Source organism: Candidatus Margulisiibacteriota bacterium, from assembly GCA_003242895.1.
In the GTDB taxonomy this organism is placed as follows: domain Bacteria; phylum Margulisbacteria; class Riflemargulisbacteria; order GWF2-39-127; family GWF2-39-127; genus GWF2-39-127.
Map to the genome: position 1 here is coordinate 1 of QKMY01000048.1, position 50626 is coordinate 50626.

The 50626-nt window shown below is 39.7% G+C and carries 37 protein-coding genes; 12 read left to right on the forward strand and 25 right to left on the reverse strand.

Annotated elements, in window-relative coordinates:
- Nucleotides 1-2193, reverse strand: a 2193-nt coding sequence (locus DKM50_07645; protein PZM79699.1) for a hypothetical protein, incomplete at its 3' end; no start/stop codon positions are given.
- A gap of 323 nt (nucleotides 2194-2516) precedes the next feature.
- Between DKM50_07645 and DKM50_07650 the strand changes: the two genes are divergently transcribed.
- Together DKM50_07650 and DKM50_07655 are read left to right on the forward strand one after the other, a co-directional pair.
- Nucleotides 2517-3215: a hypothetical protein gene (locus DKM50_07650; protein ID PZM79700.1), complete on the forward strand. Its 699-nt coding sequence runs from the start codon at nucleotides 2517-2519 to the stop codon at nucleotides 3213-3215.
- A 333-nt stretch (nucleotides 3216-3548) separates the two neighbouring features.
- Nucleotides 3549-4736, forward strand: a complete 1188-nt coding sequence (locus DKM50_07655) for an FprA family A-type flavoprotein (GenBank protein ID PZM79701.1) — start codon at nucleotides 3549-3551, stop codon at nucleotides 4734-4736.
- A 98-nt stretch (nucleotides 4737-4834) separates the two neighbouring features.
- Here the strand turns inward: DKM50_07655 and DKM50_07660 are convergent, their stop codons facing one another.
- From DKM50_07660 to DKM50_07735, 16 genes are all read right to left on the reverse strand, one after another.
- A complete protein-coding gene (locus DKM50_07660) occupies nucleotides 4835-5782 on the reverse strand; it encodes a cation transporter (protein ID PZM79702.1) in 948 nt (315 codons plus the stop codon).
- 191 nt (nucleotides 5783-5973) lie between these two features.
- Nucleotides 5974-6345, reverse strand: coding sequence for a hypothetical protein (locus DKM50_07665; protein ID PZM79703.1), 372 nt, complete (start codon nucleotides 6343-6345; stop codon nucleotides 5974-5976).
- Nucleotides 6346-6701: 356 nt separating this feature from the next.
- On the reverse strand, nucleotides 6702-9389 hold the full coding sequence (locus DKM50_07670; protein ID PZM79704.1) for a hypothetical protein: 2688 nt from the start codon (nucleotides 9387-9389) through the stop codon (nucleotides 6702-6704).
- A 631-nt stretch (nucleotides 9390-10020) separates the two neighbouring features.
- Nucleotides 10021-11160, reverse strand: coding sequence for a glycosyl transferase family 1 (locus DKM50_07675; GenBank protein ID PZM79705.1), 1140 nt, complete (start codon nucleotides 11158-11160; stop codon nucleotides 10021-10023).
- Nucleotides 11157-12215 (reverse strand): radical SAM protein, encoded by a 1059-nt coding sequence (locus tag DKM50_07680; protein ID PZM79706.1) that lies wholly within the window; start codon nucleotides 12213-12215, stop codon nucleotides 11157-11159. Before DKM50_07680 ends, DKM50_07675 begins: the two co-directional genes overlap by 4 nt.
- 829 nt (nucleotides 12216-13044) lie before the next feature.
- Nucleotides 13045-14244, reverse strand: coding sequence for a hypothetical protein (locus DKM50_07685; GenBank protein ID PZM79707.1), 1200 nt, complete (start codon nucleotides 14242-14244; stop codon nucleotides 13045-13047).
- 15 nt (nucleotides 14245-14259) lie between these two features.
- Nucleotides 14260-15597: a hypothetical protein gene (locus DKM50_07690; protein PZM79708.1), complete on the reverse strand. Its 1338-nt coding sequence runs from the start codon at nucleotides 15595-15597 to the stop codon at nucleotides 14260-14262.
- Complete coding sequence (locus tag DKM50_07695) at nucleotides 15594-17063, reverse strand: hypothetical protein (GenBank protein ID PZM79709.1); 1470 nt, start codon at nucleotides 17061-17063, stop codon at nucleotides 15594-15596. The genes DKM50_07690 and DKM50_07695 overlap by 4 nt, the downstream gene beginning before the upstream one ends.
- 25 nt (nucleotides 17064-17088) lie before the next feature.
- On the reverse strand, nucleotides 17089-18210 hold the full coding sequence (locus DKM50_07700) for a hypothetical protein (GenBank protein PZM79710.1): 1122 nt from the start codon (nucleotides 18208-18210) through the stop codon (nucleotides 17089-17091).
- Nucleotides 18211-18273: 63 nt separating this feature from the next.
- Complete coding sequence (locus DKM50_07705) at nucleotides 18274-19449, reverse strand: hypothetical protein (protein ID PZM79711.1); 1176 nt, start codon at nucleotides 19447-19449, stop codon at nucleotides 18274-18276.
- A gap of 15 nt (nucleotides 19450-19464) precedes the next feature.
- The gene (locus DKM50_07710; protein ID PZM79712.1) at nucleotides 19465-20865 is read right to left on the reverse strand and encodes a hypothetical protein; all 1401 of its coding nucleotides are present in this window, start codon (nucleotides 20863-20865) and stop codon (nucleotides 19465-19467) included.
- Between the two features lie 72 nt (nucleotides 20866-20937).
- Complete coding sequence (locus DKM50_07715; protein PZM79713.1) at nucleotides 20938-22347, reverse strand: hypothetical protein; 1410 nt, start codon at nucleotides 22345-22347, stop codon at nucleotides 20938-20940.
- Between the two features lie 55 nt (nucleotides 22348-22402).
- On the reverse strand, nucleotides 22403-23773 hold the full coding sequence (locus DKM50_07720; protein PZM79714.1) for a hypothetical protein: 1371 nt from the start codon (nucleotides 23771-23773) through the stop codon (nucleotides 22403-22405).
- 43 nt (nucleotides 23774-23816) lie between these two features.
- Nucleotides 23817-25364, reverse strand: coding sequence for a hypothetical protein (locus DKM50_07725; protein ID PZM79715.1), 1548 nt, complete (start codon nucleotides 25362-25364; stop codon nucleotides 23817-23819).
- A complete protein-coding gene (locus DKM50_07730) occupies nucleotides 25312-26214 on the reverse strand; it encodes a hypothetical protein (protein ID PZM79716.1) in 903 nt (300 codons plus the stop codon). The genes DKM50_07725 and DKM50_07730 overlap by 53 nt, the downstream gene beginning before the upstream one ends.
- A 74-nt stretch (nucleotides 26215-26288) precedes the next feature.
- Nucleotides 26289-27482 (reverse strand): hypothetical protein, encoded by a 1194-nt coding sequence (locus tag DKM50_07735; protein PZM79717.1) that lies wholly within the window; start codon nucleotides 27480-27482, stop codon nucleotides 26289-26291.
- Between the two features lie 469 nt (nucleotides 27483-27951).
- Between DKM50_07735 and DKM50_07740 the strand changes: the two genes are divergently transcribed.
- The 4 genes from DKM50_07740 (at nucleotide 27952) to DKM50_07755 (ending at nucleotide 33200) form a co-directional block, all read left to right on the forward strand.
- Nucleotides 27952-29406, forward strand: coding sequence for a sugar transferase (locus tag DKM50_07740; protein ID PZM79718.1), 1455 nt, complete (start codon nucleotides 27952-27954; stop codon nucleotides 29404-29406).
- 156 nt (nucleotides 29407-29562) lie between these two features.
- Nucleotides 29563-30522: a hypothetical protein gene (locus DKM50_07745; GenBank protein ID PZM79719.1), complete on the forward strand. Its 960-nt coding sequence runs from the start codon at nucleotides 29563-29565 to the stop codon at nucleotides 30520-30522.
- 11 nt (nucleotides 30523-30533) lie between these two features.
- Complete coding sequence (locus tag DKM50_07750; protein ID PZM79720.1) at nucleotides 30534-31250, forward strand: hypothetical protein; 717 nt, start codon at nucleotides 30534-30536, stop codon at nucleotides 31248-31250.
- 75 nt (nucleotides 31251-31325) lie between these two features.
- Complete coding sequence (locus tag DKM50_07755) at nucleotides 31326-33200, forward strand: hypothetical protein (protein PZM79721.1); 1875 nt, start codon at nucleotides 31326-31328, stop codon at nucleotides 33198-33200.
- Between the two features lie 406 nt (nucleotides 33201-33606).
- On the opposite strand, the gene DKM50_07760 is transcribed toward DKM50_07755, so the two are convergent.
- From DKM50_07760 to DKM50_07780, 5 genes are all read right to left on the reverse strand, one after another.
- A complete protein-coding gene (locus DKM50_07760; GenBank protein PZM79722.1) occupies nucleotides 33607-35205 on the reverse strand; it encodes a hypothetical protein in 1599 nt (532 codons plus the stop codon).
- 13 nt (nucleotides 35206-35218) lie between these two features.
- Entirely contained in the window at nucleotides 35219-36223 is a 1005-nt protein-coding gene (locus tag DKM50_07765; protein ID PZM79723.1) for a hypothetical protein, read from the reverse strand.
- A gap of 81 nt (nucleotides 36224-36304) precedes the next feature.
- Nucleotides 36305-36733 (reverse strand): hypothetical protein, encoded by a 429-nt coding sequence (locus DKM50_07770; GenBank protein PZM79724.1) that lies wholly within the window; start codon nucleotides 36731-36733, stop codon nucleotides 36305-36307.
- 125 nt (nucleotides 36734-36858) lie between these two features.
- On the reverse strand, nucleotides 36859-38061 hold the full coding sequence (locus tag DKM50_07775) for a hypothetical protein (GenBank protein ID PZM79725.1): 1203 nt from the start codon (nucleotides 38059-38061) through the stop codon (nucleotides 36859-36861).
- Nucleotides 38061-38555 carry a hypothetical protein gene (locus DKM50_07780; protein PZM79726.1) on the reverse strand — a complete coding sequence of 165 codons (495 nt, stop codon included), beginning with the start codon at nucleotides 38553-38555 and terminating at the stop codon, nucleotides 38061-38063. The genes DKM50_07775 and DKM50_07780 overlap by 1 nt, the downstream gene beginning before the upstream one ends.
- 262 nt (nucleotides 38556-38817) lie before the next feature.
- Here DKM50_07780 and DKM50_07785 point away from each other — a divergent pair, with 262 nt between their 5' ends.
- The 4 genes from DKM50_07785 to DKM50_07800 all read left to right on the forward strand — a co-directional run bounded on the left by DKM50_07785 (nucleotide 38818) and on the right by DKM50_07800 (nucleotide 45019).
- Nucleotides 38818-39192: a response regulator gene (locus DKM50_07785; protein PZM79727.1), complete on the forward strand. Its 375-nt coding sequence runs from the start codon at nucleotides 38818-38820 to the stop codon at nucleotides 39190-39192.
- 407 nt (nucleotides 39193-39599) lie between these two features.
- The gene (locus DKM50_07790; protein PZM79728.1) at nucleotides 39600-40391 is read left to right on the forward strand and encodes a hypothetical protein; all 792 of its coding nucleotides are present in this window, start codon (nucleotides 39600-39602) and stop codon (nucleotides 40389-40391) included.
- Nucleotides 40354-43788 (forward strand): hypothetical protein, encoded by a 3435-nt coding sequence (locus tag DKM50_07795; protein PZM79729.1) that lies wholly within the window; start codon nucleotides 40354-40356, stop codon nucleotides 43786-43788. The genes DKM50_07790 and DKM50_07795 overlap by 38 nt, the downstream gene beginning before the upstream one ends.
- A 64-nt stretch (nucleotides 43789-43852) precedes the next feature.
- Nucleotides 43853-45019: a hypothetical protein gene (locus DKM50_07800; protein ID PZM79730.1), complete on the forward strand. Its 1167-nt coding sequence runs from the start codon at nucleotides 43853-43855 to the stop codon at nucleotides 45017-45019.
- 65 nt (nucleotides 45020-45084) lie between these two features.
- Here the strand turns inward: DKM50_07800 and DKM50_07805 are convergent, their stop codons facing one another.
- Entirely contained in the window at nucleotides 45085-45282 is a 198-nt protein-coding gene (locus DKM50_07805) for a hypothetical protein (GenBank protein PZM79735.1), read from the reverse strand.
- 496 nt (nucleotides 45283-45778) lie between these two features.
- Here DKM50_07805 and DKM50_07810 point away from each other — a divergent pair, with 496 nt between their 5' ends.
- Entirely contained in the window at nucleotides 45779-46690 is a 912-nt protein-coding gene (locus DKM50_07810; protein ID PZM79731.1) for a hypothetical protein, read from the forward strand.
- Nucleotides 46691-46911: 221 nt separating this feature from the next.
- Here DKM50_07810 and pgk read toward each other — a convergent pair whose 3' ends face one another.
- Nucleotides 46912-48444: a phosphoglycerate kinase gene (gene pgk, locus DKM50_07815; GenBank protein ID PZM79732.1), complete on the reverse strand. Its 1533-nt coding sequence runs from the start codon at nucleotides 48442-48444 to the stop codon at nucleotides 46912-46914.
- A gap of 258 nt (nucleotides 48445-48702) precedes the next feature.
- Between pgk and DKM50_07820 the strand changes: the two genes are divergently transcribed.
- Nucleotides 48703-50004 carry a hypothetical protein gene (locus DKM50_07820; GenBank protein ID PZM79733.1) on the forward strand — a complete coding sequence of 434 codons (1302 nt, stop codon included), beginning with the start codon at nucleotides 48703-48705 and terminating at the stop codon, nucleotides 50002-50004.
- 107 nt (nucleotides 50005-50111) lie between these two features.
- Here the strand turns inward: DKM50_07820 and DKM50_07825 are convergent, their stop codons facing one another.
- Nucleotides 50112-50390, reverse strand: coding sequence for a hypothetical protein (locus DKM50_07825; GenBank protein PZM79734.1), 279 nt, complete (start codon nucleotides 50388-50390; stop codon nucleotides 50112-50114).
- Between the last annotated feature and the right edge of the window lie 236 nt (nucleotides 50391-50626).

Consider the following 50626-nt stretch of genomic DNA (forward strand, 5'->3'; position numbering starts at 1 on the left):
GCAGGAAGTAGTCATCCACCCGAAATAGGAAACCGAAAGGGTATCGCCGTCAGGGTCTGAGCAGAGGGGATTGATTGAGACAGTTTCAGTTTCATTGGCCGTGATCAGTGCAGCAATTGAGACACTTGGAATACGGTTGATATTGCTGATGACAACAAGGATTGACCGGGTAACGAGTCCTCCATAGTTATCGTCAATGGTCAGCAGCACATTGTGAGTCCCGGCATCGTTATAGGTTGTCTGGTAGGAGGAAGTAGTCATCCAGCCGGAATAGGAAACCGAAAGGGTATCGCCGTCAGGATCTGAGTAGAGGGGATTGATTGCGATAGTTTCAGTTTCATTGGCAGTAATCAGTGCCGGGACGGAGATGCTCGGAATCCGGTTGAAATATATGCCATCGGAATAACCGGTGTCGCTCCACATACCAGCCGCATTCCTGGCCTTAGCACTGAGATAGTAATTCTGTCTGTTTTGTAAGGCGAGACCATTGATCGTAATTCCGTTCAGGTTAGAAGTAACTGTCCAGGATAGTGCTTGTGTTCCACCTTGGGTAGTGCCCAATGCATATTGATACTCGATAATTTCCGACTCGTTATCTGTAGAGGACCATGATACGTGAAGGATAGAATTATTTGTTGTAAAGAATCCTTCATCATTAATAGACGGCGTAGTTGGGGGAGTACTGTCTAATGCCCTGACAACATTGATCCTTCCATACCCTGAGTACACGTCAAAGCCAGGTGTCATTATGTCGTCAGCAGTATTCCGAATAACATTTTTTACCTCATCGGGAGTAAAGCTCGGATGCTGTTGCAAGATGAGTGCAGCAAGTGCAGCTACGTGCGGTGCGGCCATCGAAGTTCCATCCATGATTTCATAAGTATTCGTGCTTGTTATTCCTAATGAGATGATGCCTTGTCCAGGCGCTGCAATATCTATTTTATTGCCGTAATTAGAGAAGCTACAGCGCTGGTCATTCTGGTCGGATGCTCCGACAGTGATGGCATTCGCTATATTCGCAGGGCAGTAATCGGCAACGTTGTCGTTATCATTGCCCGCGGCTGCTACCACGACTACCCCATGGGCTACTGCATAATTAACTGCATCAATCTCCAGTTGGGAGTTGGGACCTTCGAGCGAGCAATTGATGACATCAGCGCCATTATTAACTGCATAATAAATAGCATTCGCTACATCGGTATCATTTCCGTTTCCAGCATCATCAAGCGCTTTAACCGTCATTATTTTTGAACCGGCTGCTACGCCAATGAGCCCTTTTATATTGTTGCCTATTGCCGCGATCGTCCCGGAAACGTGAGTGCCATGGACATAATAATCAAAGGGATATCCATTGTCATTCACAAAATTATAGCCGATTTGATCATCGACAAAACCATTATCGTCATCGTCAATTGTATCAGTGCCGTTCAATTCGGCATCATTCGTCCATAGATTCGCTTGGATATCTACATGGTCCACTCGTATCCCGGAATCTACTACGGCTACAATAATTCCTGCTCCCGGAGAGTATCCGAATTGATTCCATACACTTTGCATCCCAATTTTTTTGAGGTTCCACATGTATTCTCTGGCATGCTCATTCCAGTAATCCCAGTTGTTATTTTGATCTTCATCAACCCAATAATCGTTCGGTAAATTAGTTGCTTTACAGAAAAAGTTTGGTTCGGCGTACTCAACAATGGGATTAGTCATATATTTTTGTGTTAATTGAAGGATGTCCTGACCTGATTTAACCTTTATCCGATAGATGTTTTCTAATTCTGGAATAACAGCATTTTTCGGCCTGCGCTTATCTCTGGCTTTTATGTGTTCTAATAATTCGTGCTGGTGCTTTAGCGTTTTTTGCAGCCGGATTTTTTTTGTACCACTGGACTGTGCGGTCAAGCTCTCTAGTTTTTTTATACTCTCCTGCGGGGAAAGTTGTTTCATAAAGATTTTGTTTGTCGTGACTATGTCAGACTCGGTAGCTTGGGAATGTATCCCCTGTTTTTTGAGCTCGGAGATCGTATATCCTTTTTTTAGCTTTACGATTATTTCGTCAGATGAATAGCTTGCTGCTTTTTGAGAACTGGCCTGGGGCCGTGAAGGAAGCGATTTGCTTGCGGCTCCAACGGGCATGCTTATCAGTAAAGTAATTGTTAGGAATATTAAATAATTCAATCTTTTTTTCATTATGCAATAAATTTCGATATGTCAGATTAACTTAGAGCACCTTAATTATGCGTCTAAGGTTTATAGCTAAAAGCTTAATAGTATTATAAACTGGAATTTGCCTTAATGGCTATAATATATAATTGTTATCTAACCGATTAGTTAAAAAGGATAAGTACTTTTCTGCTTTTGTATTTATTCTACCATGGGCGAATAATCCCAGATAATTATCCTGTTCATTCTCTTCAGAAAGCAGCTGAAAGTATCTGTATTATTCACGCATTGACATGGGCAGCCATACTAATTAGAATCACGCCCAACTCATGATGAAGGAGCTGATAAGTATGAAAAAAATGCGTCTGTTAACTATATTAATGTCTTTTTCTCTAGTGATAGCGCTTCTTTCTTCTTCAATGGTTTTAGCTAAAACGAATATGGGTGATCAAAGTGGTAAGGGATCTTCCGGAAATATGTGCAGTTCAGGCAATATGGGAACCGGCGGCAGCGGTGGGACCGGCGGGGGCATGGAAAACACTGGTAACATGGAAGCTACAGGAAATATGGAGTCCACAGGAAATATGGGTGGCGGTTCAGGTGGGACCGGAGGCGGAACGGAAGGTACAGGTAATATGGAAGCTACGGGCAACATGGAGTCTACAGGAAATATGGGTGGCGGGACCGGCGGGACTGGTGGCGGAATGATGGCTACCTCAAATGTTTCCGTTAATATTACCCAAGGGGCGAGCACGGAAGAGAAAATAATTGATGTTAAAGTTAATAATTTGCCGCCAAATGCTGTATATACTGTTTGGATGCTTGGGGAAAATTCAGAGGAGACGACCGGTATTGGTGTTGAACCATACTCGTTTACCACAGATGCTAACGGTGTCGGGACGTATACTGCAACGGTACCGGCTAGCACCCTCACCAGAATGAAAGACATTGCTATCGTTATGAACAAAGATAGTGACCCTCGAAATTTAATATCCCCTAATTTAATCGCAGTATACCGGATGCCGATAAGCGATCTCACGCAAAATTAAACACAGAAGAAATAACTTATACGGTCAATAGATATCTATCAATCAGGTAGCTTCATTGCTGCCTGATTGTTTGGTGTTTAAGAGAATACATCTCAGGCTAACCTGATGCTTGCCTTGCTATATTGGCTTACTGTAATGTTTGTAGTCATCTTGCTGCTTACCAGGAACACATTATTTAATTAATTGCATTATAGTTGCTGACAATGATATAGTCGTCTGTGATTCTGACGAGTTTCGTTGTTTTTCTCAAAGCTTGTTAGATTCATGTATAAAAAACAGCGCTTTTAGTTAAACTGGCAGCGTTATTAAAACACAGAAAAGAGGTTGCTACTTATGGCTTTTCCTATTAAAAATAATATATCCTGGGTTGGAAAAATTGATTGGGAATTAGATAAATTTCATGGAAACGAATATTCTATTCATCATGGCACTTCCTATAATTCTTATCTCATCCAGGAAGAGAAGACGGTTCTGATAGATACTATATGGGCGCCATTTTCAAAGGAATTTGTGAACAAACTTGCACAAACTATTGATCTGAAGCAGATAGACTATATAATTGCTAATCATGCAGAAGTCGATCATAGTGGTGCTCTTCCTGAATTATTGAAATATATTCCTGACACGCCCATTTACTGTACGACCAACGGTTCAAAGTCATTATACGGACATTATCATCAAAATTGGAATTTCAAAACTGTTAAAACCGGAGACAGGCTTAGCCTGGGGAAGAAAGACCTGGTTTTTATTGAAGCTCCGATGCTTCACTGGCCGGATACCATGTTTAGTTATCTAACAGAGGATAATATTCTTTTTAGTAATGATGCATTTGGTCAGCATTATGCCTCTGAGTTCATGTACAATGATCTTGTCGATCAGTCCGAGCTGTTTGCGGAAGCGATTAAATATTATGCAAATATCCTTAATCCGTTCAGTCCTATGGTAATTAAAAAAATTAACGAAATTCTGGCATTTAATCTGCCCCTAGATATGATCTGTCCTAGTCATGGTGTTATCTGGAGGGATAACCCTATCTCAATTGTTGAAGATTATCTGGCGTGGGCTGATAATTATCAGGAAAACCAGATCACAATAATCTACGATACGATGTGGAATGGTACAAGAGTAATGGCTGAGAATATCGCTGCAGGTATCAAGGATGCCGATAAAGATGTAACCGTCAAACTCTATAATGTGGCAAAAGCTGATAAGAATGATGTTGTTACCGAAGTATTTAAATCCAAAGCGATCATAGTTGGCTCACCTACTATTAATCGGGGGATACTTACAGCTGTAGCAGGTATTTGTGAAGAGATCAAAGGGTTAGGGTTCAAAAATAAAAAAGCTGCTGCTTTCGGTTGTTATGGTTGGAGCGGAGAATCGACGAAGGTACTTGTTGAAATATTGAAGTCTGCCGGCTTCGAGATTGCAGATGACGGGATAAAGGCTTTATGGAACCCTGATGATAATGCTATCAATAGCTGTATTGACTATGGTAGGCGGCTTGTTGGGAAATTTTAAAGAATTATCTTGGGTTAATTACAAAATAAGTCAATAATTGGCTATGAAGCCTCAGCCTTGGTAGTATGCGATTGCCCTGTAGAGAGGCATATGGTTGGTTATCGATTATAGATTAAGCAGGTATCTAAGCATTTAGGTTCGCACAGATTGTTGCATGGCTCGATATGGACCATGATCTTTGAGTCGGGAAATCGATGTTTGATATCGGTAACGATCTTGTCATTAAGGTCATGAGAATCTTGTACTGACATTTCAGGGTTTACCACGACATGGAATTCGACGAACCGAGTTGATCCTGCTTTTCGTGTGCGGAAATTGTGGAAGCCATAAATCTTGTGGTAGAGCAGCTTTATTCTTTCTTTTATCCAGTTTTCTTCATCGGGAGGAAGACTTTCATCCAATAATCCCTGGAGTGACTGTTTCGTGAGATCATAGGCTGCTTTGAGGATAAGTATAGCTACTAATAACGCAGATACAGGATCTATCCAATGGAGATCTACATCGGGGACTAGTATTTTTCCGAGCCAGAATAATCCGAGGCCTCCCATTACGCCTGCTGAAGTAAAGACATCGGTGCGTAAGTGCCAGGCATCCGCTTGCAACGCAATAGAATCGGTTTCTTTACCAACTTTGAATAACATTTGAGAGACAATAATATTAACTATTGATGAGGCGAGCATAACTGCCACACCCCAACCGACGGCTTCCATCGGTTGCGGTGTAATGAGTTTTTTGATAGACACAAAAATAATCCAACCCGCAGCTACAAAGATTAGTAGCGCTTCTACAACACCTGAGAGATTTTCGAATTTTCCATGACCGAAAGCATGCTCTCGATCTGCCGGCTGACTGGAGGTCTTTACAGCAAATAGGGCTATAATTGAGGCGAGGAGGTCGACGCCTGAATGTATAGCTTCAGAGATAACTGATACAGAGCTGATCAGTATTCCTACAACCAGTTTTGCAATGATAAGTGCCGAATTTGAGAATACCGATAGCATAGCTACAAATATTTTTTGCTTTTGTTTTTCCATGGATTTCCTCATAATAGAATATAAAAAACCCCCTGGGAGTATAAGTCCCACGGGGTAATAACCGCTGCCATTAGGCCCGGCTAAGCTCTTAATATTTTAAGTTCGCCTGATCTACCATAAACTTATAACTTTTTAAAGTAATTGTCAAATATTTTCTTAATCGAATGTATGGATGCGATAATAATATGCCTTCCCAGTAGCTTTCAATCTTCATTCGCGATTAAGAGTACCTGCGTGGTTGCGAAAACAATGCCTATTTTGTCAGATACGGCCACTGACAGTCTATGAGGGCCGGCAGTTAATGGCGGCATCCAGCGAATAACTTCAGGATCATCAGTTTTGGTTATAGTTCCTTCTCCTGAGAAAAAATACGCTAATTCATCGTTATCAGGATCTGTTGCTTCGACTGATGCAATGATTGAGGTGTTTAACGTAGCTTCCCTTTGTGACACTGCTATTTTTTTGATAATCGGCAGACTGTTCAGTGCCGGTGAATCGGGGTCGTTAGTTAAGTTGTTTCCGCAACCTGTTATTGATAATAGTATGGCAATGATGCTTAATCCTAGTCGTTTCATATAGGTATTCTCCCTTACGAAAATTATTTGTTTTTCGAAAAAATATGGCCACGTAATAATTGTGGTTTGTTTCTTAATATCTATTGGAAATCTCATGCATTGGAAATCTCATGCCAATGATATCTTGTAGGCTCTTTTAAATCAAGTGGTAGTAGGGTTGTGTTGGATTTCTGCGGGTACGCGGAAATTATAATGTTTCATCATTAAACAGGCATGCCATAATTAAATAAGTAATATTTAGAAACGGACTGTATAGGAACATATCCCGTGACTTGCACGGGATATGTTAAGAGGATATTTTAGTGGCTATTTTTGGTAAGGGCGTACAATTATACGCCCCTACAGGATGAATCAAACTATTTGATAAAAGAGTTAATGTATTCTTCTATCCAATTATATCCGCTTGGTGCTTTAGCATGTGTGCTGAGGCTGGTTCTATCTGCTGAGTACTGTTGTTCAAAGCTATCTGGCAGACCGTCGTTATCGGAATCAGCCGGTGTAGTACCTGGTGAAAGGTATGGATAATCGGCATCTGATACACTGTTTTTAAGTGCGCCGGTACCATTCTTTACATCATTAATTATCCGGGTGTCAACGGCATCTCGCACAGGTACGAAAGCTCCTACTTTATTTAAAACCGCCGTGTAGGTTTCTTCCGCGGTGTTCTCGTATATTCCTGATAAAGCTACGACCGGTGTGCTGGATTTGAAAGTTGATCCGCTCCCGCCTCCGACAAAGGTCACGAGACTCCAATCGTCGCCGACGTTGCCTTGTGATTTGTTCGGTCCGATGTTGCCTGACAAAAAGTATCTGGAATTTGCATGTACGTAATATTCTTGATTCCAACCAGGATAGTTAAATACCTCGATTGGTTTTGCAGGACCTTCTGTCCCTTTTCGTTTGTAAAAGTTCTTTACGACGTTCCAGTATGAAGGGACTGATCCGCTAAACCCGCCGCCGTATTCATTTGGGGACCCTATGAAATCTGATGCCTTGTTTGTCCAATGGTACATAACATTGTTGACGATCTCTCCGGTTGATCCGTCATTGCATTCCGGGAGCCTCATCTTGAGATGTGCAAACAAGTTGTGATGGATGGATACCTTTTTGGAATTGTTTCCTGCAAGTAATCCAAAACCGTGTCCGCCGTAATCCATCAGCCCTTCCGAAATGATATTCCATTGCCAGGTAATATCATGTGCAGGGAACCAGCTTACTGCGATTTCATCTGATGCCCATGAGAGGGAGTTGTGGTCAATAATGATGTTATATGGCTGGACTGAACTATTTTCGATACTGAAACAGTCTTCATTCTGTGAGAGGTTACGACCTCTCCCGCTTCGCCATTTAAGGCCTCTAAGGATAATATCATGCGAACGGATACGAAGTCCGGCATTTCTGACTGCAATACCGCCGCCCGGTGCTGTTTGGCCGGCAACAGTTATATAAGGGCTGTTGATGCTGACATCCCCGGTGAGCCTGATTGTACCGCCCACGGTAAAGATAACAATTCGTGGTGCATTGTACTCAAGCGCCCAGCGTAAACTCCCTGTCCCGCTGTTATTGAGGTTTGAAACCTTGAGTATAACAGGGCTTTGGTTAGGGTTGCCGAATGCTCCTCTGGTTTTTGCTCCAAAACCTTCTGCTCCAGGAAAAGCTCTGACTTCTCCGGTAGTTTGCGGTAACGCTTGAACGACTACGGTTGCTGATGCTGTAACCGAGCTGCTGGCATCCGAAACTTTAACCGTTAGTAAATAGCTGCCAGGAGTTACTGGCGGTGTCCAATTCGCAAGGTTAGGTTGCGAACCGTTAGCGACTGTCCCCGGACCGGAAAAAGTGTAGCCCAGGCTATCGCTGTCAGGATCGCTCGCAGTTACGGTAATTGCAGTGCTTTGTCCCGCCGTAATTGTGGTCGCGGATAGTTTTACCGAACTTATCTGCGGTGGAGTATTGAGTTGGCTCAACACTGTGGCGCTGATACTCTTGGATACAGTGAATTCGCTATCGGCAACCAGGGCCTTAATGCTGTAGTTTCCAGGAGTAGTTGGTGGAGTCCAGGTCACTACATTTGGCGAACCTGTTTGTTCAATTGTTCCTTGTCCGGAAAATGAATAGGCGAGAGTATCTCCATTCGGATCACTAGCCTGTACTGTCACTTTTGTACTTAGTCCCGGGGTAATTGTTGTAGAATTTGCTACCAGGGAATTAATCACCGGAGCATTGTTTTTGAGAATTACCGTAACGGAAGTATTTTGGGAAACAGATCCGTGGCTATCTGAAACAATTGCTTTTATTGTGTGCACTCCCAGCGTTGTCGTCGGGGTCCATTTGACCGCATTTGGTGAACTTGTCAGTGCAATTGTCCCGTCAGCTGTAAAAGCGTATTTCATCGTTTCTTTGTTCGGATCGGTTGCCAGTACGGTTACTATTACCGGATCTCCCTGTTTTATAGTCAGACTGGATAGAGATAAGTTGTTAATTACCGGTACATAGTAAACCGTAGGTGTATTGACCTTTACGTAGATTGTGCGAAGTACGCGATTTGTACCATCGTCACCAATAATCTTCATCGAGTAAGTCCCCGGTGTGGTTGGCAATGTCCAGATGACGGTTTTGGATTTGCTCACAATATCTTTGCCGATCCTGGTACCGCTAACGCCATAAGGCAGGTCTATACGGCCGGCTTGCGGTAAATATGTATAGGTTAAGGCAACTTTATTTGTACTGGACGGAGTGGCTGTTATCGTTGATTTTCCTCCCGGACTGACACTCGTAGGAGATGCAACGACACTTGTTATACTTGGATATACACTGTATCCTGCGACGAGAGTATCAAGATTTATGGCTCCGGCAATACTCGTCGCACTTGTCCCAGTAGAATCATTTTCCGGATTATCCGGCGGATTAGGTATATTCCCTTCTATTTGTGAGTTTGTTTGATCCTCTTGCAATTGTGGATCTGGTGTTCCTGTCTGATTCGCTACTTTCGAACATCCGGCGATCAGCATCGTTATTAATATGCCGCTTACAATAAGTTTTTTCATTATGATGAGTAACCTCCTAAAAAATGCCAAGCCATTTTTTAAAAAAAAGAATGACCTAGCGATATAGAAATATACTTTCTATATTCTTTATAACCTCCTTATTAAATTATTATTGGAAAAAAGATCTTATAATTATTTTTTACGATGAGTCTTCACTGGCAGAAAAAATTTCTACATGATATACCTCCTTATTGTTTAATTATTTGATTATCTGTTTTTCGGGCTCTGTATGTCTGTAGTGTGGCTAATGTAACGGATACTAGGATTAATTGTTTTGGCTTGTAAGCTAAAGTGAAATCTCTGTGCTGCAACCCTCCTGAATATATTATTTTTATCTTTTGAAGTGATGTTCCAATTTCACTTACCTATAACCAATGATATATTAAAAGATCGCAGAAATCAAATGGGAGTAGGGCTGCGTGAAAATACCCTACGTATGCTCAAAACAAAAAAGTTTATAGATAAATAATAATATAATGGTTAAGTCAAATATGGTTTACCATCCATATAAGGCATATGAAGTTATGATATTTATCATAAAATCAGATAGGGAGTTTTTCCGGGCATATTTTTTTTCCCGCTTTACTATTTCTATATGAGTGGCGAGGAATATTCCGTGTTCATTCGTTCGTCATGGTAATGTTGATACTTGATTCTTATATAATGAAGCATAAAGTGAGTGGTAATTATCACATATGATATCCCAATTATAGTAAGCAGTTACGTAGGCGACAATTTTATTTTTTATCTGGCTGACGATCTTCGGGTTAGATAATACAAAGTCCAGATTGTGTTTCAGACTTTTGACATTACCGGCTTTGAAGGTAAATCCGTAGTGATTATTATTGTCAGGGGTGACTATACACTTATTAATAGGAATGTCACTTACCAATGGACAACATCCCAGGGACATCGCTTCAAGCAATACTAAGGGCATTCCTTCAATATCAGATGGAAGTACGAAGCAGTAGGCATGGGAAAAAAGCGCGTTTTTATCAGTGCCGAATACTGGGCCGGTAAATATTATTCTTTTATCGTTTGCTGCCATTTTTTTTATTGCAGTTAAGTAGTCTTTTGAGTGAGAATGGTCTCCTGCAATCACGAGTTTTGTATCTGTCTGTATTTCAAGAAATGCTTTGATCAGCCGGTGTAGCCCTTTTTCCGGAACTATTCTGCTTAAGAAAAGAATGTATTTGTTTTTTGTCAAACCGAACTCGCTCAGAAATGTCGTATCATTGATTTGTGGAGTAACGGATATCCCGTTAGCAATGTACACGGTTTTCTTGTTGTATTTTTTATAAAAATAATCTTTAAGCAAAGGAGAGACAACGGTTGTTTTGTTCGGAAAAAGAATAGAGGCTTTTTCTCCGGCTTTTAGGCAAGCTTTAGCAAGTTTATTCCATTTTTTTCTTTGCCAGTCAAGGCCATGGCACGTGGAGACTACTTTCTTTCCAAAAAGTTTTGGGATCCAGGAGAGTAGTGAGGGGCCGAGGGAATGGTAATGAATGACATCGTAATCGGAAATGGACGCTAATAATGTACACAGGAGCGTGTGCGAGATCGCTTCTAAATGTTTTGTATTGATACAGGGTATATAGTTAAGCTTGATGCCATTATAACGATCGGTTTTTGTTTTGTTGTAATGCGGTCTGCAGTAAACCGTTACCTCATTTCCTAAAGAAACAAGCCTTATGCTCACTTCCTCCACCACTTTTTCTGCACCGCCGAATGTTCCCGGTATTCCCCGGACACCAAGCATAGCTATTTTCATAATGGCGTCCTTTCTTTTGCTGCGCTATCGATGGAAGTAAATACCGTATTGTTTTCTGGTTGTTGGAAATCAGTTTTTTTATAGCCGCGATATCCGAAAATTTTGTTTTTTAGTATCCAACTGATCGGGAGGCGCATATTATTTTTCATTGCCGGGGCCGCGCTTCCTATCATCCAGCATTGCTTATTGCATTTTTTTACTGTTTCACGAATATTTCGGGCATTCTGGCTTGTCCATATTTCATCAAAACTCTTTCTTTTGATGTTGCCCATAGGTAATTTCCTGTCCATACCATTGCAAGGGAGGATGTCTCCCGAAGGGTCGAGAAAAAAACCGTCAGACCCCATATTGCAAGGTATCGGACGGCTGCCTCCATGAATAAAGTTGATCAGTCCGTTATTGAAGTACGCCCGGAACCATTTTTTTGGTGAGCGGGATGTGAGCAGGCAAGCGATCAGTTTTTCGAATTCATTTGTAACTTTTTCTTTGTTAATAATCCGGTTGTCATATTTATGGAAATAATGAGAATTATGTAACGTCGCTGTGGCGAATTCGTACCCGAGCGCATTTGCAAGGCTATAGAGAGGTATGAGGTCCTGGGCATTAACCTCCTGTACTGTCATTCCGAAACCGATATCTGTGATCCCCATTTCACGTAACGTGAGCAGCGTTCTCAATCCTTTGTCGAATCCATCAGGGATTCCTCTGATGGCGTCGTTTGTTTTTGGCATTCCTTCAATGCTTATTCTTATACCCAGATCAGGGTGCTTTTTACAAAGGTTTACTATTCGGTCGGTAAAATATCCATTGGTGCTGATGACAATCCGTTTCGTTTTTTTTCTCAGAATTGCCACAATGTTTTCTATGTCGTTTCTAACGAATGGTTCACCTCCTGTGATATTCGTGAACTTCATTTGCGGAAGCTTTTCTAATTCTTTTGGGCCGATTTCCTCTTCTTTGTTAGATGGATATTTATAAACATTACACATATTGCATTTTGCGTTGCATCTGTAAGTGAGTATAACAGAAGCATGAAGGTTATTTTTTTGTAGCATATGGAATCCTCCCGGGATATATGGAATTATTTAATAATTGCCATGTTGTAATGTATGGAGTATGTCATTTTGCAACAATGCATTACTATTACAAAATGTTCTGGTTGATATTGATCGGAGGTAATAGTTATGATAAAGCGAAAAACTTAGGCTGTATAATAAGTCATTAAAGGCAGATATATTAATTCATAATTTTTAGAAAGATAATTGAAGAATAACGATAGTTTTTTTTTGTCATGCTTTAATCCTTGGTAGTGCTTTACGAGAAACTATATACTTAAATAATATTCTTTATAAGAACTGCTATCTACGTTGAAGCTCGAAATATATATAAGGTTTTGAAAGTTATTTGTCAATATTATTATATAATGTAAGTTTGATTGTATTTGGCTGGTTTTCTTGATTAATGTTTGTTGTCGGCTATTAATAATTTAAAAAGTATAGGGTGTTAGTTATACCTCAATATTTGCATGGGATGATATCTCTCGTATAGCTATCATCTTCGCCTCATCTGGTGGAATAGATTTCGTTTTTTTCTATTCAACTTAAGCTGCCACCGTCTTCTCCATTAGGAACGGAGAAGACTTAGATATAGACGTTATTTCCTTCTAGACCTTCTACTCGCTTAACGTGGAGAAGGTCGCAGGGGGTGAACTGGGAAGTTATGCTTTGCCCCTCCAAGGAAGGGAGTAAGGAAAGATCACCCTCCCTGAGGGGCGACAGAGAAAAATATGGCGCAGAATCGTTGTTGGGTGGGTTAACAACGGTTATCTAGACCAAGTATTATGGATTGGTGTGCTAACCCGGCACAAACCCATCGCCAATTCCCTTATACCTTCGTAAACAGCGAAATATGCTGTCTTGCTACTTTCTCCCAGGTGAGATTTTTGTTGATGAAATTCAGTGCGTCATTTGAGAGGCCTTTTAGGGTGTTGTCGTAGAAGAACGTTTTTGTGAAATTTGTTTGAAAATTTTCTTCGTTGAACAGGACAATCCCATTTTGCTGAGCATCGAGCGTTGCATTAAAAAGCGTATCTTTGAGGAAAACTGGCAAACCTGCGGAGAGCGCTTCCAGGACAACCAGGCTGAAGGCTTCTGACTCTGACATGAAAATGAACGCGTCTGCCAGATTGTAATAATAATTGAGTTCTTTGCCCGGGTTGATTTCACCCAGGTAAACGACTTTTCCGTCCAGGTTTTTTTCGGTAACGTAATTGTTGATTTCAGCGAAGTATTCCGGGTCGATTATTCCTCCGGCATAGATGAATTTGAAGTTATGTTTGCTCAGGAACGGGGCAAGGAGTTTTATGGTATTGAACTGGTTTTTGCGCGGACAGATGGAACCGACGTGGAAGAGTATTTTTTCTTGTCGTGGTTTATAGGTGGCGATGAGTTTGCTTACGACTTCATTGTTTTTCAGGGTACAGTATTTTTTTGAGTTAACTCCGTTGGGAATGAAGACGATCTTTTTTTTATCGATTTTTATATGCTCTTCGATATTCTGTTTTGCTTTTTCGTTGAGGACTATAATCCTGTCGGCGTGTTTGAGCGCGAATATTTCCAGAAAATATTTTTTCTTGACGGTTGATTTAATACTGTCCCAGTCCTGGGACCAGATATAGCTATGGAGTGTGTACATGGTCTTTGACTTTCGTTTTATTTTCCGGCTGATCAGTTTTTCAAAAAAATAATAGTTATACTGGTTGTGGAAGTGAAGAATGTATTTTGTTCCGTTGTTAACCTTGAGGCTGCGCAGGAACATTGCCAGGTTGAACGAGTAGATGATCCGTTTTAATTTGTGCATAAAGCCAAGCGTATACGTTGTTTTTCTCAGGAATTCAGGGACTTTGATTTCGTGGATGTTGTAATCGCTTTTTATCCTGTTGTTACTGTGCAGATCAATGATCGAGACATCGATACTGCTTTTTACCAATTCTTGTGCCAGATTCTCTACTACTATTTCTGTTGCGGCCCCGACCTTGGCAGGGATTGAAGTATACCCAGTAGCTATTTCAAAAACTTTTAACATATCTTTCCTCCTCAATTAGTGGTTGTAATCGATGCTGATTGCCCTTGTTTTCATTTGTGCAATACCTTGTCCTTTATGATGAGAGACTGATTCAAAAATACCAATTAGTTTTTCTACGTGGGCCGCTTTCGAGAAATTTTTTTCCAGGTACTGCTTGCAACGTTGCCTTTTTTCCTCAATTTTTGCCGGATCATTTATGATTGTTCTCAGGGTGTTTGCGAGTGAGGTAACATCGAATGCCTGGAATTTAAAAGATATTGTATCATCGACTGTACTTTTGAAGCTGCCGAATGAAGGCACAACTAATGGAAGCTCAAAGAACAGGCTTTCTAGCATGACATTGGGCAGGTTCTCTACGATGCGCGAGGGCAGGATAGAAGCGTCAGCCTGTTGATAGACCTCGATGAGTTTTTCCGTTGACGTTATTGGCATTACTTTTACCAGGTCCTCAAGATGATTGGTGCTGATATACTTCTCAACATTGGCTATTTCCTTTTTGAGACGCCCGCCGATCAAGGTTAGTCTGAACTGCGAATGCAGATCTTTGAGGGAATCAATTGCCTGGAGCAGGTCATAGGTGCCTTTACTGTGATCGAAATTGCCGACACAGATTAAGTTGATTTTTCCTTGAGGTAAACGGTTCCTTTGGTATGTTTGATCAATGTTCCAGGTGTCACTATTGAAGAAGGTGTGATTAACTGCTAGTTTGTTCTTATCAAACCCGAACTCAATAAGTTTTTCTCTCATGTAATTATTGGTGCAAATAAAGGTATTAATGTGATCATAGATGCCAACGAAATTATGAAATGAATAGGCCAGGTATTTCAGGCAGGAAGCTGCATGAGAGTTTTTGACACACTTGTGTTTTATCACGGATAGCTTCTTATCTTTACACTCATCGCAGAATCTGCCGTCTCTGAAAAAACCGCTTTGCGGGCACATCAGATAGTAATCCGATAATCTATGAACTATCGGAACATTGTACCGTTTGCAAGCCGTGATAACGCTTGGCGATAGTTTGTTGACATAGTGAAGCAGATAGCAGACGTCAGGCCTCGTTTCCCGGATGATCCTTTCCAGATCGTTTTTGACCTGGAAAGAATAGAACTGCCGGCCGATGACGTCGAGGTAGGTTTTTGCGTTCTTTCTATACTCATCAAAGAATATTCCTTCTTCTCCGCCGATATTTTTCGTGAAGAAATGCTCATATTTGCTTTTGACATTCGAGCTGTGCCTAGTCGAAAAAGGGATAACTTCATGTCCGCTTTTTTCCAGCTCTTTTTTGATGTTGAACATATATCGTTCAGGGCCGCCGGAGATAAAGTAGCGGTAATGTACTAAGAGGATTTTCATGCTGGTAGGGCTCCTCTTTGGTCATGCGTTCCAGGGAGCAGATTGAATTGGGTTTCGCTATCTGTTATCGAAGGCAGAGAATTATTTGAGATGACATTCGTATGATTCATGAAAACGGACATGAATATGTAGAGGATACCATTGAGTTGGACGTACAGATGGGGGTTCATGGTCAATCCGCCCACATAGTAGTTGAGAAAGAATATGAGGAAGGTTGCGAGAAGCGGTTTGTCAATCGAAGGGAGTTGTGTGTATTTTCTGTATGACAGGTAGATGAACCCGATCGGAGCGAAGAATACGACGCATCCGACAACCCCTAATTCAATTAAAATGGTAACGAATATATTGTGCGCCGGACCTGAATCCGGGGTGATCCGGTCTCTCCGTCTGAAGTTGTCAAATCCCATGCCGGTAACCCAGTTATTTTTCAGCAGTATCGCAAAATCTTGATAAAAACCAACTCTGGTTGCCAGTGTTTCGGAATCATTTAGCCGTTCTTGAAGCTGAGGAGGCAGACCGGCAAAGTTGAGATAACAGGCGCTCAGGATTAATAATGCAGCGAGGCCTGCCACATATTTTATTTTGTTTTTCACAATAAACAGAAAATTGACGAAGTAAACGAGCAGTAAGCAAACATAGCTGGTACGGGATAGGGTGATGAGTACTCCTGCCGAAATTGCCACGATAAAGAAGGCCCATTTCAAGCGTTGTTTGTTACTATCTGCCGTATTATAGAAGTATAGTGACATTGCTACTGCAAAAGGAAGGAACAGCCCTGCGGTATTCGGATCGATAAACGGTCCGCTTGGCTGGAATACACCATGAGCCTCCAGGGTGTAATTATATACAAAGTTTTCGTAGATATCTGTAGGTGGAAGGAAAATATTTACTTTTGTGATAAGTTCGTAGATCAGGTATGGGACTGTGAGTGTCGAGAAATATACGATGTATTTCATCCATGAAAGGACATCTTTTTTTTGAATATCAGAGAACTTTGCCGTGAAGTAGTAGAGGATTGGGAATCCGAGTAAAAAGAAATTGCTTTTCGATTCCGGTGCGATACTCTTGGTAAGAGCTGAGATGAGCACCCAGATAACGGAAAAGAGCAGAATCCAGTCAACTAAATCGATGCGGAACGGAACTTTTTTCTGGTAGAGATTGAAGAAACTTTTTGCCATAAAGATACCCAGAAAAAGCAAAGGATAATTGATGGTCAAAAAGCCGAACCTTATACCAAGTAAAGAATAAGAGTTCATCCAGATCGGCCACCAGATGACGCTTATAAAAAACAGGGTGTACAGGGTTGGAGTTCTGAGTTTTTTCATCAGAAAGAGAAATAGCAGGGAAAAGAGAAGTGCCGCGACAATCATTTTCCCGTTCTGAATAGTTAGATACCCCATTACTAAGGACGAGAGTATTACCATAGAGTACTTGTATGTAAGGTTTTTTGCACTATCAAGATTCATTTTGAGCTCCTTATTCTGTTTTTTATCAAAGTATTTGCCGGTATATCCCTGTAAGGCTGTCAATATAAACGTTAATCAGAAAACTCTTTGTTACTATTTTTTCGGCTTCGCAGCCCATTTTTATTTTTTCGAGCGTATTGGTGATAAAGAACTTCATATGTTCATGTAGTTTTGCTGTGTCCATAGGATCAGCTAATAACCCGTTAACGTGGTCAGTTACCAGAGTTTTCATGATGCCGACGTTACTGACTATTGCCGGTAATTTTCTGTACATCGCTTCCAGCAGCACCATCGGCAATCCTTCCCAGAGTGATGGCAGAATGAATATGTCGGAAGCATTCAACAGGTCTGCAACATCTTTCCTGATACCTAGGAGTATAACGTTTGAGGATAGTTTGTGTTTCTCTATGTGCATAGTTATGTCGTTTTTTAATATGCCGTCACCAGCTATCAATAATTTTGCATTGTGATATTCTTTGACAACAAGAGAAAAAGCTTCGATTAAGTACCTGTGTCCTTTTTGTTCTGTCAGGCTGGCTACGTTTATGAAGACGAAATCATTCTCTGCCAGGCCAAGCTCTTTTCTTACACTTAGCCGATCTTTGCTAACGGCAAACTCTTTTTCGTTAATGCAGTTATTGATGATGACCAGTGTCTTTTTTTGTTTGCTGTTTAACTTAAGGGTTTCTACAAGTGACAAATAGACTGGGAGTGAACATGCGATTGTCCTCGAACGTGACCGGAATGTAACCCTGTCAAAAAAATCCCAATACCATTTTCTGTTGAAAAGTACATTATGTTCATGAACGACTATCGGTATCTTGAGCAGCTTGGCGCATATATATCCATGAAGTGACGCTCCCCATAGATGGGTATGGACTACGTCCGGAGAGATGAGCTTTAATATTTTGTACAGTTTTGTAGTAATTTTGGGGTTATATGCTTTTTGTGCATCAGGGAAAAGATGTAGTAATGGTATTCCCATTTCTTTTAGTTTTTGGGAATAATAGCTATCACTTTTGCCCAGGATTGATAGCACGGTGATATCCGATTTCCCTTGTTCCTGTAATCCGGCAGCTATATTAACGACCATTCTTTCAGCACCGCCGATAGCATCAATATTCCAGATAATTTGGCAAATATGCATTTACTATTCCCCCCACTTTTTTATGACGGGAGGGCATATAATTCATGCCCCCCAATAGCATTTTTATAGAACTCGTGATGTTTCTTCTACGACGCTGTTCGGTATTTGAGACATGAATATCCTCTCGATCGTGACGGCATTACTTTCCCAACTGAACTTGTCGGTTACGTAACGTTCACCGTTTGATCCGATATTTTTCCTGAGATTTTCATTCTCTACATATTTCCTGAGGTTATATACCAGTGAATCTATGTCGTCCAGATTGATGAGGTTCCCTGTGACATTATTCTCCACAAGGTTTTTTAGCCAGCCTACGTTACTCACGATGACCGGCAATCCGTAATACATGGCTTCAAGAGTTGCAATCGAAAACGATTCATAGGTTGAAAGAAGTGCATATATATCTGATGCAATATAATATTTGTAGATATCTTTGTTGTCTACAAATCCTGTAAAAATAACATTTTTTTCCATATGTAACTGTTTGACCAGTTTTTCCAGGCGGTGTCTTTCTTCTCCATCTCCTACGATCATGAGCTTAACAACCTTTTTCGTGCTGTCGATGAGCTGCTTGACCCCTTTAATCAGGAACGCGATATTTTTCATGTTGATAAGTCTTCCTACATAGATAACCGCTAATTCATCATCTTTTATTTGATGTTGGGCCCTCATCAATTTCCTTATATCCAGCTTATTATGGATTTCGACTAGGTTAGGTGAAGGTGGAATGTTGATGCAGTTAACATTTTCTTTTTTTAAGTAATGGTATGTGTCCCCATTAACGATAACAAAAGGTAGTTTTTTTATGACCTTTAACAATACCGGGTCTGGTGGCCCAGGGAACCGTATTATTGTCGGGGTGTCATAATGTGCTTTAATTTTTTTATTCAGATGCGGTAACGTAAGTATCCAGATAGCGTCATAATAATTAAATTTATCATTCTCTTTAAGGTAATTGAATACTTCTGATCCCCACCAGTAATTATCCAGATGCCATAGTTTCCCAAGCCCTTTTACTTTAAACGGCAATTTAGTAGCCAATTTGCTTAAATATGGCGTGTAAATATAGTGAGTTTTAAATTCGTTAACAGGGAAGGGGACCTCTCCATTTTTTTTGCATCCGGTAATAAACTCAATTTCGTGATTCCTTTTTTGCAGTCCTTTTGCAGTATTGAGATCAAATGTTTCACCTCCCCCGCGCCAGAGTCCCATTACACGATTAACAAATAGTATTCTCATAGTAGTTGTTCCTCCTTATTTCGTTAGATTGGCGGCCATCTGGGCAGTATTTCTATTTTTGTTCCAGATGATCTCTGGGTCAACTTTGGAAATAATAAACTGTACTTTTCCCGAAGGCGCTTTAGGAATAGAATCAATAAAGTGTATATCCAGTGTGCAATCTTTACCTATAAAATCTCTGATTTTTTTTAGAGACAGTTCAAAGCTGATGCTATTAAAATTGCTCATTTTTACGATATACAGTGTGAACTTTTCTAACGATTCCTGGACGAACTGATAGGCTTTTATTCCTTCGATCCCAAAAAAATACTGATTGAAATACCAGCCATGAACAATTTTTCCATTTTTGAGAATGACATGGTCCATGCTTCTGCCGAGGATTTCTTTTAAAAGAATAGTTTGCATACCGCAGGTACATTTTTCCTTGCTTAATGTTCCTATATCCCCTACTTTGTAACGGATAAACGGCATTCCGAGATTGTTGAGGTTAGTAAGGATGATTTCTCCCGGTTTGTCGTAGACCTCTTCTCCGGTTTCCGGATCGATGCATTCGACGATGACGTTGTCCATAAATATATGGAACCCTGAGTGCCGTTTACATTCGCACGCCATTGCGCCTACTTCACGTCCGCCATATCGGTTGAAGCATTTCACGCCGAACGTATCTTCTATAGTTTTTCTCATGTGCGGGTAAAGGGTTTCTGAGGTAGTTGAGATGGAAATCTTTGGATATGAGGGTATGATCCCTTTTGCATTCAGATAACTTGCCAGGAGATATATGGAAGAGCTTGAGGCCATAATAAATTCCGGTTCGTGTCGTGTCATATCTTTATGGAATTGTTCTATTTTTAAGTCTGACATATCAAATGCATCATAGAACCTGGTATTCTGCCAGAATAGCTTTGATTTTTTTGAGAAAGCTTTCCTATCGCGAGGGGCGCCCCAGAGCCGGGCACTTCTGGCCCCCCAGTACCATCCGCTCATTTCATTAATGATCATCATCGAAGCCCAGATATGGTCCTTATAGTTCTGGTCTTGGTAAAAGGTGAGCGGTTCCCCGGTAGAGCCTCCGCTGGAGTTTGGGTAAAGACCTATGGGATTTTTTACGATAAGATTTTTGATTTCTTTTCTGATGATATCTTTGGTAAGGATGGGGAACTTCTTTAGGTCGGCAATCGTGAAGTTGCTTATCGGTTTTTTTACTGTATCGATTGTTTTTTTATAGTATGGGGTGGTATATGCAGCCATTAACAATTTTCTCATTTTTTTTTCCTGATACTTTTCTATGACACTTCTATCCTGGTATTGAATGCTTTTTTTCTCTTTATAGAGTTTCCAGAGTTTTTTCTTGAATAAATGGGATGCTTTATATTTATATGAACTTTTGCAAAAGGCATCTTGCAGCCTGTTAATCATAATAATTCCTCCCTCTCAGGTTATTGTTTAGTCATGATATTCGTTATGATAAAGCCATAAAGTGATCTGTCGTTATACTCTGGTAATCATTTTTGTTGATCTGCTTATCAGGGTTTTTTCTTTTTTCTGTCCAGCTGCCTCCGGGTTAATTTTCGAAATAATATATTCCCTGTGACCTGGTGAAGAATCCGGGATTGCTTCTACGAACTTGATCTCTATTGACGCGGTTTCTCCAAGGATTTTTTTCATTTTATTAAGAGGATCATTAAGGCTATTGATGTTGAAACAGTCCATTTTAAGTATATTCAGCGTATAGCTGTTGAATGTCTCCTGGACAAACTGGTATGATTTGATTCCTTCTAAAGGGAAGAGTGCCTTACTTAACATCCAGCCGTTAATGTGGTTCCCATTTTCCAATACAACATTAGCAGTACTGTTTTTAAAAATCTCTTTAATTAACGGAGTGCTCATTCCACATGAGCAGTTTTCTTTGGTGAGTGTGCAGGTATCGCCGATTTCATATCGTATAAATGGCATTCCATGATTATTTAGATCAGTAATTATAAGCTTGCCTGGCCTGTCGTAGGCTTCTTCTCCTGTTTCCGGATCAAGGCATTCCACAATCACATTATCCATAAAAACATGAAGTCCGTTATGTTTCCTGCATTCACCGGCAATTTCTTCGATTTCGCGGCTACCATAATGATCAAAACATTTAACGTTAAACGTCTCTTCAATTGTTTTTCTCATATATGGGTAAAGTGTTTCCGATGTAGTTGATATTGATAGTTTTGGATAATTAGGAATAATACCTTTGGAGTTAAGATAGGCAGCAAGCAAATAGATTGAAGATGTGTGCGCTATAATGAATTCCGGCACACGAGCGGTCATCATACGGTGGAATTCGTTCAGTTTGTTTTCTGACAAGGGAGATGCGTCATAAAGCTGGGTATTATGCCAGAAATGGTCTAATTTTTTAGAAAAATATTGTTTGTCTTTTTGTTTGCTCAATAATCGTACGCAGCATGCCCCATAGAACCATCCGCTCAGCTCATTCCTGATCAGCCTTGATGCCCAGGCGTGATCTTTATAGTTTTGGTCCTGATAGATGTTAATCGTACCTCCGGTAGGTCCTTCAATCGAATTACGGTGCAGGACTGCCGGGTTCTGAATGATGAGATTACCTGCTTGCTGCTCAATAATATCCTTGGTAAGGATTGGGAACTTTTTTAGATCCTTAAGTACTACTTCGTTTATCGGCTTTCCCAGTGAGTCTATAATCTTTTTGTAGTATGGGGTCTTATATGCCTTGGTAAATAAGACCTTTAGTTTGCTCAACTGGTATTTTTCAATTATGCTTTTATCTGCATAGTTAATTCTTTTTTTCTCATCGTATAGCTTCCACATATTTTTTTTTATAAGCTTAGATAGTTTTTTCTTGGCTTTACTTTTACATAGGGCATCTTGTACTTCGCTGATCATAGAATTACTCCTTTCGACAAACAGTTGAGGAACAATCAACAGGTAGTCTTTTTTATTAATTTTTTTTTAAGGTCCATATGTTTTCAGGGTTTACTTTCGATGATACATATCTATATTTCCCTGTAGGAGTTGTTGCTACCGATTGGATAAATTTGGTCTCGAGAACAGAATCCTGCCCGATGACCTTCTTTATCTCATTTATTGCGTTATCGAATCCCAGATTATCGAAGGTGTCCGTTTTTACTATGCTGAGAGTGAACTTTGATAGAGAATCCTGTATGAATTGGAAGGCCTTAATTCCTTCCAGCCCGAGCAGTTTTAATGCGAAAAAGCATCCGTGAATTATCCTCCCGTTTTGCATCGTAAAATGCTCGGTATTCCGCCCTATTATCTGTTTGAAACGTAACGTGTTCCGTCCGCATTTGCATCTTTCTTTTGAGATGATGCCCACATCTCCTATCCGGTACCGTATAAACGGCATCCCGTGGTTATTGAGGTCAGTCACCACAATTTCACCGGGGCTATCAAAAACCTCTTCTCCGGTTTGCGGATCGAGGCACTCAATAATGACATTATCCATCATAATATGCAGGCCATTGTGGGCTTCGCATTCACAGGCTATTGCACTTATTTCCCTTCCACCGTAGCGATTAAAGCATTTAACTCTGAAAACGCTTTCTATTGTTTCTCTCATGTGCGGATAGAGCGGCTCCGAGGTTGTAACAATGGATATTTTTGGATAGTTTGGCTTAATACCCTTGGACTTAAGAAATTTAGCAAGGAGGTACATCGATGAGGCATAGGAGATAATTATTTCCGGCTGAAACAAAGACATGTCGGCATGATATTCTTCAAGCTTGTTTTCTGACATGTCAAAAGTATTATAAAAACGGGTGTTTTGCCAGAAAAGGTTTGATTTTTTATTGAAAGCATTTTTATCTTGCAGAGCACCCCAGAGTCTGGCGTACCGTGCCCCGTAATACCATCCGCACATCTCGTTTATTATCATCATTGAGGCCCATATATTATCCCTGTAATGTTGGTCCTGGTAGAAATGTACCGGTTCTCCTGTTGATCCGCCGCTGGCATTGGGGAACAGATATTTTATATCCTTCACAATAAGGTCGTGCTTTTTTTCCCTGATAATTTCTTTTGTCAGAATTGGGAATTTTTTGAGATCTTTAAAGGTTATATTGTCTATGGGCTTATTCAGCGCGTCTATATATTTTTTATAATAGGAGGAATTTTCTGCCATTTTTAATAAGATTTTTAATTTGTCGAGCTGGATATCTCTAATTTCATTGCGGTCGAGATATTGGACTCGTTTTTTTTCATAATAAAGTTTCCAGGTTTTTCTTTTGAGAAACTGAGAAACTTTTTTTTTGTATATGTTTTTACAAATCAAATCTTGTACATCTTTTGGCATTTCTTTTAATTCCTCCTGGACATTTGATTAATTCTCCAAGCTATTACGTGCCGTTTGCATTATCCCAATTAAGCATTTTTTCTTTTTTGAAATAAAAGGCAGCAACCCCAACTAATAATAAAATGTTGATGATGAGTGTTTTGGTTAGTAAGAATATAGTGTTATCCATGGTAAGAAAATAGGTATTGATGTAATATCCTGTGATAAGTCCCAATGCGGCCAAAGAGGCAAAGGTAATATCTCTACGCCAGATATAATTGATAGAGGCGTCTTTATATTTATACTGAACGATGGCAATCCCTACTATATAACCGATAGACTGGGCTATAGAGAACCCGATTAAGCCGAAAGTAAGCCCGAAAATAATTTCCAGGATTACGGTTGTTGCTCCTACATAAAAGGAAAGTGCAAAGCCTTCTTTAGGAGATTTATAGAGATATACTCCTATATTTGACAGTAAATAAAGGGTGTACGTGATTATGGATATGGCTAAGACGTTAAGTAAATAATAGTATTCAGTGAATTTTTCTCCACCCAGCAAAAACATAAACAATTTGCTGTTCAGAAAGATAACCGAGACACCGATGAGAACCAGGGATATGAGTATCTGATAGACACGGCCAAGATTATTCTTGAAGACCAGTAGCCCCTTTGATTTTATTTCGGCAAGTTTTGGCGTTACCGTATCATAGATAGCTTCAAAAACCAGCGTAATTAAATTGATTATTTTTTTCGCAATGAAATAAATAGCGAGTTTTTCAGGATTAAAGAGGAACGCGATGAGCATTTGATCTGCCTGGGAGAACATGAACCGCATAATTCCCTGTCCGTAAAACGGGAATGAAAATTTGATGTATTCTTTTGCCGAATAACCATTATATTGGCTGAACAGAAACTTGCTCATACCAATAAATCCGCAAATAACGCCTAACAGCGTTCCGAGGAGAAATCCCAGCATTATGCCGTGCAGTTTATATCCCAGTAATATGAATATCAGCGCAAATGCCCGTTGCGAGACATTCGTAATAATGTTTAAGAAAGCAAGCATTTTGAATTGTTGCAGCGTCTGATAGAGTAAGATGAACCGATCAAAAATCGTATAGAAGAAGCTGTTAACAATTATCCAGTCGATGAAAACTGCCAGGTCTTTTGATTTCAGGAAAATTGAAGCAATATAGGTATCAATACCAAATCCTGCCAAACACAAGAGTAATGTTGCGAAGGTAGAGGCGATCATTGTGATCTTGATGATATCGCCGGTTTTTGTGTGTTCTTTTTTTGCGAGCAATTCTGGGATCAGTCGTAGCGCCGTACTGTTCAACCCTAAACCGCCAAGCATTCCAAGTAAGGAATAGAAAATAAAGAGAACTGCAAAGATTCCGAGTTCGGTCTGGTCCAGAATCCGGGAGATATAGCCTATGAAAGCCAGAGAAATAAATAGCAGGCTTATTTTGGTTGAGAGATTGATGAAACTATTGAGTGCTAAGCTTTTGCCTGCAATTTTTTTCTTTATCATTTTAAGCATAATAATTCCCTCTTTAAAATAACGTGTTAACAGGAACAAATTGAGATTTGTTTTCGGTATGAACATAATTAATGAAAGCTTCTAAGGTTTCTGTCAGCTTTGGCTCTGTGTTAACCTGCCAGTAGTGCGTAGCGAGGATAAAGGGAGCATTTGTGCTGCAGCAGAAGTTATAATCTCTTTTTAACGATTCGAGAGTTACGTTCGGTACCAGGCCATAGGCATGGACTTCTTTATGCGATTTATAGTCCATGGTGTGAGGATAGACCCTTCTATATTTTGCCTTCCATAAGACTTTTAGAAGCCAGAACTTCAGACTTTCCATACTAAAGTTCCTATTGAAATACATTATTCTCATTGTACCGCCGCAAATATCCAAATCGCATTCGGCAACAGCTTTTACTGCGTCTTTGCTAAAGGCGTTACTTGGCGCTACAAATACATTTATTTTCGTTCCAAAGAGATCTTCCAGATAGTCTTTTCCTAGCCTTGTTTCTTTTTTTAATTGCGAATAATTCTTCCAGGCATACTCTCCAATAAAAATAAGATCTTCACCTCTCACGTCCTTTTTAAGCATGGTTAAGTTGTCTTTGGTTGCCAGAAGAGGGAGGTCTTTTTTGTTCTTTGCTGCTTTATACTGGTGGGTATGTCCATGGAGCATGATAGTTACTTTTTTTTCTTTGATTTTTTCTCTCAGGTATTGAATAAGTCTTTTGTTTTCTCCGATTGCTTTCTTTTCTTTTTCCTGGTAAAAGTTTACGCCCTGGCTGCCGCAATTGTGGGATTTGACAGCATAGGGGACGACTGCCAGTGATGTAGAAATACCTTTCGCCCAAATATGTTTATAGACAGCCTCTAATTCTTCCGGCTCTGTAAAATAACTGGTGTCATCATCTCTTAAGGCAAATTTTATGTTCATTTTCTCCTCCTTCTTAGTTATCTACGACAGGGATTAGCTGCCCAGCTTTCCTGGGTAGTGTAAAAATCAACTTTTTAACTATATTGTTTTTTAATAATTTGCCACATTAATCCATAGAAGTATTTTGCATCCTTCAGTCCGGGTACCCATGGGGATTGTTTGTATTTTCTTACTCTGCCTTTGATTTTTTCACACAAAAATTTTTTTATGAAGGCGCGCTGGTATTCTTCGACAGATTTTATTGGTAAATAATATTTTTTGATATCATAAGGTGATTGGGTTAATGTTCCGCCATCAAAATACATTCTGAATATTTCAATATCATTATTTGAAGGATTATACTTAATACCTAAAGAATACTTGTTCCAGATTTGTTGGTTCTGTCTGAACCTTATACTCTTTCCATTATTGGTAAAATATGCCATAACATCGATGTCAGGCATGATGCAGTTGCCTAGTCCGTAAAAAATATGTTTCTCTTTATATATTTCATAGGACTGTATGCAGTGAGAATGATGGCCGACAATGAGGTCCGCTCCTTTATCGATAGCCATATGAGCGATTTTTACGTCATAAGGTTTAGGATAAAAGATTTCTTCTGCGCCCCAATGAAAAACCACGATGATCCGGTCGGCTTTTTCTTTTAATGCATCAATATCCTGTGCTATTCTTTTTTCGTTCAGAGGAGAACTGCCATTAGCTCTTTGTCCTCCTGAGATACTTGAGGTAGACGGGCAGCAATAGCCTAAGATGCCAACAGTTGCTGTGTCTATTTTGAGAAGAGCGGGATTATTGTAATTGTTATACTGGTTACCTGCTCCAAAATATTTTATGTTGTTTTTTAAGCAAAAACTCAAGGTGTCTTTGTATGCCTCTTCACCATAATCCATAATATGGTTGTTAGCGAGGCAGACAGCGAGAGGATGCTGCTTAAATGTTTCCTCTATATAAGACTTTTCTTGTCTTAGATTAATTTTGTTTAAAGCCGGTTTCCCATGTTTTGAAATAGGGTATTCAAGATTACAGATGTAATTTTCAATATTGAATTCTATCTTATATGGTTTATTCAAATATATATCACCAAGAAATGTTATCATATACTCCCCCCGATTATTGATAATGTCTATGTGAAATAGTTCATATCTCCATATTGGTTTAGTCTTTGTTGATGATACTAATAAGGGAAATATATTATTAGAATGATAAGTAGATGAAATTTGTAAGCGCTTGATCGTTATGAAAATCCGATATGTACTGGCTATATTCATGCTTTTTAATACTTATTCATGTGTTTGTCAAGAATCGATATTTGTTTTTTTTGTAATGGGTAAGTGATTCCGGGTGCCGGTAATTTTGCCTAAGCTGAAGAGGAGCCCTTTCTACAGGAACACATTACGGCACCTTCTTGTCTGTAGGTGCGCGATTAATCCTACATCTGCGGCGTGGACAATTTCCCGAAAGTAGAGACGTAAGATTATATTTAAAGATTTCGTGTGCGATTGCCTTGTAAGTGATCATTAATACTCTTGACAAATAGTGCCGGCTGAATTATAAGTTGGGCACAATTATTAACATACTGAAAACAAACCTATACCGCGACCTCAATAGTCGAGTCATAATAAATCCAAATATCATAATAAAATAATAAAGTTCAGGCTGTCAGGTATTTCGGATAATTCTTTTTTATAAGCACTTCAATATAGTCATACCATTATTAATGTTTATTTAAGCGAAAGGATGGGGGACATGCTTAAAGAACATTATCGAGCAGTATCTAATTTTAGAAGACTCATCGATATTATGCTTGTTCATGTTTCGTTTTATTTTACACACATAGTCTGTTTAGTCTTTTCGTTTAAAAGTCTCGAAGAGTATACGAGAACCGGTAAGGTGTTCTTATTTCTCATTATGAGCGTGATCTGGTGGATTGTTCTTAAGCAGAACAGCCTCTATAAGTCGCATCGGTTCGAGACACTGTTCATGCAACTGGTGCGGATTGTTAAGGCCGTATCTGTTGCTGCAGTACTTTTCTTGGCAGCAATAACCATTTTTGAGTTCCCTGCTATCGGGAAGATATTTATGACGATATTTGTTGTTCTTAGTCTGGGCTCGTTATTCATGGAAAATGTAATTATAGCAAAGTTAGCAGAATCTTTACGTAAACTCAACATTAATACTAGAAATGTAATTGTCGTAGGCATGGGTAAAGAAGCTGCGGACATACTTCTCAAAATTAAAGAAAACCCGGGATGGGGACTAAAACTAGTCGGAATTATTATCCCTGATCAAATAGATTCTGATAATAATGTCGACAGTATATCTGCGCTCTCTCGGTTGCATGGTTACAAAATCCTCGGAAAATTATCGGATTTTTATTCGATTACCAAGGGGAATGTGATTGATGTCGTGTTTTTTTCCGGGTCTCCATGGTATCTAAACGCTATGCAGCCATATATCCAGTATTGTATTCAGCGAGGAATCGATACGGAGCTTTGTGCTACTTTTTTTGATAAACTGGATTTTGTAAAAATGTTTGTTGATGAGATCGGCAATTTACCCCTGATCTCATTTGAGACAGCACATAAAAAACCCTATCAGTTGCTGGTAAAAGAGCTTATTGACCGGGGTATTGCTTTCTTAGGCCTTTTCATTTTAGCCCCTTTATTTTTTATAACGTCCTTGGCTATCCGGCTTGATTCTCCCGGATCAGTTTTTTTTAAACAGAAGCGGGTGGGACGGCATGGACGTATTTTTGAAATGTATAAGTTCCGCTCAATGGTCACTGACGCGGAGGCGCGTAAAAAAGATCTTTTTGCTTTAAATGAAATGTCCGGTCCTGTTTTTAAGATTACGCATGATCCCCGGATAACGAGAGTGGGGAAATTTATCCGGAAAACAAGCTTGGACGAACTCCCTCAATTGATTAATGTGCTTCGAGGTGAAATGAGCCTGGTAGGCCCACGGCCCCCTTTGCCTTCGGAAGTAGCTCAATACAGCGACTGCCAGATACGGAGATTGTCTGTTAAGCCCGGAATAACTTGTACCTGGCAAGTGAGCGGACGTAACCATATTGATTTTGAAACCTGGATAAAAATGGATTTGGATTATATAGATAAATGGTCTCTGTCGAAAGATGCAAAGCTGCTTCTTAAGACGATGCCGGCTATTCTATTCCAGAATGGTGCAAAGTAGCAGGACAATATCATTTATTTAGGGAGGTGATGGGGTTTACTGTTCGACGAGATTTTTTGTGAAATATGGCATAGCCATGTTTATACCAGAAAGCCGAAGTGTTAATTGTTTTTTTAGCATACTGGCTTATGGTTCCATGAAGAGGGGGATGGGTAAATGAAAAAAGTACTTATTATGTTCGCAATAATTCTTTCCTATATGCTTCCTGCGGCATATGCAGAGGTTTTGATTGAAAAAGGTGATACTTTAAAGGTATATGTTTTCGATCGCCGGGGTACCGATTTGGTTCTTGGTTCTTTTTCTCCGAACGGTATGGCACAGCAACTGGGAGAAGAAGATCCGCATCAGGTTAACGTGTCTTCAGAAGGAAAAATATTTATCCCTAATATCGGGGTGCTTTCCGTTTCCGATAAGAGCACGACTGAAGTTGAGAAAATGATCATACAAGGGTTAAGTTCTTCAATTCAACTCCAGCAAGTTGCAGTGCTTCTTATGACGCCAAAATTCAACAGGGTCTATGTTTTAGGTGAAGTGGCTAATCCCGGAATGTATAAATACGATCAGACGAAACCATATGAAGGAAAATTGATGAGTTTGATCAGCAGCGCAGGTGGATTCACTGATAGGGCAAACAAAGACGCTGTGAGTATTATAAAAGAAAATGGATCGATGGTTACTATTAATCTTATGCAAATGGTAAGAAAGAATTCAATTAGAGAAAACGTTGTTCTGGAAGATAAAGACACGATTATGATCGGACAATGTATTTCCCGAGTGTACGTCATCGGTGAAGTGAGAACTCCCGGAGGGTATCAATTTTTGGAAGGCGCCACCTTTGCAGATTACATCGCTGAAGCCGGAGGTATCAACAATACTGCGGCAATGGACAACATTGGAATTGTCAGAAAGAATAAAGATCGGAATGAAGTGTTTAAAGTGGCGCTTGACGGTACCTTTTCAACTAACGGACAGAAGAACACCGCGGTCTATCCTGGAGATACTATCTATGTGCCCAAGCACTTTTTTGCTGATTGGAAGGACCTGGGATCAGTCTTAGGAATGGCACGGGATTCCATTTATGTTTATGATACGGTTACCGGAAGGTACCCCCGTTAAAGGATACGATAATGCTGGATTTACATAGTCATATATTACCTGGTCTCGATGACGGTCCTCAGACAGAAGCCGAATCGATAACGATGATAAAGTGCATGGACAAACTTGGGTTTAAGCATATTGTGGCTTCTCCTCATTACATTCAGGGATTGTATGAGAACTCCTCGGATATTGTTAGTTCTGCTGTTAAAAATATCTGGAGTAGATTTGAAGAGAACAATATCTCAACTCAAATAATTTCTGCAAATGAGGTTTTTATTGATTCGGTGTTTAATGATAGCGGTGAAATGGCAGATTTCCACGTTTGCGGCAGGAAGTGCCCTTTCATTTTATTAGAAGCCCCGTTTAATAGTTTTATGATCGAGACCTTATATAATATTATATTTGAGTTAACGAACAAACAGGTGAAGGTCATCCTAGTGCATCCGGAACGTTCAATGGAACTGGTTCGTCATTTTCATTTATTTGAAGAATTGGTTGCTCGCGACGTTAAGCTGCAAGTTAATCTAATGAGCCTTATCGGGGCTTACGGTAATCATAGTAGGATGGTCGCAGAAAAATTACTCGAAGAAAATATGGTTTTTGGAATCGGCAGCGATATACATACTGTTAAACAAGCAGCTCACGATATTCCAAAAGCGCTTATAAGAATTAATGAGCTTATCGGAGAAGTAAGATTATCTTTAATGATGAAAAATGCCAAAGAGGAATTAGGTGTTTGCTCATGATCAGCGTTGATTTCACAAGCCAGACCATAATGGATATGGTGTGGGAAGGTTATTAAAAAAGGGGGGGAATAAGTTATGGAATTATTCGAATATTGGAACATGATACTGCGCCGGAAGGGGATTATCTTACTTTCTTTATTGATTATTGTTGGTGCAGCTGTATTTTATAGTATAAGGGCTACTCCTATCTACGAAGCGAATTGCAAACTTTTGATCACAGAAAAAAATAATGGAGGTATCCTGGGGGCTTTTGAAGCGATTGACTTGATGAGCCAGATCGGAGGGAAATCAGATCCTGTAAATACCCAAATGGAAATTTTGCAGACCCGGCCGATTTTAGAGAGAGTGATTCAAGTTAATAATTTGAAAGATCGTAAAGGCAATTTTATTGATAGCGAATCATTGCGCAAGGATATCAAACTTGCAGCTATTCGAACAACGAATTTGATTCAGATATCCTATCGTGATAAAAATCCTGTTACCGCAACAAATGTTGTTAATACGTTAGCGTCGGTGTTTGTTGAGCAGAATCAGCGGCTTAATCAGGAAGAGTATAGCAGCGCCAGGGTTTTTATAGAAGATCAGTTAAAAAAACAGAGAGACAAGCTTACTGAAACAGAACAGGCTTTGCTGGCTTATAAGAAAATGTATAAAACTGTTGCCTTGCCGGAAGAGACGACATCCAGAATTGGCAGCTTAGCGCAGTTCGAAACCAATAAAATGGAAATTGATACCAAACTTAAAGGCGCATTTGCTCAGGAACAAGATTTAAATAGCAAGATCAATGGAGTAGGTGCGAGAAATAATCCGTTCTATTCGTATTGGTGGACTAACCTCGAGCAGATAAGGAATGAGATTATAAGCCTTAAAGCGCAAAAAACCAATATCGATAATCAGGTCGACCAGCTTACCAGTCGTTTGGGTCAGCTTCCTCCCAAAGAGATCGAGCTTGCCAGGTTGACACGGGACCAGACAATTGCGAATCAGGTATACTCTGCGCTGCTTGAGCGGTATGAAGAGGTGCAAATAAACGAAGCTGGTAAAATAGCGAATATTAAACTCATAGAACCTGCGGTTGTCTCTTCGTTACCTGTTCTTCCGCAGAAGAAAAACAATATTATTCTGGCTGTTTTTGTCGGTTTGTTATTCGGTGGTGCCTTATCATTATTTTTGGAATATATTGATGATGTCCCCAAATCCGTTGATGCCGTCAAACATGTTCTTCCATATAATGTTTTAGGTACGGTACCCTATGAAGATAACCTCAATAACTTTTTCTTGAAAGCTGCTCCGCGTGGGCCTTCTTCAGAAGCTTTGCGGCTTATTCACACCAGTTTGAAGTATAAGGACATTATGCGGCAGAAATCTCCGGGATTGTTGATTACCAGTGCATTAGCCTCGGAAGGAAAGACTACTATTATAGCGAATCTGGCCTTGTCCCTTTCGTCTGCCGGGAAAAAAGTCGCATTAGTCGATCTCGATTTGAGAAAGCCAAAACTTACAAAGATATTTAATCTTTCAAAAGAGAAGGGTATTACAAATTATTTGATCGGGGAAGAATCGTTATCAGATATCTTTTTCCCTTCTTCTTCCGGAAAGAATATCACGGTTATTCCTGCTGGGACGATCCCTCCTAATCCTACGGAGCTTATTGCCAGTGAAAGGATTGGCGCGATGATCGACCAATTAAAGAATTATTTTGATATCGTTCTTTTTGATGCTCCACCGGTGACGCTGGTTGCGGAGACCCTTGATCTTGCGAGGTTTATGGATGGCATTATGATTGTAGTCGATATGAAGAACGCGTCGCTGCGCTCCTTAAATGCTGCCAAAGAATTATTTCAAGATAAGAACCTTCCGATTGTAGGGGTAATCATAAATAAACTTATCAAAGAAAGAAGCGGGTATAGTTATTCGCATTATGGATATACTTACAAATACGAATATTAGTGACTTTTTTCGCTGATTAGGTTCGTTATGTAGAGACGCGATTAATCGCGTCTCTACGGTTTGATAGATCATTTTTACTGTCGGGCTGGGGTACTTCAATAGTTGTGGTATCCCTGTCGGGATGATTGTAATAAAGGACGCTTCCGCTCCTTTATAATCCTAGGACTTAAGACCAGTACGCGCTGGCCTTAAGAATCCTCGCGTTTTTTTTCTGGTAGCCTCGGTCAGACGGCGCCTGCGGAACTCGGAGTCAACTACGACATCATTCACACCAGCGCAAACCCTTCGCCAAAAGGCTGTGTCACAAATTATGCCACACCTTTGGTAGCTGCGGGTAGCAAATTGCGCAGGTGTTTCTGTGTCTTCGTAAGCCCCTTCAGACATCCTCGGCGATTGTGGGTTGGGATTAGGAGGGCTTCTTCCTTAGCTTCAATATTAAGGTTGCGCCCTGGTCAGGAGTGCTTTTTACGGTTATGTCCCCGCTATTTGGTGCTAGTCTTACTGTGTCTCTGATCCAGCTCAGTCCTATGCCGCTGGAGCCGGAAGTGGAATAGCCCAGATCGAATATCTTATTCTGGTGTTCCTGCGGTATTCCTTTACCATTATCGGCAAATTCCAGTAGAAAATAGTGTTCGTTAAGATCGCGGGCGGTTATTGTGATCGATGGAGCGCTCGTTGCTGAGAGTGCTGCAAAAGCATTCGTGTAGAGATTAGAAAGAATTATTACTAACGTGTTCATGGGTATTGCCGGATAGATCGTATCCGGAAAATCGCGATTAACAATCCCGCTGAAGACGCCAAGTACGCGTTTGGCTGCTTCTGCCTCGGCTTCAATAAGAGAGTATCGTTCATTTCCGGCGGACTGGGCCAAGGTCCCTGATAAGGCATAGGTGCTTTTTATTTCGTTAAGCATATCCTTGATCCGTGTGCCAAGCGTAGCTGTCGCCTCTTGCAATATCTCCAGACAGAACGATATGTATTCATCTTTTGCGACATCACGAGGCAGCTTCCTGGCCAGGTTATTGGTAAATGCCTCGATTTGCCCAAGCGGGTTCTTGAGGTCATGCGCACAACCGGAAATGGACTGGCGCATGGATTCCAGAACTGACATACGCTGAAGCTTTTCTTCGAGTACAGCCTGTTTCTCCTGGAACTCAAGATGTTTACGGTAGTTGTAGTAACGGATAAACAGACCCCCAACAAGGGTAATGATAATGTACTTGTAGATTTGGGGAATTGGCAAAAGATCATTGATTATCCAGAGACAGATAAGGGAAATCAGGAAAGGGATGGTATAGTCGGCTGTTTTTTTGATAACTACTTTGATATCCATGAGCTGATGCTTTAGGATGGCGTATGTAATTATTGATACCATAAATAGAGAATTATAGGGGCCTACCCAGACATATCTATAGTTACCAAGTAAGATCAAAATCAGATTAAAGTACATTCCTATAGAATATGTACCGATGGTTGCAATGAGCATGTACAGTAGTTGGTTTTTAAATATCCCGGATGCCTTAAGCATTTTTACGAAAAGTATACCAACTGCTGCGCCCGAATAGGTCACATACCACAAACCATAAAATGGGTAGAGATATCCCAAAATACTTTCTTTGCCCCAAGTTCTCATAATAATATCCCTAATAAAAGCATTTGGAATGAACACGAGGAATGAAGTTAAAACAGCTGGCAAATGTAATAGTAGAGTCTTTAGAGGATTTAATTTTGTGCCAGTGAAGACCAAAGTAAAATGCAAAAAAGTAGTAGCAATAAAGGCAGCAGCAACGATAAATTCTCTATTCCAGAACAAAGCTTGAGTAAAATTATCAACCAACCGGAACATTAGAATGCCGAAAGACCACAAGCTGACAAAGACCGCGCATAAAGCGAAGATAGAGTCGATACTTTTCTTTGCCGACTTCCAAGCGATAATGCCTGCTAAGATTAAATCCAGAACTAAAGAAAAAGAAAGAAGAAGATTAATGGATAAATTTGTAAGCATATTTTATTTTAAACTATTTTTGTAAGTGCAAATAAATATTTGCTTTTGTTTTTTCGTCAAAAAAAGTATGCTTTTTTGAGTACCCAGCCCCGTCAGAAAGTCCGATTAATTGTTCTTGACCTCTATAAATCAGTTTCCAGTCACAAAGAAATTCTATATTAATTTTATTAGGAATATTTTTTTCAACGTTAGTTATGAGAAATATTCCATCATTATTCAAATAATTATACATACTATTGATTACTAATTTAGCTATTTTATCATTTAAATAATCAAAAAGACCGAAGGAGTATATGAGGTCAAACTTAGGCAGGTTAAGCCTTTTCAAATTTTTAACAAGACTTAATATATTCATATGTAAATATGTAATAGAGATATCAGGATTCAGGTATTGATCAAGCTGATTTTTTACAAATTCAATAGCCTCACTTTCCATGTCATTAAGATATATTTTTGCTTTAATATGTTTTTCTTTTAACAACTCGATAATTTCTTTAGCGGGGCCACATCCAAGTGATAAGATACAAAGCGGTTCGTCGCTAGACATATTATTTAGATATTCATTAAAATAACTTTCTCTATTAATATGGGCCTGTGAAGCGGGGATAGAACTAGTATATCTGTTTATAAGCATTTCAAATAAATTGCCTCCCAGATAATCATTAAGATAGAAGTAGTGAACAACTAGATAGTCACCATCATATCCTAACGGTTTATCATGTATCCTTTTATTAAGCGGACCTATATTAAATAACTGATCTAGTAACAGATCTCTGGTAAACTGCTTGTATTTTTGGTATGCTTCCTGGTTATTTAATATATGCGGCTGAGCAATATCCCACATTTTTGATAAATAAGAGTCAATATCATTGTATATTTTCGGTGCAATACTGTCTAAATAGCGTTTTTTCTCCTCAATACTTTTATACTGACTATTTTCCTTGTCTAGCTTTATTTTTAATTTATTTAAGTATGTATGGAATTTTCTGCATATATATGTGTATTCCAATGTTATCATGTGGTTTGCTCCTCATTAACTAATTATCGTTAAATTCATTATATCAACTCACCCAGGGATTACACTAGCATTGCACATAATTCAACCCCTCAGCCGTACTGTATCTCTGATCCAGCTCAGTCCTATGCCGCTGGAGCCGGAAGTGGAATAGCCCAGATCGAATATCTTATTCTGGTGTTCCTGCGATATTCCTTTACCATTATCGGCAAATTCCAGTAGAAAATAGTGTTCGTTAAGATCGCGGGCGGTTATTGTGATCGATGGAGCGCTCGTTGCTGAGAGTGCTGCAAAAGCATTCGTGTAGAGATTAGAAAGAATTATTACTAACGTGTTCATGGGTATTGCCGGATAGATCGTATCCGGAAAATCGCGATTAACAATCCCGCTGAAGACGCCAAGTACGCGTTTTGCTGCTTCTGCCTCGGCTTCAACAAGAGAGTATCTGTCATTTCCATCGGACTGGGAAAAGGTCCCTGATAAGGCATAGGTGCTTTTGATCTCGATAAGCATATCCTTGATCCTTGTACTGAGAGTAGCTGTTGCCTCTTGCAATATCTCAAGACAGAAGGATATATATTCATCTTTCGCGACATCACGAGGCAGCTTCCTGGCAAGGTTATTGGTAACTGCTGAGGCTATGCCTCATACCCGGCAGCGATAATATGTTGTTCGCCACTTAGGATACGGTTTAATTCATCATCTTTTAACGTTCGATCATTTCTCCGGTTATTCTGGTAGAGTGCTTCCGCTTTCATTGCGCCAGAATCTATTCGATATTGAATCCATCCTTTTATCCAGTGACATTTTTCATAGTATAAAGCTAAAAACAATTTATAAGATTCGGCTGAAAAATTTGTTTCTGATCTTTGCAGCATCAATTGTATTGTCGGAATAACCTGAGCATAATTATCAATTAATTTTAAGGTTCCGTTTGCTTTGGCGAGGATTGCCGGGCCAAGGTTCTCGGTCTCGAATGGAGAATATATAGATATGCTTATTCTCGGGTCATGTATCTTTGCCTGCCATAAAGGATATAGCGCATTGAGCGGATCAGCAGCGATCATGATCCCGGCTATCTTGGATGTTTTTAATATCCGTAGAAGTGATTGCTGATCATCTGCCATATGAGCTACTATGCCTGATTGTTGAAGCTGTATTTGCAGCTCGATCATTTCTTTTTTGTTAAAACCGTAGAGCAGAATATCTTTGTGTCCAACCCCTAGCGATGGACAGCCAGCCCAACTATGTTTTATTTGGGGAACGGAATCTTCAATGTGCTTGATATCTGATAGGTAGACAGGAGGCATAAAGAAACTTTTGAGCATGGACTCTGTTGTTAGTTCGGCAGCTATTTCGCTATGCAAAATACTTTCGATTAAGGCAGCTTTTTCCCTCCCGTCCACATAAGAATTAATAAGATTTTCTCCAGGGGAAGAAAAATTGCAATATAATTCGGATAGATGGACCTTGTCATCCAGGGCGACCTGTATCCTTTTTAATATTTCTTCTTCGCTGCTTTTCTTCTCAATATACCATTTGGCGCCATAGTTGAAGCATTCATCAACAATTGACAGAGCACTTACGCAGGTGATCATTACTACTTTTATTCCCGGCTGTTGTTTGACAATTTCTTTAAGTATCCCATGCCCTTGAAGCTTTGATCCCTCAAGTCTTATATCCAGCAAAACAAGGTCAAATTTGTTTTCCTCGATTGCAGCGAATGCTTCATCAGAATTGCGGGCATTTATAACCTCGTATTCTCCTTTTAATATGTAGGTAATATGTCCAATCCAAGCCTTCTCATCTTCAACCAGAAGTATTTTTCTTTTATCAGCCATTACTTTCCCTCCTTAAGATAATGTTTTATTGCAAAATCGATAGTATTCTCAAGAAAATTTTTTAATTCCAGATCGCTTATTTTGGCAATATTCTTTCTTATTTCTTCCAGCGGATCAGGTGGAATGTCTGTAACTGTCGGACCTTTTCCATTGATTATATTGTCAAAGACCGGCAGAGCTCTTTTGAGCCAGCGCAGGGCTTTTTTCCCTCTGTTTTTTTCATATTGATCATACGTTCTTTGTAGCAGCAACTCAACGAACTCAATTTCACTCAAATCAAAAGCCTTGGCAAATAATTCTATTTTTTCGTCAGATAGCTGCTTTCCCTTCTGTTCCAATCCGGAAGCGAATGTCAGGCTGCACCCGAGCTTTTCTGCAAGCAGCGAGTAATTAAGCCCCTTTTTTTTTCGGTAGTATTCGACATATTGCGCAAATGATGAAAAATCTAACATATTTTCATTATACCCAACCAAATGATTTTGTAAACCATTCATTACTAAACGGATTATTTCGATGCAATTTATTGTCAATATATTTCGATACAATGTTATAAGAAATAAACCAGCCAGTTGAGTGGTTTATGTGGATGATAGATGAGAGGAGTAACGAGATGAAGCTATTAATAATCGATGATGATGAGAGAGAAATAATCGCTCAGTTGGTACGGCAAATAACAAAGAAGAGTGCACAGCTTGAGGCGACACAGGAAAAAGTCTATGGGAAGCCACAAAGTAGTCTATACCAAGGAGTAACGAGATGAAGCTGCTAATAATCGATGACGATGAGATGGTCAGAAGCACATTACGGTATTTTCTTCAAAATAACTATGAGGTATATGAAGCCGGGAACGGAAAAGAAGGGCTAGAGGTACTTGCAAGGGAAAAGATTTCTCTGGTACTTCTCGACTATCATATGCCGGGCATGAACGGGATCGAGACGCTGCTGCTGATCAAACGTGATCACCCAGGAGTGCAGGTGTGCATGATGAGCGCGGAACATATTCCCTATTTCCGTGAATATGCCTTGTCTTATGGTTCGTATGATTTCATCCGAAAACCGTTTGATTTAGACGAGGTAAAGGCGGTCCTGAAAAATATGGAAGAAAATAATGCGAAAGGAGCGAGTTTATGAACATGACCTGGAAATGTTTAACCCCTGAGATCCTGCAGCGATTATCCGACAGGTATGTTGCCAGGGCCAGGAAAGCAAAAACCGCAGAACAGAAAAAAATGTACTACAACAAAGTGCTGCTTTATTCGGGACTTAAGGCGGTAGTAGAGGAAAAGTAGTTGCGCCTCTTTCCCCGGTAAGGCATAGCTATCAAGCTAAGGGTATTCGAGAAGGTGAAGAACAATTAAGAGGGTGCGCCGCCTCTTTCTGCGGAAGTCGATGTACGATTCTATTGAAGTCTACTCGCCGACCGGGCAATAGCAGGAAAAAAGATAGCTGATTTTGGCGGAAAGAGGCGCGCTTTTCTGATTTTTAGCCGGACATTAATAGATGTTTATAAAAAATAAACTATATAAGGAGAAGATAAAATGGATATCTGCCAACTATTAAACATAAAAAACTGGTTCATTCACGGGAAATCAGAAACCGCCAAAAAAACAAGCACCTGCAGTGGAGGTGCCCTTGCCAGTGCAAGCACCCTATCATCGAAAAACATCAGATCAGATGATATGCTCTCATATCTCACTACTGCGAAGCTCGTACCTCTGAGCAGCGGGACATCAACACTGAGTAGTTCCTACCTCATAGCGATGAGCGGAGATACCAGAATTGCAAATAATAATACTGATCCGAATGGACAGACAAAAGAATATATCAAACAACAGTACAATGAACTGCTGCTCGCCTATAAGCTCGACAATAATGGCAGAAGCTATATCAAGGATCCGAGAGATCAGATAACCTCAGAAGGCATGACCTACTGGCTCTACCTGACAGCCCGTATGGCCCAGCTCGACCCGGTAAATGCCAGTCAGTACAAACAGGTCTTTGATTCACTGCTCGCCGGGGTGGAAAGCATGATTGACCTGGCACGCTCAGAGAATAATAGCGGGGCATTTCCCGCCTGGAAAGTACAGCTTAGCAACGGAACACTAGCTCTCGTCTCTGACCAGAATGGGAAAACAGCCAATTCAGCCGCTGATGCTGACCTCGATCTGATCCGGTCATTGATCGCTGCCCGGAACCTGGTAGCATCCGGTGTTTGGTCGGACAATAATTACGGGGCTAAAGCCAGGGCATTGATCGAAAGTGCTAGTTATGGAGAGAAGTCCTTGTTGCAGGATGATCCGTGGCTATTCAACCACCCAGGAAGAATTTGATTGTGCGGTCACTGCCCTGACCAAAGGTATCAACGGGCACTATACCGAATCCAAAGAAATGGACACTGCCATTTACTTGCCCCTGGCCTATGCGGTTGGCGATAATGGCAGTATGGATAAAATGACTGCTGATATCAGCAGCAATGTCATACCCAAAGACAACTATTTTTCACGAACTCTTATACTAATGGGATTGATGAGTAGCGTATTTCCCGTCAGAGAAATGGCAGGGCGAACGATCAGCCCGGAAAAGGCCGGATTGTACCAGCCGCTACCGATGAGCGAGGCTAAGCTCAAGGAAGAGTTGTCCAGGCTCAAGGTCAGAGTCGATGGACAGACAAATGATCATGGAAAAATAACTCCTGACTGGTTACCGGGTTATGTGGAAATGGGCAAGGTATTGCTGAAATTGCTGACAGGAAGAAATATTCCTGGCGGTATCAATCCGGTACCGGCAAGCTGGGTCTATGACAACGGGGCATGGACAGATAGGGTAGAAATAAACTATATTAAGAAGCTCAAAGACAATAACTGGAGCCTGATCGACCATTACCCGACAAGCAAGGACGAAGCGCTGTCCATGCTGGATAAGTTCGCTCCTAAACTCGTTCCTGAGGTGCCTGCCCCGACACCTATTCCGGTGCCCACTCCTATACCGACCACAACACCAGTTCCTACTCCTCAACCAAACCCCATCACTCAAATACAAACGATGGTAACAAATCTTAATCAGAGCAACCCAACACTGGCGATACCTTATAAAAATAGTTATAGTGAAAACGAAAAAGAACTTATAAATCAGCTTAATAAGTTAGGCTATAATGACCGTCAATCGTTAGTATTTGATAATTTGCTATCGCTTTGGAGTGGCGTTGATAATTGGAATTTAGCCACCAATTCTAATCTCGTCAAAACGATACCAAGCAGCACAGACAAAGACAATGTAAAAGAGATTGTCGTTGATACTGCCGGTCAAACAATCGGGTTCATGAATTCCGCGCTGGGAGAATTCTTGGAAAATGCCAAAGGCTTGAATACTGCATCGAAAAAGATTGTTATCAGAGCTTTTAAGACTAAGGAAATATTAGCAGTTGCGACCTTAACCTATGCCGGCAAAGAAGACAAATGGGACGCGACAGTTACTTTTGCAGAAGGACTGGCAATCGGGAGTCTCATTAATGACCCCTTGATCAAATGCTTCGGTCTATGGTATGGGACATTAGCCTCATTAACCGTACAATATGGATCTGGTCCGCTATATACGTACCTTAACAAAAAAGCAATTGCCTATAATAATTATCAGGACAGCATGGCATCATGCGTTGTCGAATTGCAAGACAGGGTCCTTGTGAACTGGAAAGATTGTGAGCAGATGCAACCTTTTGTCACGAATTTTCGTAACAATAACACTAAACTGTTGCAGCTCGAAACCCCAACAGCTATTTACTTGTACGGCTCGCTGAAATCCGATACTGATCAATCGCTGGAAGTAGAGACCAAAACAGGAAAGAAGACCTATATCTACGGAGGTAAAGGGATAAACAAAATTATAGTCCAGGGGGTCTCCATCGAAGATGTTTTTATAGAGGGCGGTAATAAAAACGATATTATAAACGGAGGCGGTAGCGGGAAAAATAATATAAATGGCGGTGGAGGTGAAGATACTCTCATTGGAGGCAAACAAGATGACATTCTTAATGGTGGAGACAATGACAATGCTGATGATATACTAACTGGTGGGCTAAGAAATGATTCTTATCAGTTCAGTGGAACCTGGGGAATCGATGCAATCGTTGATGCCAGAGATGACAATGGAATTCAAGAAGGAACAATCCAAATTAAGGATAGTAATGGGATATTTAAGCAACTAGAAGTAGGCCAAACTGAGTCCGATCTTATTCATAATAAAAAAATAAAAGATTCGGACAATACTACCTATTTATTAAAGTCCAATAATGACCTTGAAATACAGGTCGGGGGCAATTCCAGGAAAGTAATCTTAATTAAAGATTTCAAGAACGGAGACCTGGGCCTTACCTTCAAAAAAGCTGCAAACGATAAGTCGACGGTCTGGAATGGGTTCAATTTTTCTTTCATCGATTGGAACAGCACTCAATATACCTCATTTGATGAGTTCAAGCTTGCTTTTGAGGGAGGGGCTTTCGGGAAACAAGGCCTGGCATCTGTGCTCACGTCATTACCGAAACTCGACCTTGAGCAGTACCTCACAGACCTTTCCTTTGACCTGCCCAAAGGAATTAACTGGAAAACCCTCGATCTAAGTTTGTTCGGGACTGATATAACTCAGGAGTTCATTAATTCACTGGGTACCACATTTTCCAGATTGAAAGATTCGTTCCCCTCGGTCTCCGCGCCTACTTCTGAATTGCATATTAATAAATACAAAGCTGATTATGGACAGGTGAAGATCGGGAATACCGACTATGCGCTGGATGTATCAAATGAATTGGATGACCTATGGAAAGATAGCGTAAAAGGCACGCCGCTGGAAGGTTTTAGCGGCAAGGAATTCTTTGCGATGATAAAAAATCCTCAAAATATAATCGATAACAACATTAAAGACAAATTAGCTTATATGATATCTAATACTACCGGGCTCAATGTTTCTGTCTCATCGGGAATCGTCAATATTATCACGTCCAAAAATATTAGCGAAGCGACACGTGAAACGCTGAAACAAATAGCTGTAGCTGAAGGAGTCAAGTATTTATCTCAAGCTACCGGAATTCCAAGTATAGAAATTGAAATAACCTCAATAGTAGTTCCTGCCCTGATAAATAAGAGTATTGAGATGTATAATGCGATAAGTTTCTACTGGAAAATAGGAGAAATAATCAAGAAATTTGTAAAAGACGGCGGTATTAACTATTTTTTATATAAGCTTGAACGAAAGCTCGGCAATCCGGCAGGATTCAGTACGCTGGAAATAATGGAAAAAGTAAAAAATGGAGGAGGAATATTCTGGGAATATGCGTTAATGCAGCGACTCAAGCCTCTCTATAGCAAAGAAGCCCAAATTGAGATAACAAAGGCACGCTATGAACCGGATATAAAATCCTATAAAAATAACATAGACGCCTATGAAGATGCTATCAAAAAAGGGTTCCATCAAGTAATAATGTACTATGAGTGGAAACAGGTTAATGGGCGATACCAATATGTAAGCATTACCAAACAAGAATATGACAAAAAAATTAAAGAAAAAAACAGAAATGTCTCCGGCCAATATCAATGGGTAGATAAAGAAGGCAAGCTTGCCGCCTACTATATCCCGAGTCCAAGTAGTTATGAAAATAGTAAGTATTTTTACAGTGTCAAAAAAGCACAATTAGATGCTGAGATAAACAGTATCCTTGCCGATAAGGATAGCAAATAACAGGTAGGTAAAAATACTTTTATTAAGTATAATCTTATATAAAACATTATTTATAGGAGCTACTATGAGAAATAAAATATTCACATTGATGATGATAATTTTGGTATTGCTTCAATATAACACCGCTATAGCTGCCGGTAATGGTGAAAAGATCGTATTTGAAGATAAATATTTTGAGAATTCTGTCCGAGGCGACATTAACATGCCGACAGGGGATATAACAGATGATCAACTTGATGGCGTAGCAACGGTGTTCTGCTCCCCTCCTTTTAGTAAAGGCATGACTAGCCTGGAAGATCTCAAGCATTTTCCAAATTTACGAACACTTTGTATTTCAAATCTGGATATTAGAGATGCGACACCGATTGGGTACTTGCACAGATTAAAAGGTCTTCACATTCGTTCAACGCTTCTCAGTGACTTGTCGAGCCTGGCAAATGCTCCTGATCTGAAGTATCTTACCCTTATAGATAACAAAATAAAAGATATTTCTGCCGTGGGTAAGCTTACAAAATTACTTACACTTGATATAGAAGATAATAATGTGAATGACATTTCCTTTCTGAGTACTTTATCAAATTTAGAATCATTGGTATTAGCTGCCGGGCAAATTTCTGATATTTCTGCTTTAGGAAAGTTAACCAATCTTAAATCGCTATCTTTATTTCATGTTCAGGTAATTGACGTTAATCCATTAAAGGATTTGAAAAACCTCTTATATGTTCATATAGGAAGCCCTACTCTTAAAGATGTATCAGCCCTACAAAATCTCAATAATATTGAACAGTTATATTTGTATAGTAAAGTAGAAGACTTGTCAGTGATAAGCAAATTGCCAAATTTAGAAGACTTAACGGCATCCGACAAAATATCCAACATTGATGACCTAAAGTATTTAACAAAATTGACCCGGATTGATCTTCGTTCCAATAAAATTACCGATATCTCTGTCCTGAAAGCCCTCAACAATTTAACTGAATTGAACCTGGGTAACAATAAAATAACCGAAATTGATACCCTGAAGGTCCTCAAGAGTTTAACGAAGTTAGGGCTGAATGATACTGATATAACCGACCTTTCTCCCTTGCTCGAACTAACAAATCTAAAAGAGGTATCTATTGCCGACGATGACCTCGACCTGCGGCCAGGTTCCCGTAACCGGGAAGTCGTCGATCAATTGCGGCAGCGAGGCTGCCAGGTGATTACACTGCTGGGAACATACCAGAATTAGGGGAGCCTTAATCGAAGGTTGTCCATAGCAGCATTGATGCATTGCTGTATTTCGATCAGATATTACTAGGATTTGTACATCTCAACAAAAGATCTATAGGTGTAAGTGCGAGAATAGATTTCTTTTGCTTCTTCCTTGCTGATTTTTCCATCATTATCCTTATCCGCTTGCTTAACAAATTCACGAACTTTCTTATCCGAAAAATTGCCAAACTTCCAATTGCTATCCTGATATCCGCTACGGTCATATCTGTCTCCGTCTATGGTTTGAGCATTATTACTATCTCACTGGCAGGTATTCCCAAATGCCGAAGTATATCTGCTGTCCGGACAGGAAAATACAAATTGTAAAAATATCTAATTCTATATCGGATTTTTTTTATCATAACTTGCACGTTTATAGAACAAATATTCCCAATCTCTTTGTTTCAACCGTTTGCGTGGTATAAAACTTTCACATTATTTTAAAATTTGCTAAAATATAGTATGGTTATGACTGACACAGAAAAAAACAAACACTAATTATTGACGATGACAAAAGCGTTGTCGTTGTTTTAAAGTATTACTTTTCACCCGAAGCCTATTACGTACTGGCGACATCAAAAGGGAATCCCGCCTCTCAACTATCAACCACAAAGCACAGTTGTTAATGAAAAAAATATCAGTTCTGTAATGTAAATCTATACCTTGTAATCAGGGAGGTGTGTTAACCTACATAATTTGCATTTAGTTTGCAATTACAATATTAAGGAGGATTAAGATGAAGCAAAAGAATATAATAGTATTGGTTTTTTTATGTTTCTTATTACTTGGCATCGTTTCAACTGGAAATTGCGCAGAAAAATTTTCACGAAAGTATCCGGTATTAATTAAAACAAATGATCTGGAACAGATAATAGATGACAAAAATCTGGTTATTATTGATTGCCGTACCCCGGAGCTGTATAGAGTTTCGCACATTAAGGGTGCTATTAACTTATATACCAGAGATATCTATGACCATAGCTCACCTATTGAAAACATAATTCCCCCACTGAAAGAACTTGCCGAACTTTTTGGCTCTAATGGAATTAATACCAGTAAGAGAGTCGTTGTGTACGAGAAAAACTCCGATGCGAGAGAGGCAGCTAGAATGATCCTCTATCTCGAAAGCTGCGGGCATGACAAGGTACAGTTTCTGGATGGCGGTATCAATAAGTGGTTAGCTGAAAAACGGGAAAAGACGAGCGATCTTCCCCAAATTACTAAAACACAATTTAAATTGAATTCGCAACCGCAGTTTATAGTTTCTAAAGATTACGTTTTGTCAAAACTTAACAAATCTAATGTTCTCATTTTGGATGCAAGAGGCGAGAAGGAATATTCCGGTCAGGTTGCAGGAAGCAATGTGAAAAGGGGGGGAGGCCATATCCCGGGAGCCATTAACAATAATTATAAAGAACTGATTGATGAAGATGGTAAATTTTCTGATAAGGCTGTACTTACAAAAATGTTTAAAGAAGCCGGTTTAAATGCTAATATCAACGAAGTTATTATTTATTGCAGGACAGCTGTAAGAAGTTCACTGGTACGAATGGCCTTAAAACACATCGTTGGTTTCGAAAATACCAAAGTATATGACGGTGCCATGGTTGAATGGTCAGTAGATCCTAGCTGTCCTTTAGTTAAATAGAAAATATGGTTTGCAGGATGTGAGAATATACTCCGGTACAACAACTTTTTATTGCCTTAATAAGACAAAACAACAGTCCGCACTTTTGCGGACTGTTGTGCTAATTACTTCTATAACCTTCGATATTTTTTCCCTCGGAATACCTCACTCTATTTGCATGTCTACTATTTCAGTATGCCGATTTTTTATGGGAATTTCCCAAATATTTTTTGTGTATAAAATTATGCTATACTGGGATTTTTAAGAGATTCAATAACCGGTAAATCTTTAATATTCCCTTTATTATCCTTCTGATTAAAACCCAGAAAATCCATAGCAGCCCCACCCATTGTAGAGACAACGTTGTTTGGCGTCCCTTTGTAATCAGAGCCTTTGTTTTGTTCTATAGCAGCGTTTGTGTCGCCTCCGCCTGCTATGCCGAATCCGCTTTTTTTATTATCTAATGCGTCAATTATTGTATCTGTACCTTTAGCAAGAAGCGGATCTTCGAATACTCCCATAGGTCCGTTCCAGTACCAGTAGTTCATTTTGTCTATTAATTCCTCCAAATTTTTTCTGGTTTTTGGACCTATATCAACCTGCATTCTGCCCTCTGATATTTCAGTTTCAATTTTAAGTGATTTTGCCTTTTCTTCCGGCTGTAATTCAAAATAATTTTCCGGCACTGTAATGTAATCTTCTGGTAAAATGAGCGATGTTTTATGTTGTTTGCAGGCATCAAGGATTTTCTGTGCTCCTTCCAGCTCATCTTGGCTTATCTTCGCTGCTCCGATCGATTTTCCTAATGCTGCCAGGATCGGATTGAGCATTTTGCCGCCGAGACTTATATTTGGAATCCCGAGCTCAACAATTTTCAGAATAGGGGTAAGTTTACCTTCTTTGGTAACCTTTCCTTTTTCATTGACTTCGTCTGCAACCTTGGCGCCTCCGAATATGGCAACTGAATGTTCAGGGTCTGTTAAGAACCCGGTTCTCAGGGTTTGAAGACTCCCTCCCTCTGTAACATATAATTCCCCAGCAACTGAATGCTTCCCAGCTTCAAGCATCATTTCGTTGATGCTCTTCATTGTCGGGTCTTTTGGCCGGTGCCAGGCACTGGTTGCGTCATTGACCATGACATCAAGCAAAGGAACGAGAGGTTCGACTATATGTGTTCCATTGGAACCTACAGCTTTGCGGTCATCCTGGTTAAGTCTGATATTCTGCATTACGACTATATCGTATTTGCCGGCTTTTAGTTCCGATAACTTTTTGAGAGCTTCAGGTCCTGAGAACTTCTCTTCTTCAACCCTGCCTATTAAGACTACTTTTTTGCCTTGTGCCAGTTCCGGATTAATCGGTTGTCCATCTACTACAGCGTAGAAATTTTTATTAAAATTCTCATAAGCATTCAGCTGTAATGCCAATTCTTCTGTTACTTCAAGGTTGTCTTTGAACTCGACCCCGTTTATCTTGCCTTTGTCCTGGATATGAAACATTATTGCCGGTTTTCCACCTGCTGTTATGATGGAAGTTACATCAGGCATTGTTTGTTTTATACGGGCAGCATTCTTTATTTTGTAACCGCGTTCATTATCGGCAGCTCCCCAAGTGACATTGTAATCAGGTCTGTAGCCAACTACTTTTCCTGTTATGTTATAATTGTTTAAATATCTTAGCAGCGTAGGTATTCCTGCTTTGTTTAATGGATTTAGTACCTTGGAATTACCCCCCGATCCTTCTTTAATTTGAATGATTTTGTTATAAATTTCCATCCAGTTTCCTCCTCTAGATATTTTTTCTATTTATTATTTCGAAAAAAGAGAATAAAAATTTCATTTTTTAGGCAAACAAAATATCGATTTTTTTAGAAATATCTTTTTTGGGTTCCTTGGGCTTTAATATTGTGTTTTTATTAGCAGCAATTGTGATAATTAGATTTACTTACTTTCCTTCATTTCTTTAATAATTTGAAATAAATCCATTTTGATTACGAATAATAACCAGAATAAAAAAGAAAAGGATACCCATGCATGCTTAAGAAAATATTAGCTGGAGGATTTTCTGATAATTTTAGAGAAAACAGCCAAATTGTTTCTAAAATAAACATTTTATTGAATAAAGGCTATATCACTGATAAAGATTCTATTGATTTTCTGGAAAACCAGCTGACTCATTCTGATCCATCTATCAGGGAACTTGCTGCCAGAACCATCGTTACTGAAGTAATAGGGCAGGAATATATGTCTCAAAGGTTGCAGTCCTTAAAGGTTTTGTTGCCTTTTGTTCCTTATCCTGATCTTCACAACGCGCCATCTTTTGGTCAAATAGATTTACATACGCACTCTCTTCTTTCTGATGGCTATTCTACGCCTGCTGCCCATATCCTTGATTCATATGAACAGGGATTATTTGCAGTTGCGCTGACTGATCATGATATACTGCCCCAGTTTAAGCCTTATCATGAATCTTATCTTTCGGCACAGATAGTTAACGATTATTTTAAGGATCTTGGAGTGAGCAGGGATTTTACTTTTATCCCCGGGGTGGAATTCAATGTCATGTTTCGCGGGTTACCGGTGCATATGCTTGCATATCTTCCTGATTATTATAAATGTTATGACGAATTGATTTCTTTGCCTGTTTTCCAGAACATGCTGCACAAACTTTCATTAACTGCTGAGGCAAAGGAAAAGGCTGTCTGGATGCTTTTGGGGAAACTAAATGAAAGGTTCCCTGAATTAGCTGTTACCAAGGAAGAAGTTAGGAATGCAGCCAGAGGAAATATTATCAGATCTCATATCACTGATGCTTTGTTTAATAAATACAGAGATTATTTCAATTCTCTGGAAATAACACGTTCCAAAGACGTCTGGTATAAATGGCTTCCACATGAATATAAGAGCAATAAAGGGTATACCAATTATCTGCCATCTATTGAGGAAATATCCTTTTTATTAAATGCTGCAAATGGAAAAATAGCTATTCCGCATCCAAATGAAATTTTTCAGGAGGAAAGATTTGCCAATAAATCGGGAACTTTAGAAGGGATCACTGAAAGCCTTATGTATTTAATGAAAACAAAGAAATTGCATGATCAGGCATTCCTGGGTATCTCATATTACAGCTCCAAAGGTACCGCCGAAGACAGAGCAAAGGTTATGGAATTATATCAGCGGGTAATTTGTGAAGAGCCTTATTTCGGAGCCGGGTTTTATTTATTACCCGAGTCGGACAGTCATGGCAAATTTACTTCTTCACCTGGCAGACAATCTGATTATCCGACTGATAGAAAAGAATACAACGCTACTATTCTGAAATCACTGTTTAGCTGAATATTTCCTGGATTGATGTTTTGCGATAACAATATCTACTCCTTCTCCGGGTTGTTGGGATATCATTATAGAATATGATTTGGAATATCGCAAAAAAATCCAACCAGCTAGACTTTAACTATATGAACGCCCGCTTCTTTAAGTATGGGGAATAGGTTATCCTGCCAGTCCATGGATTTTGTATTGGGAACTGGTCGACCTGAAGGCATCATATTTGTTGGGACCTTATCCTTTCCCAGTTGCTGGCTGATTTTCTTTCTTAAACAGGAGCTTTCTTTATCCCCTTTACAGTATGAAGTTATATAGCCCTTAACGCCTATGCTGACGACAGGGTCATTTTGATAAGTTTTAACAAAACTGCAAGTCATTAAATTTGAACATTCCATAAGAATCTTTCCCCTTTTTGTATTGTGTTTATGATAAAAATTATAGCATTAATACTCGGTTTATTTCTATAAATATTTTTAAGTGACAGCTCTTGTTTTTTTTTGTTTATATAAGGTTTCATTACGAAAAAACGTGGGGTGCAGATACTTTCGGTGGGTTAAGCGACTTTTAAGTAATTATCGACGACATAATCCCATTCATTAGATAAATAACGAGCTCGAAGAGCAACAATGCT

Excerpts from the sequence above, each read along its gene's own strand:
- DKM50_07650 (PZM79700.1), top strand. The coding sequence starts at position 2,517 with ATGAAAAAAATGCGTCTGTTAACTATATTAATGTCTTTTTCTCTAGTG.
- DKM50_07655 (PZM79701.1), top strand. The coding sequence starts at position 3,549 with ATGGCTTTTCCTATTAAAAATAATATATCCTGGGTTGGAAAAATTGAT.
- DKM50_07660 (PZM79702.1), bottom strand. The coding sequence starts at position 5,782 with ATGAGGAAATCCATGGAAAAACAAAAGCAAAAAATATTTGTAGCTATG.
- DKM50_07665 (PZM79703.1), bottom strand. The coding sequence starts at position 6,345 with ATGAAACGACTAGGATTAAGCATCATTGCCATACTATTATCAATAACA.
- DKM50_07670 (PZM79704.1), bottom strand. The coding sequence starts at position 9,389 with ATGAAAAAACTTATTGTAAGCGGCATATTAATAACGATGCTGATCGCC.
- DKM50_07675 (PZM79705.1), bottom strand. The coding sequence starts at position 11,160 with ATGAAAATAGCTATGCTTGGTGTCCGGGGAATACCGGGAACATTCGGC.
- DKM50_07680 (PZM79706.1), bottom strand. The coding sequence starts at position 12,215 with ATGCTACAAAAAAATAACCTTCATGCTTCTGTTATACTCACTTACAGA.
- DKM50_07685 (PZM79707.1), bottom strand. The coding sequence starts at position 14,244 with ATGTTAAAAGTTTTTGAAATAGCTACTGGGTATACTTCAATCCCTGCC.
- DKM50_07690 (PZM79708.1), bottom strand. The coding sequence starts at position 15,597 with ATGAAAATCCTCTTAGTACATTACCGCTACTTTATCTCCGGCGGCCCT.
- DKM50_07695 (PZM79709.1), bottom strand. The coding sequence starts at position 17,063 with ATGAATCTTGATAGTGCAAAAAACCTTACATACAAGTACTCTATGGTA.
- DKM50_07700 (PZM79710.1), bottom strand. The coding sequence starts at position 18,210 with ATGCATATTTGCCAAATTATCTGGAATATTGATGCTATCGGCGGTGCT.
- DKM50_07705 (PZM79711.1), bottom strand. The coding sequence starts at position 19,449 with ATGAGAATACTATTTGTTAATCGTGTAATGGGACTCTGGCGCGGGGGA.
- DKM50_07710 (PZM79712.1), bottom strand. The coding sequence starts at position 20,865 with ATGATTAACAGGCTGCAAGATGCCTTTTGCAAAAGTTCATATAAATAT.
- DKM50_07715 (PZM79713.1), bottom strand. The coding sequence starts at position 22,347 with ATGATCAGCGAAGTACAAGATGCCCTATGTAAAAGTAAAGCCAAGAAA.
- DKM50_07720 (PZM79714.1), bottom strand. The coding sequence starts at position 23,773 with ATGCCAAAAGATGTACAAGATTTGATTTGTAAAAACATATACAAAAAA.
- DKM50_07725 (PZM79715.1), bottom strand. The coding sequence starts at position 25,364 with ATGTTCATACCGAAAACAAATCTCAATTTGTTCCTGTTAACACGTTAT.
- DKM50_07730 (PZM79716.1), bottom strand. The coding sequence starts at position 26,214 with ATGAACATAAAATTTGCCTTAAGAGATGATGACACCAGTTATTTTACA.
- DKM50_07735 (PZM79717.1), bottom strand. The coding sequence starts at position 27,482 with ATGAATATAGCCAGTACATATCGGATTTTCATAACGATCAAGCGCTTA.
- DKM50_07740 (PZM79718.1), top strand. The coding sequence starts at position 27,952 with ATGGGGGACATGCTTAAAGAACATTATCGAGCAGTATCTAATTTTAGA.
- DKM50_07745 (PZM79719.1), top strand. The coding sequence starts at position 29,563 with ATGAAAAAAGTACTTATTATGTTCGCAATAATTCTTTCCTATATGCTT.
- DKM50_07750 (PZM79720.1), top strand. The coding sequence starts at position 30,534 with ATGCTGGATTTACATAGTCATATATTACCTGGTCTCGATGACGGTCCT.
- DKM50_07755 (PZM79721.1), top strand. The coding sequence starts at position 31,326 with ATGGAATTATTCGAATATTGGAACATGATACTGCGCCGGAAGGGGATT.
- DKM50_07760 (PZM79722.1), bottom strand. The coding sequence starts at position 35,205 with ATGCTTACAAATTTATCCATTAATCTTCTTCTTTCTTTTTCTTTAGTT.
- DKM50_07765 (PZM79723.1), bottom strand. The coding sequence starts at position 36,223 with ATGATAACATTGGAATACACATATATATGCAGAAAATTCCATACATAC.
- DKM50_07770 (PZM79724.1), bottom strand. The coding sequence starts at position 36,733 with ATGCTTATCGAGATCAAAAGCACCTATGCCTTATCAGGGACCTTTTCC.
- DKM50_07775 (PZM79725.1), bottom strand. The coding sequence starts at position 38,061 with ATGGCTGATAAAAGAAAAATACTTCTGGTTGAAGATGAGAAGGCTTGG.
- DKM50_07780 (PZM79726.1), bottom strand. The coding sequence starts at position 38,555 with ATGAATGGTTTACAAAATCATTTGGTTGGGTATAATGAAAATATGTTA.
- DKM50_07785 (PZM79727.1), top strand. The coding sequence starts at position 38,818 with ATGAAGCTGCTAATAATCGATGACGATGAGATGGTCAGAAGCACATTA.
- DKM50_07790 (PZM79728.1), top strand. The coding sequence starts at position 39,600 with ATGGATATCTGCCAACTATTAAACATAAAAAACTGGTTCATTCACGGG.
- DKM50_07795 (PZM79729.1), top strand. The coding sequence starts at position 40,354 with ATGATCCGTGGCTATTCAACCACCCAGGAAGAATTTGATTGTGCGGTC.
- DKM50_07800 (PZM79730.1), top strand. The coding sequence starts at position 43,853 with ATGAGAAATAAAATATTCACATTGATGATGATAATTTTGGTATTGCTT.
- DKM50_07810 (PZM79731.1), top strand. The coding sequence starts at position 45,779 with ATGAAGCAAAAGAATATAATAGTATTGGTTTTTTTATGTTTCTTATTA.
- pgk (PZM79732.1), bottom strand. The coding sequence starts at position 48,444 with ATGGAAATTTATAACAAAATCATTCAAATTAAAGAAGGATCGGGGGGT.
- DKM50_07820 (PZM79733.1), top strand. The coding sequence starts at position 48,703 with ATGCTTAAGAAAATATTAGCTGGAGGATTTTCTGATAATTTTAGAGAA.
- DKM50_07825 (PZM79734.1), bottom strand. The coding sequence starts at position 50,390 with ATGGAATGTTCAAATTTAATGACTTGCAGTTTTGTTAAAACTTATCAA.